The organism is Rhodopirellula sp. SH410 (assembly GCF_055811895.1).
In genome coordinates, this window is the sequence record NZ_CM147949.1 from 5,952,501 (window position 1) to 6,010,171 (window position 57,671).

At 56.8% G+C, this 57,671-nt stretch carries 43 protein-coding genes (2 of these 43 cut by a window edge); 22 read left to right on the forward strand and 21 right to left on the reverse strand.

The window, feature by feature from the left end; all coding sequences use genetic code 11:
• Window positions 1–153, reverse strand: the 5' portion of a protein-coding gene (locus tag SH410x_RS21955) for an NAD(P)/FAD-dependent oxidoreductase (RefSeq protein WP_473670753.1). 1,032 nt of this gene lie to the left of the window's left edge; 153 of the gene's 1,185 nt are visible here — the first part of the coding sequence; the start codon lies at window positions 151–153; its stop codon lies beyond the left edge, outside the window.
• The gene (locus SH410x_RS21960; protein WP_473670754.1) at window positions 150–911 is read right to left on the reverse strand and encodes a helical membrane plugin domain-containing protein; all 762 of its coding nucleotides are present in this window, start codon (window positions 909–911) and stop codon (window positions 150–152) included. The genes SH410x_RS21955 and SH410x_RS21960 overlap by 4 nt, the downstream gene beginning before the upstream one ends.
• Window positions 912–2,927: 2,016 nt before the next feature.
• Here SH410x_RS21960 and SH410x_RS21965 point away from each other — a divergent pair.
• From SH410x_RS21965 to SH410x_RS21985, 5 genes are all read left to right on the forward strand, one after another.
• Window positions 2,928–3,173 carry a helix-turn-helix domain-containing protein gene (locus tag SH410x_RS21965; protein ID WP_473670756.1) on the forward strand — a complete coding sequence of 82 codons (246 nt, stop codon included), beginning with the start codon at window positions 2,928–2,930 and terminating at the stop codon, window positions 3,171–3,173.
• 177 nt (window positions 3,174–3,350) lie between these two features.
• On the forward strand, window positions 3,351–3,635 hold the full coding sequence (locus SH410x_RS21970) for an aminotransferase class V-fold PLP-dependent enzyme (RefSeq protein WP_473670757.1): 285 nt from the start codon (window positions 3,351–3,353) through the stop codon (window positions 3,633–3,635).
• A gap of 14 nt (window positions 3,636–3,649) precedes the next feature.
• Entirely contained in the window at window positions 3,650–3,964 is a 315-nt protein-coding gene (locus SH410x_RS21975) for a hypothetical protein (RefSeq protein ID WP_473670759.1), read from the forward strand.
• On the forward strand, window positions 3,942–5,078 hold the full coding sequence (locus SH410x_RS21980) for an HNH endonuclease domain-containing protein (protein WP_473670761.1): 1,137 nt from the start codon (window positions 3,942–3,944) through the stop codon (window positions 5,076–5,078). The genes SH410x_RS21975 and SH410x_RS21980 overlap by 23 nt, the downstream gene beginning before the upstream one ends.
• A gap of 24 nt (window positions 5,079–5,102) precedes the next feature.
• Window positions 5,103–5,342 (forward strand): hypothetical protein, encoded by a 240-nt coding sequence (locus tag SH410x_RS21985; protein ID WP_473670763.1) that lies wholly within the window; start codon window positions 5,103–5,105, stop codon window positions 5,340–5,342.
• A gap of 224 nt (window positions 5,343–5,566) precedes the next feature.
• Here the strand turns inward: SH410x_RS21985 and SH410x_RS21990 are convergent, their stop codons facing one another.
• From SH410x_RS21990 to SH410x_RS22025, 8 genes are all read right to left on the reverse strand, one after another.
• Window positions 5,567–5,926: a hypothetical protein gene (locus tag SH410x_RS21990; protein ID WP_473670765.1), complete on the reverse strand. Its 360-nt coding sequence runs from the start codon at window positions 5,924–5,926 to the stop codon at window positions 5,567–5,569.
• Between the two features lie 216 nt (window positions 5,927–6,142).
• On the reverse strand, window positions 6,143–6,613 hold the full coding sequence (locus tag SH410x_RS21995) for a hypothetical protein (protein ID WP_473670766.1): 471 nt from the start codon (window positions 6,611–6,613) through the stop codon (window positions 6,143–6,145).
• A 244-nt stretch (window positions 6,614–6,857) separates the two neighbouring features.
• Window positions 6,858–7,433, reverse strand: coding sequence for an HNH endonuclease (locus tag SH410x_RS22000; protein ID WP_473670768.1), 576 nt, complete (start codon window positions 7,431–7,433; stop codon window positions 6,858–6,860).
• 572 nt (window positions 7,434–8,005) lie between these two features.
• Window positions 8,006–8,962, reverse strand: coding sequence for a hypothetical protein (locus SH410x_RS22005; RefSeq protein WP_473670770.1), 957 nt, complete (start codon window positions 8,960–8,962; stop codon window positions 8,006–8,008).
• Window positions 8,963–9,144: 182 nt separating this feature from the next.
• Complete coding sequence (locus tag SH410x_RS22010; protein ID WP_473670772.1) at window positions 9,145–11,616, reverse strand: DUF2357 domain-containing protein; 2,472 nt, start codon at window positions 11,614–11,616, stop codon at window positions 9,145–9,147.
• A 2-nt stretch (window positions 11,617–11,618) separates the two neighbouring features.
• Window positions 11,619–14,186, reverse strand: a complete 2,568-nt coding sequence (locus SH410x_RS22015; protein WP_473670774.1) for an MrcB family domain-containing protein — start codon at window positions 14,184–14,186, stop codon at window positions 11,619–11,621.
• 6 nt (window positions 14,187–14,192) lie between these two features.
• Window positions 14,193–14,360 carry a hypothetical protein gene (locus SH410x_RS22020; protein ID WP_473670776.1) on the reverse strand — a complete coding sequence of 56 codons (168 nt, stop codon included), beginning with the start codon at window positions 14,358–14,360 and terminating at the stop codon, window positions 14,193–14,195.
• Window positions 14,361–14,411: 51 nt separating this feature from the next.
• Window positions 14,412–14,585 carry a hypothetical protein gene (locus tag SH410x_RS22025; RefSeq protein ID WP_473670778.1) on the reverse strand — a complete coding sequence of 58 codons (174 nt, stop codon included), beginning with the start codon at window positions 14,583–14,585 and terminating at the stop codon, window positions 14,412–14,414.
• Window positions 14,586–14,837: 252 nt separating this feature from the next.
• Between SH410x_RS22025 and SH410x_RS22030 the strand changes: the two genes are divergently transcribed.
• On the forward strand, window positions 14,838–15,794 hold the full coding sequence (locus SH410x_RS22030; protein WP_473670780.1) for a metallophosphoesterase: 957 nt from the start codon (window positions 14,838–14,840) through the stop codon (window positions 15,792–15,794).
• Between the two features lie 576 nt (window positions 15,795–16,370).
• Complete coding sequence (locus SH410x_RS22035) at window positions 16,371–17,861, forward strand: IS4 family transposase (protein WP_473670782.1); 1,491 nt, start codon at window positions 16,371–16,373, stop codon at window positions 17,859–17,861.
• Between the two features lie 509 nt (window positions 17,862–18,370).
• On the opposite strand, the gene SH410x_RS22040 is transcribed toward SH410x_RS22035, so the two are convergent.
• Entirely contained in the window at window positions 18,371–19,585 is a 1,215-nt protein-coding gene (locus SH410x_RS22040; protein ID WP_473670784.1) for an alpha/beta hydrolase fold domain-containing protein, read from the reverse strand.
• Window positions 19,586–19,926: 341 nt separating this feature from the next.
• On the opposite strand from SH410x_RS22040, the gene SH410x_RS22045 reads away from it, so the two are divergent.
• The 4 genes from SH410x_RS22045 (at window position 19,927) to SH410x_RS22060 (ending at window position 27,100) form a co-directional block, all read left to right on the forward strand.
• The gene (locus SH410x_RS22045) at window positions 19,927–21,852 is read left to right on the forward strand and encodes an FAD-dependent oxidoreductase (protein WP_473670786.1); all 1,926 of its coding nucleotides are present in this window, start codon (window positions 19,927–19,929) and stop codon (window positions 21,850–21,852) included.
• Between the two features lie 285 nt (window positions 21,853–22,137).
• The gene (locus SH410x_RS22050; protein WP_473670788.1) at window positions 22,138–23,880 is read left to right on the forward strand and encodes a sialate O-acetylesterase family protein; all 1,743 of its coding nucleotides are present in this window, start codon (window positions 22,138–22,140) and stop codon (window positions 23,878–23,880) included.
• Window positions 23,881–23,906: 26 nt separating this feature from the next.
• Window positions 23,907–24,041 carry a hypothetical protein gene (locus SH410x_RS22055; RefSeq protein WP_473670789.1) on the forward strand — a complete coding sequence of 45 codons (135 nt, stop codon included), beginning with the start codon at window positions 23,907–23,909 and terminating at the stop codon, window positions 24,039–24,041.
• A 161-nt stretch (window positions 24,042–24,202) separates the two neighbouring features.
• Window positions 24,203–27,100: a PVC-type heme-binding CxxCH protein gene (locus SH410x_RS22060; protein ID WP_473670791.1), complete on the forward strand. Its 2,898-nt coding sequence runs from the start codon at window positions 24,203–24,205 to the stop codon at window positions 27,098–27,100.
• A gap of 29 nt (window positions 27,101–27,129) precedes the next feature.
• Here the strand turns inward: SH410x_RS22060 and SH410x_RS22065 are convergent, their stop codons facing one another.
• The 3 genes from SH410x_RS22065 to SH410x_RS22075 are packed head-to-tail and all read right to left on the reverse strand — an operon-like array spanning window position 27,130 to window position 31,663.
• Window positions 27,130–28,260, reverse strand: coding sequence for a hypothetical protein (locus SH410x_RS22065; RefSeq protein ID WP_473670793.1), 1,131 nt, complete (start codon window positions 28,258–28,260; stop codon window positions 27,130–27,132).
• Window positions 28,257–30,971: a serine/threonine protein kinase gene (locus SH410x_RS22070; protein WP_473670795.1), complete on the reverse strand. Its 2,715-nt coding sequence runs from the start codon at window positions 30,969–30,971 to the stop codon at window positions 28,257–28,259. The genes SH410x_RS22065 and SH410x_RS22070 overlap by 4 nt, the downstream gene beginning before the upstream one ends.
• Complete coding sequence (locus SH410x_RS22075; RefSeq protein WP_473670797.1) at window positions 30,971–31,663, reverse strand: sigma-70 family RNA polymerase sigma factor; 693 nt, start codon at window positions 31,661–31,663, stop codon at window positions 30,971–30,973. Before SH410x_RS22075 ends, SH410x_RS22070 begins: the two co-directional genes overlap by 1 nt.
• Window positions 31,664–31,969: 306 nt before the next feature.
• Here SH410x_RS22075 and SH410x_RS22080 point away from each other — a divergent pair, with 306 nt between their 5' ends.
• Complete coding sequence (locus tag SH410x_RS22080; RefSeq protein ID WP_473670799.1) at window positions 31,970–32,653, forward strand: transposase; 684 nt, start codon at window positions 31,970–31,972, stop codon at window positions 32,651–32,653.
• Window positions 32,654–32,744: 91 nt separating this feature from the next.
• On the opposite strand, the gene SH410x_RS22085 is transcribed toward SH410x_RS22080, so the two are convergent.
• From SH410x_RS22085 to SH410x_RS22095, 3 genes are all read right to left on the reverse strand, one after another.
• Window positions 32,745–34,211 (reverse strand): prenyltransferase/squalene oxidase repeat-containing protein, encoded by a 1,467-nt coding sequence (locus SH410x_RS22085; protein ID WP_473670800.1) that lies wholly within the window; start codon window positions 34,209–34,211, stop codon window positions 32,745–32,747.
• A 230-nt stretch (window positions 34,212–34,441) separates the two neighbouring features.
• Window positions 34,442–34,873 carry a hypothetical protein gene (locus tag SH410x_RS22090; protein WP_473670802.1) on the reverse strand — a complete coding sequence of 144 codons (432 nt, stop codon included), beginning with the start codon at window positions 34,871–34,873 and terminating at the stop codon, window positions 34,442–34,444.
• Between the two features lie 263 nt (window positions 34,874–35,136).
• The gene (locus SH410x_RS22095; protein WP_473670804.1) at window positions 35,137–37,365 is read right to left on the reverse strand and encodes a peroxidase family protein; all 2,229 of its coding nucleotides are present in this window, start codon (window positions 37,363–37,365) and stop codon (window positions 35,137–35,139) included.
• Window positions 37,366–37,802: 437 nt separating this feature from the next.
• Here SH410x_RS22095 and SH410x_RS22100 point away from each other — a divergent pair, with 437 nt between their 5' ends.
• Window positions 37,803–39,359, forward strand: coding sequence for a sulfatase family protein (locus tag SH410x_RS22100; RefSeq protein ID WP_473670806.1), 1,557 nt, complete (start codon window positions 37,803–37,805; stop codon window positions 39,357–39,359).
• Between the two features lie 523 nt (window positions 39,360–39,882).
• On the opposite strand, the gene SH410x_RS22105 is transcribed toward SH410x_RS22100, so the two are convergent.
• Complete coding sequence (locus SH410x_RS22105) at window positions 39,883–41,499, reverse strand: transposase (RefSeq protein WP_473668332.1); 1,617 nt, start codon at window positions 41,497–41,499, stop codon at window positions 39,883–39,885.
• Window positions 41,500–41,915: 416 nt separating this feature from the next.
• Here SH410x_RS22105 and SH410x_RS22110 point away from each other — a divergent pair, with 416 nt between their 5' ends.
• The 7 genes from SH410x_RS22110 (at window position 41,916) to SH410x_RS22140 (ending at window position 51,559) form a co-directional block, all read left to right on the forward strand.
• Window positions 41,916–43,319, forward strand: a complete 1,404-nt coding sequence (locus SH410x_RS22110) for a sulfatase family protein (protein ID WP_473670808.1) — start codon at window positions 41,916–41,918, stop codon at window positions 43,317–43,319.
• 439 nt (window positions 43,320–43,758) lie between these two features.
• Window positions 43,759–44,646 (forward strand): NHL repeat-containing protein, encoded by an 888-nt coding sequence (locus SH410x_RS22115; protein WP_473677369.1) that lies wholly within the window; start codon window positions 43,759–43,761, stop codon window positions 44,644–44,646.
• A gap of 183 nt (window positions 44,647–44,829) precedes the next feature.
• A complete protein-coding gene (locus tag SH410x_RS22120) occupies window positions 44,830–45,774 on the forward strand; it encodes an alpha/beta fold hydrolase (RefSeq protein ID WP_473670809.1) in 945 nt (314 codons plus the stop codon).
• 96 nt (window positions 45,775–45,870) lie between these two features.
• Window positions 45,871–47,685, forward strand: a complete 1,815-nt coding sequence (locus SH410x_RS22125) for an arylsulfatase (RefSeq protein WP_473670811.1) — start codon at window positions 45,871–45,873, stop codon at window positions 47,683–47,685.
• Between the two features lie 159 nt (window positions 47,686–47,844).
• The gene (locus tag SH410x_RS22130) at window positions 47,845–48,597 is read left to right on the forward strand and encodes a DUF6250 domain-containing protein (protein WP_473677370.1); all 753 of its coding nucleotides are present in this window, start codon (window positions 47,845–47,847) and stop codon (window positions 48,595–48,597) included.
• Between the two features lie 107 nt (window positions 48,598–48,704).
• Entirely contained in the window at window positions 48,705–50,138 is a 1,434-nt protein-coding gene (locus tag SH410x_RS22135; RefSeq protein WP_473670813.1) for a right-handed parallel beta-helix repeat-containing protein, read from the forward strand.
• Between the two features lie 65 nt (window positions 50,139–50,203).
• Window positions 50,204–51,559 carry an enolase C-terminal domain-like protein gene (locus SH410x_RS22140; protein ID WP_473670814.1) on the forward strand — a complete coding sequence of 452 codons (1,356 nt, stop codon included), beginning with the start codon at window positions 50,204–50,206 and terminating at the stop codon, window positions 51,557–51,559.
• A gap of 75 nt (window positions 51,560–51,634) precedes the next feature.
• On the opposite strand, the gene SH410x_RS22145 is transcribed toward SH410x_RS22140, so the two are convergent.
• On the reverse strand, window positions 51,635–51,769 hold the full coding sequence (locus SH410x_RS22145) for a hypothetical protein (protein ID WP_473670816.1): 135 nt from the start codon (window positions 51,767–51,769) through the stop codon (window positions 51,635–51,637).
• A gap of 594 nt (window positions 51,770–52,363) precedes the next feature.
• On the opposite strand from SH410x_RS22145, the gene SH410x_RS22150 reads away from it, so the two are divergent.
• Both SH410x_RS22150 and SH410x_RS22155 read left to right on the forward strand, forming a co-directional pair.
• Window positions 52,364–53,833, forward strand: a complete 1,470-nt coding sequence (locus SH410x_RS22150; protein WP_473670818.1) for a sulfatase — start codon at window positions 52,364–52,366, stop codon at window positions 53,831–53,833.
• A 402-nt stretch (window positions 53,834–54,235) separates the two neighbouring features.
• Entirely contained in the window at window positions 54,236–54,424 is a 189-nt protein-coding gene (locus SH410x_RS22155) for a hypothetical protein (protein WP_473670820.1), read from the forward strand.
• A 359-nt stretch (window positions 54,425–54,783) separates the two neighbouring features.
• Here SH410x_RS22155 and SH410x_RS22160 read toward each other — a convergent pair whose 3' ends face one another.
• A complete protein-coding gene (locus SH410x_RS22160; protein ID WP_473670821.1) occupies window positions 54,784–55,044 on the reverse strand; it encodes a hypothetical protein in 261 nt (86 codons plus the stop codon).
• 260 nt (window positions 55,045–55,304) lie between these two features.
• Window positions 55,305–57,671: the 3' portion of a DUF1588 domain-containing protein gene (locus SH410x_RS22165; protein ID WP_473670823.1), read on the reverse strand. 111 nt of this gene lie beyond the right edge of the window; only the last 2,367 of its 2,478 coding nucleotides appear in the window; the start codon falls outside the window, past its right edge; its stop codon occupies window positions 55,305–55,307.

Here is a 57,671-nt window from a genome sequence, read left to right on the forward strand (position 1 = left end):
ACCGCCGACAAGCGTCCACAGCGGTTGGTAGTAGTGCTTTTCCGACGGTTCGATGATGGCAATGTCGAGTGACGGATCCGCGTTCCGCAAACGCGCGGCGACAGTAATTCCAGCGGTCCCGCCGCCCACGATAACAATTTGATGATGAGTCATTTGAGTGAACCTTCGGAGGGGGAGGGATTGGAGGTGGGGCCAGCATGGTTTTCGTCCAACACGCGGCCAAAGGACTGGGCGAATTGCAATCCGAACGACAGCGCACGCTGGGTGTTGGGATCTCGGATTGCGTTGAGCAAACCGAACAGGCCGACCCGTTTAGCAACGGGCTGCTCGCTCGTGCCTCGTTGGCAACTCGCCAACGCCGAACCGGCCATGCCAACCGTTTCGACGGAGTGTTTGTTCAGGACATCCGACTTGACCAAGTACCCGATGCGATCGAGCTCCTCTTTCTGGATTTGCCCGCCCAGGTACAGCGCCGCGTGCAAGCCTTGGCGAACGCTCTGTTCCAGATCGATGCCCTCGGCCTTGAGTTCGGTCGCCCATTCGTCAAACACATCCATCGCCATCGCCAGCAGATTGGGCAATTCGTCCAGGCGGTCGCTACCTTTTGCCAGTTGAGGCAGTCGCGACACCAGTCCTTCCATCGCCTGCATGTTCGCCGGTTCGGTAACCTTGACCAGCAACTTGATCAGTTCGGTGGCTCGTTGTTCGAGGTCGATTCCCTCCTCGGCCGCCCGGTGACTGATCGCATCGAACCAATCCGTCGCGATCGCGATCAAGTTGGGAAGCTCACCCGCCCTCTGCAACATCTCGTCGAAGGACTCTGCCCGATCGAGCAAGCGATGGAGGACCTCAGAGGTTTGTGGATCGTTCAGACGCTCAGCGAGCGATGGTCTTTCAATAGTGGTGTCCATGAATCCGTCAGGCAAAATGAGGATTGGCCAGTTTCTTCACATCAAAAATCAGCATTTCCATCCATCGAAGTGCAAAAGTCGCAACAGAAACCGAAATCTCGTCAACTTGGGACATCGCTATGTAGCGACATGTTTTTCAAAAAAAAATGCCCGCAGTCCGATTGAGTTTCAGCAGCAATCAAGAGCGAGTGGGACCGGCCGGTCGATAGTCGCGCTCGTCCCAATCGCCATCGGGTTCTCCATTGCTCATACAATCAATGTATCGCGACCTTGCGACATGTCAACGAAAAAACTTCACCGATTTTCCGGTCCAAGAGACACGCCGCGTCAGCGTCCAAGTTCCAACGCCCCCCGTTCCCCCCCTCTGCCTCGAATGCCGCAAGGCATCGGGTACCCCACACCGCCCGCGCACCCACCCGGCCCGCTCATGCGACTCGGCTCAAAACCCCACTCCTCTCCTCCAACAAAACCAATCCTCCCCTCTTCTTCCGCCCCGAATCCCGTAAGGCATCGGGTACCACACACCGCCCACCCGGCCGCTCAAGCGACTCGGCTCAAAAACCCACTCCCCACCTCCAATAAAACCAATCCTCCCCTCTTCTGAGCCGAATGCCGTAAGGCATCGGGTACCACAACCACACACCCGGCCGCTCATGCGACGCGGCTCAAAAACCCACACCCCTCCTCCAATAAAACCAATCCCCCGCTCCCCCCGTCCGCCCCGAATGCCGTAAGGCATCGGGTACCCCACACCACCCACACGCCACCCGGCCGCTCACGCGACTCGGCTCAAAAACCCACACCCCTCCTCCAATAAAACCAATCCCCCGCTCCCCCCGTCCGCCCCGAATGCCTTAAGGCATCGGGTACCCCACACCACCCACCCGGCCGCTCACGCGACTCGGCTCAAAAACCCACACCCTCCTCCAATAAAACCAATCCCCCGCTCCCCCCTTCCGCCCCGAATGCCGAAAGGCATCGGGTACCACACACCACCCACGCGCCACCCGGCCGCTCAAGCGACGCGGCGCAAAAAACCAATCCCCTCCTCCAATAAAACCAATTCCCCGCCCCCTTCTTCTGAGCCGAATGCCGTAAGGCATCGGGTACCGCGCACCGCCCACCCGGCCGCTCAAGCGACGCGGCTCAAAAAACCACTCCCCTCCTCCAACAAAACCAATCCTCCGCTCCCCCCGTCCGACCCGAATGCCGTAAGGCATCGGGTACCCCACACCACCCACCCGGCCGCTCACGCGACGCGGCGCAAAAACCCACTCCCCTCCTCCAATAAAACCAATCCCCCGCCCCCCTCTCCTGCCCCGAATGCCGTAAGGCAACCGCGCAAGCAACCGCCCAGCCGACCGCGATCGTGAACTCGAGCTGATCGACGATCTGTTGACACTGCAAATGGGCATCGGCCCATCCAGACGCAAACTCGCTACGGGCGCCGACGGAGAGGGGGAGAGCCAAGGCGGTGTGACCAGGGTGATGCCTGCTAGCGACCAGATGGAGTAGACGATCGCTAGTTTTGGCGTGCAGAAACGCTGCGTAGGCGGTTCAGCGAGCCATCCGTTTGGGGCAATTGGCGACTGCGAAGAGGTCGAATGAAATCACCGCGATTGAGTCGGGATGGAAAAATGTTCACGAGTGATACCCATTCTTGCATCAGATCATTGACGATGGGATTGAAAGGTTTCGGCGCCTGTGTTCGTGGTCATTGTGGAATGGAAAATACGCTTCACTGGTGCCTGGATGTGATTTTCGGCGAGGGCGAAAACCGATTCCACAACCGGCGCTCGCCGAGAACCTGTTTTGACAAAAACGCTTTGCAATCCGCCTGCCGAGGCACGTCGGTGGCAATTCGACCACTGATCGGAGCGAGATCGACGCTCGGTTCTCCGCGCCGGCCGGCCCTACGCTGCCTCCGTGTGTCGCCCGATTGACGATCAGAATTCCGGGCAATAAGTTCCTTGCAACGTCTTAGAGCGCTCTCGGCAAGCTCGGAGACGGAAAACAATGGCGGCTGCCGAAAATAGCTGGGACCTTGGAAAGCTGGTGAAGCCGCTTCGCGATCGACTCGGGATGAGTCAAGAGAAGCTGGCCGCCGAAGCTGGTGTTACCTTTTCGCCGGTAAACCGTTTGAGAAATGTGCTCACGAAGCCGTCTCCTTTAGCGTTGGAGCAGACCGAAGAACTGCTCGTTTCGCTCGGGAAGGTCGGAAAGAAGCTGCATCGCGAGTTTTTAAGTCAATTACGGCAGTGACGCGGGCGATTATCGATGTTTTTCGTGCGGTGTGACCAAACGTGTCACAGCTTGCCTTTACCGTGCAACCGTTGCGATTCTTTCAAACTCAGAAGCCTATATCGCGAAGCCCGTCGCACGCTGCACGAGCAAACCGTAGAATGCTAGCAAACTATCCATCCTCGGGACGGACGCCTCATGCCCGCCGAAATCTACCTCGACAACAACGCGACAACGTATCTATCTGATGCTGTGCGTGACGTCCTGTCGGATACGATTCGGAGTGATTTGGGCAATGCGTCGAGCTCGCATCGTTCGGGCGAAAGGACACGTCGCGAATTCACACGTGCTCGCGATTCAATCGCCCAGCTACTGGGAGTCTCGCCTAGCAACGCTGCAGCTGCACTCGGCATGCTGTTATTCACACAACCGATCATTTTCCGCGTTGAGCCTCTGCGCGTAACGCTTCCGAGACTTCACTGATTGGAGCAAGTAGAATGAATATCTTCGACGTGTCACTTTTGGAGCGAGCCGAGAGTGTCCATGTGGAAAGAGACACCATTGAGATTCAGGTCAACGGCGTGACGATCAGCTACCGAAATTACCTGAACGGATTCGAGCCCGTTCTTGATATCGAGTTAGATGGCTCCTCGTATTACCGAAACTACAGTCCTGATGCCATCAGTGAATTAACTGCGGCCAAATCGTTCTTCGCTTGTGCACAGGACGAGGACTTTAGGCGACGGACCGTCACCAAGTTCCCGGTGTACGACAAACTGAGAATAGTTTTTGCTGAACCCGAAAACGTCTAGCCCCACTATCGACATGGTCGACCTACCGGAATCCGAATCAGAACTTCCAGTGCAAGCATTGGCGGGTGGATTTCGTAACGTCACAAACTCCTACAAATTCTATTGGTTCTTGGGCATTCTGGAACAAATGTCAAAGTTCCATTCGCCCAAAATCGCCGTCGACGATTTGGCCGCCGAAATGGTTGTGCTTGCTTGGTACCCTGTCAACTATTTCAATCTCGCGTTCGGCAAGCAAGACAAGCTGAGCGACGCGGTGAAGTCGTTACGTGCGGAAACTCATGCCGAATCGAACTCGAGTGCCGAAGTCATCCGAGCGGCATTCAAATCGCTTGGCGTTTCCTCAAACGCCCACAAAATCGTGACGGAACGCACTCGCTACGTTCCGTATCGTTTCGTTCGTCCATGGTTCGCCGAAGAAACACGTGGTCTCCCCGACCAACAAGTGAACAACCGAGTTCAGGAACTCTGCGATCGCGATTTTCGTTCCAATACTCCGCCGATGTACCGCTTCGTAGACGATTCGATTGAGATCAACGATCGTTGGTTTGAGTACCTCAACAAGCACATCTCGATCCTGCAGGACTTCAGTTTCTGGAACCTGGTCAAGTACCTCCAGGCGAACAATCCCAACGTCCCGAACGTCCCCAGCAAACTGTTTGCGCCCACCGAACGCGACTTGAAGGAAGCCAAGGCGTTTTGGAAGATCGCATTTGCCGAACTTGAAAACGTCTCCTGCCCGTATTCAAACGTGCCCCTCAATGCGAAAGAAATCTCATTGGACCACTTCCTGCCGTGGAGTTTTACCGCACACGATCTGATCTGGAACATCGTCCCAACCACAAAGAGCGTTAACTCATCGAAAGGCGACCGGCTTCCAAATATTGATCGCTATTTCGATCCCTACGCACACCTGCAATACGAAGCGTTACAATGCGTCATCCGCAAAGGCAAAGTGACGCTAGCTGAGGACTTTGTCATGCTCTGGAAAATCGACGATGCGAAGCGGTTTCTGGAAATGGGACCGCTCAACTTCTCCAATTCGCTCCGAGAAGTCGTTTCACCTCAATATGAGATCGCCCGCAACATGGGATTCGCCGCCAATTGGGTCGCGTAATCCGTTCACAAGAAAGGAACTCCAATGAACATCAAAACCAGTGCCATTGGCACATTACCCACGGTGATTTTTCAACGACTCGATGTTCGTGGCGGAACACGGACAACCACACATGCGATCGTGTTTGAATCGGCCGCCGAGGCAAAATTGGAAGCACAAGAGATCGACGCGAGCGATCACTTGAAATTGCTTGCGGCTGACGACTCCGTTGCTCGACCCTCGCAGACAAGCGGGACCCAGATATTGGAGCGTGTGTCGGAATGAGCGAGTGGGTATTTGCAAAACTGTCTGGCGCTGCGGTTCGTCGTGATCCACAGGAAACGGAACTGTTTAAGACGGAAGGCGCAGGTGAAAACGAGTATGCGGGAACCGACGCTCTGGTTCGTGAGGTGATACAGAATTCGATGGACGCCGGGACCGGGGACGAACCGGTCAGAGTTCGATTCGGCCTTCACTCGACCAGTGAACTACCCGCAAAGTCAGAGCTATCAACGTTTTTTGGCCGTCTTCAACCTGCGTTGGCACATCGTGATGTTGAATTTGGTTCGGAAGGTGTACCAAAACTTGATCTCGGCTACCTTGTTTGTGAGGACTTTGGCACTCGCGGTCTGGAAGGCAGTGTATGCCTTGCGAAAGACCCGCCACGCGAGCATCGACACCGCGAAGACTTCTTTTGGTTTTGGCGGAACATCGGACGCAGCGGAAAAACCGGTGACGATCTGGGCCGTTGGGGGCTTGGAAAGACGGTATATCGTGCTGCCAGCCGTGTCGGATGCATGCTTGGGTTGACTGTCCGTGCATACGATAAAAATCGCTACCTCATGGGACAGGCTGTACTGCGGCTTCATGATTTCCAGGGATCGGAGTACGCGCCCGAGGGATTTTGGTGTGGCGGAACCGGAGAAGATGGCCAGGCTATTCCGATTCCCGCTCCCCTCTCCTGCCCCGAATGCCGTAAGGCAACCGCGCAAGCAACCGCCCAGCCGACCGCGATCGTGAACTCGAGCTGATCGACGATCTGTTGACACTGCAAATGGGCATCGGCCCATCCAGACGCAAACTCGCTACGGGCGCCGACGGAGAGGGGGAGAGCGATAGAGATACGCATTCCCCTGCTTCTTGAACAGCAACTGACCTGTCTCTCGCAGATGGGCAAGTTCACAGGTTGTCAATTTGAGCCGCCGCCTGATCTCATCGCTACGAAGCCAGGAGTCTTCTGGCGATTGACTTAGCCTCGGCACTACGTCAGCGTTCCAGTAGCTGGCGCGTCCGATCAAAGATTTGTCAACGTTTGGCAGTGACATCCAAGCGATTGAGCGTTCGATACTTTGCTGAACGTCGAAGCCTTCATAGTTTTCGGCAACGAACAGCCATTTGTGGTGATAGATGTACGGATCAGCAAGTGCGGCATGCAGCGTGATCGTTCCGTTCGATTTGACAACTGCGTAGTCGCCCGTAGCCGGTTCCTCGGCATTGTCGAAGTCGGGGCAGTCGATGAAACTGAAATTTCCGTTTGTCTCGTTGTGCTTAATCACGGTGTAGCGAAAATTCCCCGGCAATTTCGACTGGCTCGGGCAGCCGCCCCGGTTCGGTGATCGCCTCGATCAACGCATCCAATATCTCTCGATGCTCCTCATACCGAACCTCGACAATTCATCTCCGCGGTGCTCGGATGCGTCGGCGAGGTGGAAAATACTTGGTGCCGGATGAATGGGAAGGTATCGAGAAGCGTTGCCGCGTCGAGTTTCACTCTTGTAAAAACATTTGGAAGACCGGGGGTCACCCTACAAAACGCTTTGTACGGTGCCAAGCAAGGTTCTGAGCGGTTGGCCATGACTTTTTGTCACGAGGAAGTGTTAACAGCTTTCCCTCCATCGAAGTAAGAGACTCTTGTGTCGGGCAGGCTTCGTCAAAGAATTCGCTGGCAACAATGACTCGATAATCATCGGCGATGCTCCAGAGCCCGAGGTCGAAGAGCCAGTGGGCGTTTTTGCAGAGGGCGATTCCGTTCTGGGGATCGTCGTTGCGGGAGCGGGCGAATTGATGAATGTGCGCGGCATCTACGATTGAGTGGCCGCTGATCGTGGTGATCCGATAGCCGGTTAGGGCACAAGTGTGGCAGTAAGCTGCGACGACATCGACACGGAAGCGAGCCGTCCGGCCTTCGGCGCGAGCTTCGCTATCGGCTTGGATGGCGAGTTCGTCGAGCACCGTCGCGTCTCTAGGGGCTTCGATGCCTGCCAATTCATAAAGTGCGACCCGCTCAGCATGCTCGAAGTAGTTCGAGATCAAGGTGTACCCAGCAGCCTGTCGAAAATCGGCCGACTGAAGGGCTACGAAGAATTCGTCGGACAACCTGATTGCGGTTGTTGAGTCGCGGTGGGTTGATTCAGTACCGTCAGTTCTGAGCGTTGTCCAGAGCTTTGACGATCGTGTGTGGTGAAAGGGCAGGCGCACATCCGGCGGCTGAGTTCGCCGATGCGCGACGATGGACCAGTACACGGAAAAGCGGAAGGCGAGATCAGGCGTCAGCGTCACGTCCGGATCAGGAAGTGATTCGGACTTCGCCAACTCCAGCAGAACGAGAAGCAAGAGCGGCTTATGAGGAGCGACTCCCTTCGACCGATCGACTCGGAGTTTCGCGAGCTTCTTGATTAGTTTGTCGTATTCGCCAGTCACTGTCGCTTTTCGCCCCTTCGTTCACGGTTCTAGGTTGATCGTGATTTTACGTTGTCAAAACGCGTCTGGCATCAGTGCGTCTGCGAGTAAGTTTCGATCGGTCGGTCGGTCGCTGAACTCACGTGTCTCCGAGTAGCACCTCCAAGCGGAGGCGATCACTGAAAATCGCGTCCAAGTTCCAATGTGGAAAATAGACTGACAGCAAACCACGCCATTCCCTGAAACGGATTCTTAGGTGCCATGGAGATTCAAGCGAACCAGCTTGGCGTAACCAGAAACATTGGGCCGTTGGGATGAACTCGGATGTGGTTGAACTGGGCTGCCCGCCATGCGGCGAAGGCTTTGCCGATGGGGGGGGATTCGTCTGGCGTGGTGAGTTGCATGTTGAGTTGGCGTTGAAGGTGGGATTGCGCTAGATTGCCGTCGAACTTGGGCTCGCATTCGTCGAGCGATGTGTACAGCGGCATGGTCATCAGCTGTTGGTGCGGTGACGCGAGGGAGTCAGCGGATGGCAGGGCGTTGATGTAGGCGCAGTACTTGGATGGCGCGAAGAGGTTGGTTTGAGGGTCGTAGGCGAAGTATTTAATCGTTCGTTTGCCCCAGAGCGATTGGCCTGTGGTCGTGGTCAACTCTTGGTTGAATCGCTGGGCGTTGCAGAAGACTTCGAGCAGATCACCTGCGTAGTGAAGCTGGTAGTCGGTGGTGATTGAGAGTGGGTCGGCGATCAGCAATGCGCGGGCGAGTTCGGATGCGGTGTCGATCGCGTTGGTGGCGAGTTCGTGGGCAGGAAGGTGATTGAGACGCTTGACTTCTGCGGGTGCGAGTGTTGGGAAGAGTGCGGTTTGGAAAGCACTCATGCCGATGCGCCGCATCAGTATGATCGTGTTGGCGGCCAGGTTACGGCGGCCTCGGGTAACGTGGCTGCTGACCATCGCGACGAAGGTGTCGGTTTTGGGTTGCGGCTCGAAAAGATGTGAGGTCGCGAACTTGGCGTGGTTGGCGACAGGGTCGGCGCGGCTGACTTCAAACTCAATCCAGATTCGACGGGAACCGTCATTGCGTGAGAGTACGACGTCGGCGCGGGCGGAATAGCCGAGCGTTCGTTGCCAGCGTGAATCAAGTAGGTCGACTTCGCGATCGCATGACCAACCAGCTGGGCAGGACGCCGCGAATCGTTCTTGCAGGAATCCGGTGAGACTACCCACGGTTACTGCCTGCCTTTGCTTTGGATGCCCCATTGGCTACCAATGCATGCGGCGCACCTACGATTCACCTTGAACGGTGAACCTGCATCTTGGGCAGCACACGATCCAGTATCTAAATTTCTGTCCCAGATTTTGCTGTCACCACACGGGACAATCACGAGCGTCAAAGGTTGTTTCATGGATCAAGCCAAGTCCCGTTGAATTAAATCTTTGAGCGTGCTGTAGGATTCAGCTGCGTGTGCTGAACGCATCAAGAATCCGTTCATCCCGTCATACCGCACGCTTTTGCCTGAATCCAAATGGAACCAGGCGCGTCCCTTGGGATTCTCCGCACTTTGGACGCGTGGTGGGTCGAGCTTGATCGTGTGAACCGATCGATTTGCTTGCAGCCATTCGAGAAACCGCCATTCAGGTTCCGTTTCCAGAGCGATCTCGGTCACCGATCTCGCCCGTTCGAGTCCCAGCCGTGTTGTCCAGCGGCCATGTGCTGGCATTGAGTCTCCCGTGATGAATTTGATCGGAGACGCCAGTGGACGGACCGGTCCCAGATGGAACAGCACCATTTGTTCATGACGTCTTGCTGGCCAGGGCGTGAGGATTTCGGAGCGATTGACCACCTCAAAATGTTCGACATCGGCAACATATCGGATTCCGTTGGGTTCATCGAAGTCTGCCGGGATGTAGATCGCAACTTGCTTAACCACGAATTGGCGAAGTTGAGTTTTTGTCAGCGGGTGGTAATACCGCCGTTCACTCCTGACCCATTCCAAATGTTCACGTGTGCCAGGTGACCGCAAGGTGCCGACCAGCACAGGCTCACTGGCCGCGATTCGCCAGTCTCTCGATTTTTCGTCCGCAAGGTTTGCGATCGCACGATCTGCCATCGACCAACCGCCCTGACGTACCGCCGCGAGCAACCATTCTTTCAGAAACGCCGTGTTACTTGGAAGCACCGGGATCGCCCCCACGCCGAGGCGTTCAAGCGACTGCCACAAGCGACTGTCATGAAAGTCCTCGTCCGGCAATTGATTCATCGGGAATAATGCGGCGGCTTGCACGACTGAACGACTCAAACCATGTTTCTGGGCTTCGGTTTGATCAATCTCCAAAATCGCGTCGCGGTAGCGGTGTAGCACGTTGATTGCGTCCGTTGGTGGCCCAAACGACTTGAACTGCTGTCGATACTGCTCACTGGCGTCAATGCGATACTTCGCGTCGGCCACCAGCTGCATGGTTGGCCAGCCGTCGTCTTCAAATCGAATCAAGATGTCAGGCTTTTGCGGAATGAGCGTGGTCTCATGGTTGAGAAATTGGGGGTTGTACTTCACCCGGATCGTGCGTTGTCCTGTCGAGAACGCTACCTGCTGTGTCGTGCCCTGCTTCAATCGGACTGAAAGCCCTGACGATCGTACCTGAAATAGAGAGTCGAGATTCTGGGGCGGTCCGTGTTCTTCCTGGATGATGCGAACAACAGTTAGGTAGGTCCAGTATTCGTAGAGCACCTCCAAGTCTTTGACCGCCAGACGAATCAGGTCACCTTCCAGACGTATGCCCATCTTGAGAAACATGAGCAGCCGGTAGGCTTCGCGATAACCCGGAGCCGATACCAGCTGAAGAGATGCGAAGCCGATCGGTGGATCGCCTTCAGCCTCCTTAATCGGCTCCAGATTTAGCAGCCGTGACACACGGCTCTTGAGCCGAGTGATCCCGTCAAATGTTCGCTGGCGCCGCGACGACAATTCGCCGTCTGTATCGTAGATCGCTGCAATTTGACCGAGCGTTCGCTGGACAGCGACGAGTTGGTTGCGTAGCCAACGATGCTCCATCGTATCCAGCGTCCGTTCCGCCGGCCGTTCGGTGAGCTGTTGGCGAGCGGTGAGACCATTCAACTGAATCAGCGGACCCTTGCCCTGACCACGACGAACTTGCGAACGCACGCGTGAGTCGACTCGTCGGATCCGTTCCAGCCGTGAGGTCCGCTCGCGTCGAACCAGTCCACGTGTTGGTCGCTGAGCGATGTGGTTCATCGCCACGTCAAGTTCATCAATGATATGCTCGATCAGGACGAGCCATTCGAGCTTTGACGGTGGACGATCGCCCGATAATTTACCCATCTGATATGTCGAACGCAGGTATTCATACGCCAGACTCGTCAGAATTGACTGCACATCGGCGACAATATCCCGGTAGTCCGATTCGTAATCGATCTTGGTCGGAAAAACCTCAACTTCAAAGTCAAGCGTTCGATTCCCATTGACGTAAATTGAAAACAGGCTACGACCGATTTGGCCCCGGAAGTTCACCGAGCCATGGACAACACGACCATCTTCCTGTGAGTTGAGGGATCGTGTGATGACGGGGTCGCGGTGACGCATTTCTACCTGGTCGCCGTCATGGTTGCCACGAAGATAGAGCTGGTATTCCGTCTGCTCGTAGAGCGGCGGTCCGGTCGGATCATCGATGTCGGCTGCCATTGCATCTGGGACGCCGCATCGCATTGTCGAGTGATGCCACGTCAGCCCAGTGTCATGCGGCACCATTTTGACCCGGCCCCTGACCGGCATCGACTGCGCCAGCACGGCACGATCCGTCTCGCGGACGCGGTGCCAGTCAAGCGTGAAACGGTTTGTGGCGATGCGAAACAAGTGTTTCATGTCTACAACCAGAACGACGTGTAACCTTCAGAATTCAAACGCTCCCACATCAAGCAAAGCCGAGACGCAGTTCGCGGAAACGGCGCACTCATGATCGCAACCGGGCGATCCAACGTCACCCACGCATCGACTGCGGAATCAGCCGCATCGGAATCATTCATGGATTGCCCATGAGCGAGTCCCAGCAACCCGATCATCGTCCGCCGAATCGCATTGCTTCCCCCCACCAAGCGAGGCAGCACCTTCATCATTAAGGCGAGATCTAGCGGGTCCACTTTCTCGCCACTGCGGGTCACGAACGAGTCCGCAAGTTGCATCGCGTTCAACAGGAACAAGATCACTTCGTCGCGCGTCCGATAGCCCACCTGCAATTGACTAATCACCAAACACTTGTTCGCTTCTATCAACACCTTGGTCGCTCGTTCGGCTGCCGGCTGGAATTCGGATGATGACTGATTACATTCAGAGATTCGAGTAGCCTGGCAATGCCAGAAGGATGCTGGCCAGTAAACCGGCTTCACCGATCCCATCGATGACGCGGGCTGATGTAAATCCAAGTCGACTTCGGAGAGTTCCAGCGTGAACGCACGATCAAGCACCTTGCGGCTGAACCCGTGTGAACTCTCGTCCATGTTGACCGTGCCGACAATGCCAAAGTTCGCCGGCATCGTTTGTTCTTGCCACTCACGAAACAGCGGAGGCAGTGTCTGAGCGACTAGCTTCGTTGTCTCATAGCCACCTGACTCAGAGGGACGTCGATCTTCGATCGAGCTCAGCACTTCCGCAAAGTAATGCTCGACCCTCGCCAAGTTCATTTCATCCAGCAAGCAAACGTGAAAGTGATCGACGTCCATGGATGCTTTGCTCGCAGCCCAAAGGACAACTCCAGGGCGAAACTCGTCCTGCAGATCAACATACCCAAGTACATCCGCGCTATCGGTCCAATCCGGACGCACCGAGACACGATCAATTTCACCAGTGGTCAATTCAGCAACTAACGCCGGTAATCTTGATTTCCCCGTTCCCGAGACGCCTGCCAAAATCACGAATGGTTTCGTACGCATGGCTGTGATGTAGGTCGCGATCTGCCACGGGTGGAAGATGAAACCCTTGGCCGCGATCGCACGGATTAAATTCTCGGTTGCGTTCGCAATATCAACTTCAGGTTTTGTCGTTGTTTTCAGTCCGTGGCGAGGCCACCATTTTTCCGAGATCGACTTCAAAACTTGTTCGCTGCAATCCTTATCCAACAGCATTTGCCAATACGCCTCCTGCAATCGAGCGTGAGAAACTCGCTCTCGAATTTTAGAAGGCGTCGGCTCTGACACATCCAATAGCTCGTTCGTGTCGCGATGAGCAAGCATCCAGAACAGGTCGTTCGCCAGCCGACCAAACCCTTCGGCCAGTTGCTGTTCGCCGACTTCTTTGCCATGCTCTCGCATGCGAGCAATGAAACCCGGTAGCAGCCAATCGAAAGTGATCCGATTGTCCGTCAATTCACCATCGCGAATCGCTTCAATCACCAGGGACAAGATGACCGGCTTGTAAAGAGTCACCGTGGCCATCGACGTGGCAAGTGAGATGAAACTTTCTGCCCGTTGCTGATCATCTGTGAACGCGATGACATTGCGGCATTTATCGGTGAATCCAATCTGCGGCATCTGCATATAGGGCATCAGCACCGCCGTCGTATATTCGAACTCTGCGCGTTGTGCCTCGCCACCATGCTCCTTCAGCCACGCGAGTCGGGAGGCGAAGCCCGATGCCGTTGCCCGGTCGGGGCTTTTCGAGTCTAGGCGTTGAACGAGACAGCCACGATTGTCAACATCAGTGATGCAATAGCGGGCCTTTCGGTTTGTACTGAGAAAAACAACGCGTTCATCAGCGTATTCACGCATCAACGTCAGGAAATCGACGCCGCCGTCGTCAACTTGCATCTGCGATTTCCTCTCCACCCAGTCTAGATAACTCGTCAACAAAACTTTCAACGCACCGGTCAGCTCAGCCGGTGCCTGCTTCAGCTCTTCGATGTCCACAAAACGCTCGAACACCATCCCCTTGTCGAAACGCTTTGCCAGACCGCCTGTCCCAATCGGCGTTCGTTCTATCTCGCCACTGATCACATCCAAGAAGCCCGCTTCGGTCAATTTCTGCCGGCTCTCGTTACCAAGCGCGTCCCAGACGGCGGCAGCCTTCTCGTCCTCGCGACCTCGATAAGCTTTCGCGGCAATCCCCAAGCCGATGCGAATCCCGACGGGTGACTCGGAAGAAAAATGGATGACCGGATAAACACCCTTTTGGGCGTTGGTTGTCTCTCGGCTATCGAAGAATGCTACCCAGGGAACGGCTGCCCAGCCCCCTTTGCCGACTGATACCGTGACGACCCAGTGATCGTTCTCACACAGCACAGGCAATAGCTCGCTGCCGAGCGACTTCAGTTGCCGCCCCAGCTCCGCCGGTTCCGCATCCCCGCTCATCGCGGCAGGGCGATCCGGGTAGATGGTCAGCAGACGCGAACAAACAGCCCAGAACTCTGACCACTGACTGACTTCGTCATCGTTGTACTTCATGAATTGCTAGCTCTCGTAAAATCGTCCATTGACTCGAAGCGGGATGACTTGCCTCACCGGCAAGTGGTCGCAGGCGTGCGTACACGCGCCGTACAGGAGATGTCGTTCGGTGTTGTCGACTTCTTCCAGTCCCGAGGTGTCGGTGGCGGATCCGTTTCGTGACTGCGGTGGCATAGGTCGTTTTTTTGAATATCCAAATGATGGATTGTGGTCGCCGCTTCCCGGCTAGATGCCGTTGGCGGAGTATTCCATCTGCGGGCGGATGGCCACAGCTAAATGCTGCCACGACTTTGCCGCATAAAACGATCCCGATGCAATGGTCGCGTGATTGAATCGCGGAACATTGACGGAAACCCGTTGCGGAGCGACGCTGGCGTTTCGCCGTGGGCGGCAGTCCATGGGTGAGTTCTTGACCTAATGGTCCCAAGAACATACGTTCCCAGGAGGGGGGCGGCAATCATAGGGCAGGCATCGTGATAGAGTATCGCCTATGAACTTTGGTGAGCGTGTGCGATTGCTGCGACTGCAATTCTCGATGACTCAGTGAGAGCTTGTGGGCAAGTACGAGCAACCGAGATCTCGGTGAAATGATTGGTTGCCACGGGGGCAACGCTCGGTAGGCAGCTCAATTTGAAGCGGAATGCTGTTTTTATGAATCATGACATTATCGGTGACATTCACGGGCACGCGGGTGAATTGAGGGCGTTGCTTGTCGATCTGGGGTATCGCCGGCATGGGCGTGGGTATCGCCACGTTGACCGGACGGTTGTGTTCGTGGGTGATTTTGTGGATCGTGGGCCGGCGATCGGGGAGGTGATTGAGATCGTTCGCGCGATGGTGGACGCGGGGGATGCGGTGGCGGTGATGGGGAACCATGAGTACAACGCGATTGCGTTTCATACGGCTCGACCGGGGCTGCAGGAGGCTTGGTTTCGCCCCCATTCGGACAAGAATCGGAAGCAGCATCATGAGACCCTGACGCAGCTTTCCCCGGCCGCGCTGGCCGATGCGGTGGAGTGGTTCCAAACGCTGCCGGTTGCACTGGAGTTGGATGGTATTCGCGTGGCTCATGCGGCTTGGCAGCCTCGGGATATCGATTGCATCGACGAGGCATTGAAAATGACCGGTCGCTTGACGGCTGATTTTTTGGTGCGATCGGAAGCTGCCGGCAGCGACCTGCATCGGGCCGTTGAGAATGTGCTGAAGGGGCCGGAGTTGCGATTACCGAATGGGCAATTCATCCTCGATAAAGCGAACCATCCACGTGAGACGGTGCGGATTAAGTGGTACGAGAGTGGTGCGGGGCGAACCTATCGCGAGCATCATCTTGGCAGCGACGTCGTGCCCGATTGCTTGATCGATGCGGGCGATCGAACGCCCGATGGAGAGTCGGCGGTGGATCGCTCCGGCGCGACGATTGAACCGTATCCGGCTGACGCGGTGCCTGTTTTTGTGGGGCACTACTGGCTCACCGGGACTCCCGTGCCGCTGGCGTCTAACGTGGCCTGTACGGACTACAGTGTGGCCAAGGGTGGGAAGCTGGTCGCGTATCGCTGGGATGGCGAGTCGGTGCTCAGTGGGGACAAGTTTCACTGGGTGGCGAACTGAGTGAAGATTTTAAGGAACGAGCGGAAAATTACTGTCTGAGATTGTGGCCGAACGCTCCGCGGTCGATCATCCCGACCGCGGAGCGTTCGGCCACATATTCTCCGCTCGTTGCTAAGTTTCTGGGCAGAAGTTTTCGTATAGAATTAGCCGATGGCCGCTAGCCTGGACCGCTAAATCGTTGGGGGTGACGCTCTTAGGAACGCGGGATCAATAACTGGCGCAGTGGATCTTGTTAAAGATCCATCCAGAACAGGATCTTTAACAAGATCCACTACAGTAAACCCGTCACTTATTGTTCATGGCATCCTTATCCTGCCTTGCATTTTTATTCCAAGCGAAGCAAAAACGTCCCCGTCTCGAATGGCATTGTCTACGCGGTTTTCGAGTACTTTTGCTCAGCGGAGGTCGACCACCGCGCAGCACCAAAAATCGCGTTCCTTCGCGATTCGAAGTTTCAACGGATTGTCACCGATAAATGAATATTGAGATTGGCGTGACCCGATCGGCCGATATAATTTGGCGATGACGTGACCTTCCTTGGTTGGGGACTTTCAGGAAATCGACCAAGGAAGGGTCATGTCCATTCTATCAGTTGACTCGAAGGATTGCTTCAGTATTTTCAAGCGATCAATGATTCAGTCGACGGCGTTGCCGTTGACCGAAATCATCGATGACTCGTTCGTCAAAGATGTTTTTAGCGAAGAAGAAATCGAGTTTGGAAATGCCTACGAAGATGTGTTCACGCCTGCGATCACGTTGTGGGCGATGATCTCTCAGTTCCTCTTCAGTGGAACGGGGCGATCTGTGAAGGCTGCTGCTGGGCGAGTCGTCTCGCTTTATGCGCAAGTTGAAGGACGAGTCGTTGCGCAGAACGCTGGCAACTACTGTCGAGCTAAGCAGAAGATTCCAGTCAGTGCGATCAAGAAGCTAGCGTGTAGACTCGCCTCGCGAGCTGAGCTTGCAACGAATGCTTTTGATGATCTTGGAGTTCCTCTTGAAGCAGATCAGTGCGAAGACCAGATGAGTCCGAGGGTGATTGCGGGCATCCGGTCGATGGCCATCAAGGGACGTTTTATCAGTGTTGATGGGTTCACAGTCGATGCCCCCGACACGCCGGAGAATCAAAAGAAATATCCTCAAAATCCGGTCCAGGAGGAAGGGCTTGGGTTTCCCATTCTACGTTGCGTCACGCTCATTTCAATGACAACCGGTTTACTGAGCGATTTGGCAATGGCACCGTACAGTGGAAAGGAAACCGGCGAAACTGCTCTGCTTCGTCAAATAAAAGGTTCCTTGCGTGCGGGCGATGTCCTGACTGCTGACTGTTACTACTGCACGTACTGGCTTGTCGCGATGTGTGCAATGATGGGCGTCGAAGTTGTCATGAAAAATCACCACAAACGCGAAGATCATCCGGAAGGTGCGCAGGCACTCAACGAGAGTGAACGCATCGTCGTATGGGACCGTCCGAAGCGGCCGAAGTGGATGGGCAAGCGTGAGTATCGAAAAATCCCTGAGGCGTTACCGATACGACTTGTTGATGTTGCTCCGGCAGTTCCCGGTGCTCGCTGCGAAGGCTTCACGGTAGCCACGACAATACTCGAACATGAATCCGCCAACGCGAGTTGGATTGGCGCACTCTACGAAGGACGATGGCAGATCGAACCGGATATTCGATCAATCAAATGCACGCTGAATTTAGAGCACTTACGGAGCCAAACACCGGAAGGTATCGAGCGTGAATTGTGGACAGGTCTTTTAGCCCACAACTTTGTAAGATTCAAAATGTTACAGAGCGGCTTCGCTGCCAATCGAGACACGCGAAGTTTGAGCTTTACAGAAAGCTACCAACTCCTTTCGACGAACTGGCTACTTTGTGCATGCGTGGGCGTGAGTAAACCGATGGCGACTGCGTCCCAAAAGCAAGGTGTGTGCGCCATTGTGGGGCAGCGTCCCGATCGCATCGAGCCACGAGAGAACAAGCGACGTCCCAAAACGATCAAACTCATGACGGTGCCCCGCAGTGTATTCCATGCGATGATCGGTGCGTTATCACGAGCCGGGTAATCGAGACAGTTTGTTGCGCTCAGAGTTCGCATCGCTGGCGATTGCGAGGCGCTGAGTTCGCTGCTGCGCCGCTGTCGCCAGGAAACCGCGAAATGCTACCGCCAAAGACAAAGAAAGCCAGGAGCAACCATTGAGTGCGCCTGACAGGAACCAATATCGCGGGGCACTTCGAGTGAACGGCGTCTGACACGCTTTAGGATCCTACGGGTCCGCCGAAATGCTCGTAAAAAGCGTAGACAATGCCATTCGTCCCCGTCTCCTCTCTCGCTGCGGGGGCCGTGCAGTTTTTAAGTTGTTTGCCTACGGTCGCTTAGCAATTCCAAAAGACACACGGAGGTCGTCATGAGCCTATCGGATTTGACTCACAAAAAAAGCCGATTCCAATCCTTTCCGATGCCGCCCTCGCATCCGCGAGGGAAAGAAATTGATCTGAAACTCGATGGCGACGACCATGCAAGGATCGTGGTGCGCCAAATCGAGTTACTTGATCGCGAGAAGCTCGATCAGCTCTATGGGCGGCTTCCACGCACAGGGAAGGCGATCTCGTGTTCCTGTTGGGTGATGAATCCATCTCGGTTGACATCGAGTCGCTTCCAGAGCGCCGGGCCACCGCGGAACTCCTCTTTGCTAATGCGTCCGTCGCGATCACGATCCTGGTTCGCGGCGATATTCCGCCACGGGATTCTCGGGCCACGCGGCGGAACGATGGTCGGTTGGGGCGGATCCACCTGTTGGCTGGTCGTGCTTTCAGAAGTGGTCGCGGCCGGTTCGTGGTGTTCGGCAGCGACTTGTTTCAGGTGCTTGTCGAAAAAGTCACGGACCCTTTCACTGACCGCTGGCTCGTTGAACCCTGGGCCACCGTGGCCGGCACCGTCGATGGTGTGGAAATGAACGGGCACATGGGCTTGTTTGAGAGCCTCAAAGAGCAGTTCGCTCTGGTTGATGGGGACCGTACCGTCCTGATTCCCGTGGACAATCAAGAACGGCGGGTCATCGTGGCTGGCATAGGTGATGGGATTCACGCGACGGACTTTGTCGGGATTCTCCAACACCGTACCACCGATCAACTTTGATTCGGGCGATGCAGGGTCGGCATGACGTTCGTAGCGGGGCGTTGTTACAAAGACATTAAAATCGGTGGGTCCGTAGAAATCGCAAACGGCTTGAACGGCACTGGATTGGCCCCGGTTCGCACCCCCGTCAAACTCCTCAACGTCGCCGCTGGTGCCGACGAGTGCGGCGAGGTGCCCACCGGCGGAGCTGCCCCAGACGCCGATTCGATCTCGATCCAGGTTGTACTTGTCGGCGTTTGCCCGGAGCCAGCCAATGGCGGCCTTGCAGTCTTCGATCTGTGCGGGAAACGCGGCTTGGCCGCTGAGCCGATAGCCGATACTCGCGACGGCATATCCATCTTGGGCGTAGCCTGCGCGGAGCGGTGGGCAACCGTCTTTGCTGCCCGCTTGCCAGCCTCCCCCGTGTATCCAAACGAGTACGGGAAGTGGTTCAGACGTCTCGGGCACGTAGAGGTCAAGCCGCTGGCGATCGTCACCGTTTTCGACATATGCCAAATCGCGATGGGCGACCACGCCGTCGAGTAAACGTGATTGGGCCTGGGGGCGTTCGCGTTGGCGGGTCGGAGTTTGGGCGTACGAAGGCAGGACCGTGACCGCCGTCACGGCGACCCACCCGACAAATTGAAGCGTTGATGGAAACGTTCGATTCATGAAGATCTCAGCGGTTCGGGCCAATGTTTCAGTCCGTTGAGTGTAACCCGGCAACTCGCCGGAGGTTTCGCAGCCTATCACTGTGATGGCGCAGGCGGTCCGGAATCCTGGTCAACGGACCAGACGCCTGATGAGGTGGTGCGTGATGAAGCCCCCGAACGTGATTGACTTGATATGGCCCGGCAGGGGACCTACATTTGTGTTTTGACTTTGCGAACCTCGGTCCGTTTCGAAACTTGGGGTCCGACAAAAACATTTCCGGCAGCAGGTTCGCAGGTTCTGACAGGCAACCGTCCCGGAATGGAAGTCGATCCAATTGCGAAATGGAATGTGAAACCGTTATGAGAATTTGTTTGAACAGTCGCAACACATCGACGGGACGGCTCGTTGCGACGAAGCTCGTCCTGCGTGGAATCCAAGTGTGCGTGTTGGCCTGCATCGGTGCGGTCTCGATCCCTGCGGATTGCATGGCGGACGAGTACGACGTTGCGGTTTACGGCGGCACGCCGGGTGGCATTGCCGCGGCCGTCGCGGCTGGCCAGTCGGGGCACTCGGTTATTTTGATTGAACCGACCGAACGGATCGGCGGATTGCTCACCAGTGGTTTGTCGCATACAGACTTTCACTCGCTGGAGAGTCTCAGCGGTGCCTTTCTCGATTTTGGGCAGCGAGTTGAGCAGCACTACGCTGACGAGTACGGAGCGGGCTCACCGCAAGTCGCCGCATCGTTTCACGGAACCTTTGCCGAGCCGAAGGTTAACTGGGCGGTCTATCGAAAGATGCTCGCCGAGCATGAGAACATCCACGTGCGGCGGCAGCTCGTACTCAGCTCTGTCGACGTGCAGGGTACGGATGAGCGTATGCGAATCGTGTCGGCCACTTTCACCGATCCCAACGACGCGAACGTCACCTATGCAGCAAAGGTCTGGATTGACGCCACCTACGAAGGCGACCTGATGGCGGCAAGTGGTGTGGAGTGGACGTCTGGGCGAGAAAGCAGCGCCACGTATGGAGAATCGTTGGCTCCGCCCCAAGCCGACAATCAACTGCAGGCGTACAACTTTCGATTCATCATGACACGCGATCCCGTCAACCGGGTCGTTGTGTCTGCACCGCAGGGATACGACCGGCGTGACTTCGTCCCCGTGTTGGACACGTTGAAATTGGGAGGGGTTCAACGAGTTTTCGACTATCCGAGTCGGTGCATCTTCAAAGCTCATTTGCCGCCATTACCGGGCGACAAGTACGACATCAACGATGTCTCACGCGGACCCGTGCGGTTGTCGCTGCCGGGCGTCAACTCAGAGTGGCCCGACGGTGACGCTGCGACCCGACGGCGCATCTTCGACGAGCAACTCTACGATCAGGTGGGGTTGCTGTACTTCTTGCAGAATGACGAAGCCGTCCCGGCTGAATTGCGAGCCGACGCGGCGCAGTGGGGATGGTGTCGCGATGAGTTCACCGAGACGGATCATCTACCACCCCAGTTGTACGTTCGCGAGGCCAGACGGATGGTCGGCGAACACATCTACACGCAAGCCGACAGTGAATTTGCGAAGGGTGATGTCCGCGCGGTCTTGCACACCAACTCGATCGCCATGGCCGACTACGGAAACAACTGTCACGGCACCGCACACGAAGGTCCTCGATTCGGCGGCAAGCACACCGGTGAGTTTTACAATCCGGTCCCGCCCTACCAGATTCCTTATGGTGTCTTGTTGCCGAAGAAGATGAGCAACCTGCTGGTGCCCGTTTCGGCATCGTCATCGCACGTTGGGTTTTGTGCACTGAGGTTGGAACCCGTTTGGACATCACTGGGCCAGGCCGCGGGGCACGCCGCGAGCCTGGCGGTGGAGGGTTCCCAAGCCGTTCAGGATGTCAGCACTGAGTCACTGCAGGGACGACTTCACGCGGATCGCTCGGCGACCATCTATTTCAGCGACATCACTCCCGAATCACCTGATTTTGCAGCCGTCCAGTGGTGGGGAACATTGGGCGGTTTCCACGGTGTGGTACCCGCCTTTTCCCCGCCTCGGCCGCGTGGTGAAACGTTGCACGGTCAGTATTCCAAGGCCGCACCGGGGCACGCGGCCGACTTGAGTCGACCGCTCGATGACGAGCTAGCCCAGCGTTGGCGGCGGCTGGCCCGTGCCCAGGGAATGGACCCATCGAACTTTGCCACCGACAACATCGCGACGCGAGGTGACTTCATCAGGCAAGCGTACCGCACTGGCCACACCCCGCCGCCCAAACCTGCTGCGGATTGAACTGGGGCGGGATACCGCTGCATCGAAACACCGCTTCACGCCCGTGCTCGTAACCTCCGCAAGGACACTGTGGGTGCATGTCGGTAAACCAGGTTCTTGCGGCGTTTGATGAAGTACGCAGCTGCGCATATGGTCGCCAGACGGTAGGATCCACGCTCTGGCGAGCGTAGCTACGTTGGTGGGGGCCGTCGTTCTGGAAAGAATTCGTGCACGCCGTCATCGGCTCCGTTAGACTTTTCTTCCCCGATCGTGTGTTTTTCACAACCCGACATTAGGCCCTGCAAAATGCCCCGATTCTTGATCTTGCTCGCACTTGCGATCATCCTCCCCTCTGCCGTGCAAGCCGAGCTTTCCGTACCGAACGTTTTCAGCGATCACATGGTGCTGCAGCGTGAGCGGGACGCTGCGATTTGGGGCAAGGCGACGCCCGGGGCTGACGTGACGGTCCAATTCAAAGGCAATCGTTCCGCCGTGGAAGCCGGCGACGATGGTCGCTGGCGTGTCGAGGTGGCAACGGGCCAGGCGGACGCAAGGGGCGCGGACCTGACGGTCAAATCTGGCAAAGACAGCATCACGATCCATGACGTGCTCGTCGGCGAGGTCTGGTTCGCATCCGGCCAATCGAACATGGTCTTCAGCATGGATCGTGTGCCAGCGTATGCCGACGTGATCGCCAAGTCAGACCACCCACCAATTCGGATGTTCAACGCACCGAGCGTGACGGCCGTCGAGCCGCAAGACGATATCGCGGGCGCGTGGACCCTGTGCAGTCCCGAATCGGTGCCTGGGTATTCCGCGGTCGCCTTCTTCTTCGCCCGCAAGCTACACACCGAATTGGGTGTTCCGATCGGAGTGATCAAGTCTGCCTGGGGTGGCAAACCGGTTGAAACGTTTACGAGCCGTGAAGCACTCAACACGCTGCCGGGGACGAAGGCTCTCGTTGAGAGTGCCGTTGCAGCCGACACGGCCTATGACGATGCCAAGGCACAGGTGGCCTACCAAGCGCGACTGGATCAATGGAATGCGGCGGCCAAAGAGCAGCGAAAGCTTCCCGCCGATCAACGTAAGAAACTGGCAAGGAAGCCCACCAAGCCCAAACGCCCGCTCGATACCGAGGGCAAACCAGGCGTGCTGTTCAACTCGATGATCCATCCGTTCGTGGGCTACACGATGCGCGGTGCGATCTGGTACCAGGGGGAAGCCAATGCGAAACCGGGGGCGGTACCGTATGACCAGACATTGCCGCTGATGATTCGCGATTGGCGGCAACGGTGGAACGATGATTTCTCGTTCTACTTTGTCCAGCTCGCCAATTTCCGTGCCCCCTCCACGCGGCCGGGCACCCCCGACGCCTGGGCACTGCTGCAAGATCGGATGCGTTTGGTATTGGAGACGACACCGAAAACAGGCATGGCAATCATCAACGATGTCGGTGACGCCAAAGACATCCATCCCAAGAACAAGCAGGCCCCTGGCGAGCGTCTGGCACGCTGGGCACTGGCAAAAGACTACGGTGCCCAGCTGGTTTACTCCGGTCCATTGTTTCGTTCCAGCAGCGTGGAGGGGAACGCCATTCGCGTCACCTTTGATCAAGCCGGTGATGGACTGAAGTCGCGGAACGACAAACCGCTGAAGCGATTTGAAATCGCGGGGCAGGATCGAGTTTGGCATTGGGCGGATGCAAAAATCGATGGCACGAGCAGCGTTGTGGTCAGTAGCGACGAGGTGCCGTCGCCGGTTGCGGTGCGTTACGCGTGGGCCGCCAATCCGGAGGGGGCCAATTTGGTCAACAGTGAAGGCCTCCCCGCCTCGGTCTTCCGCACCGATGACTGGGACGATCTCGAGGTGACCGTGGACGCGAAGTCTGCTGCCCAGCGTTCGCTGCGGAGTGCCTTGGCGAAGCAAATCCAGGAGCTAAAGGCGAAGCAAGAAACGCTCGACCGAGGCGATGACGAATTCAAACAACTCAGCGAAAAACGCAAACAGTTGCTTAGGGAATTCAAGGCGACGGCGCCCAATCAGAACTGAAGCAGAGAAAAAACCACCCCGCCTTGGTGCGAGCCGACACCCGTTTCCTGCGCAATCCGGACGACGTTCGAGTGACCGGCACGGCCGAACCACTCGGTGATCCGCGCATGACCGAAGTGACCTGGGGGGTCGTCTCGGCGATGCCGCGTTTGCTCGGATAGCGGCAAACGCATCTGCTACAATCTCGCGGAGTTCGTATTGCCCATTCGTTCACCGTCCAACGGAGTGTACGGCTGCCAATCTTCGCGCGAGGAATCGTGCGGGCTCTGGAGTCAGGGGCAATCAAGTGAGCACGATATCTCAATAGCAGAAATACCATTTCATGAAACACACCATTCATCTCCTCCTCCTGATCGTTACCCATTCATTGCTGAGCATGGGGGTTGCGACCGCTCAGACGGGCGACTCTCAGACGCCGCAAGCGACACCGTCGGACGACAGTTTTCCAGAACCGTACAACTCTGAACAGGAGCAGACGGAGCCCATGTCGGCCGAGGAAGCGGCAGCAACGGCGGTGCTGCCGCCAGGATTTCGGTGCGAAGTGTTCGCCAGTGAACCGGATGTTCTGCAGCCGATCGCGATGTGCTTTGATGAGCGTGGTCGGGTGTGGGTCGCCGAGTGTTTCACCTACTCAGAGAAGCCTGGTACGTGGGACAATGATTTGCGTGATCGCATCATCATCCTCGAAGATACCGATGGCGACGGGCGTGCGGACAAACGAGATGTGTTCTGGGACAAGGGCGTTCATCTGACGAGTCTGGCGAAAACAGACGGAGGTGTTTACGCATTGTGCCCGCCTCAACTTCTGTTCCTGCCGGATGCCGACGGCGATGATATTCCCGATGGCGAGCCGGAAGTGCTGTTGGATGGGTTTCAAGTGGACTCGATCAGTCACAATGTGGCCAACGGATTAAAAATCGGTCCCGATGGTTGGCTGTACGGTCGACACGGGATCTTGTCCGTGTCGATGGTCGGCATCCCCGGTTCGGCCGAGGGCCAACGCACGGCGGTGAATACGGGAATCTGGAGATACCATCCTGAGACGCAAGAATTTGAAGTGTTTTGCAATGGGGGAACGAATCCATGGGGATTGGATTGGAACGCCGATGGGCAACTGTTCTATACCAACACCGTGATCGGTCACCTGTGGCATGCGATCCCGGGTGCTCACTACGAGCGAATGTTCGGTGCTCACGCGAATCCGCATGCCTATGAGGTGATCGCCCACACCGCGGATCACGTTCACTGGGATACGGGCGAGAAATGGTCTGACATCCGAGCGGGAATGAGCAGCAGTACCTCGGAACTCGGCGGCGGTCATGCGCACATGGGATGCATGATCTACCAGGGCGGTGCATGGCCCGCAGAATACACAGGAAAGCTATTCACGTCGAATTTCCATGGACGCCGCATCAACATGGATATTCTCGAACGTGAGGGCTGCGGCTATGTCGCTCATCACGGTAAGGATTTCATGCTCATGAAGGACCCGTTCTACCGTGGTCTCGATGTACTCGAGGGGCCTGACGGGCAAATGTGGATCAATGATTGGTCGGACACCGGCGAATGTCACGACCAGACGGGACTGCATCGTTCGAGCGGTCGTATCTACCGTGTGGTTTACGAGGGCGAGGATAAGGGCGAGGGCAAGCCCAGTGATGCGAATTGGGTGTCTTCGCGATCACGTCCTGACTTCGGTCCGAACGACGTCGACGCGTTGCTCGCCGACGAGAGTGATGCCCGACGCGCCATGGGTGTTCGCTACTTGTGCGAAGACGCTGCCGAAGATCCCGCAACGATCGAGCGACTGATTCAGATTGTCGATCAGGACGCGTCGGGTTTGGTACGATTGGAGGTCGCCGCGGGACTGCAGCGATTGCCGGTCGACCGCCGATTCGAAGTCGCATTTTCACTGTGTCAACATGATGAAGATGCAGACGATCGCCAGCAACCACTGATGATTTGGTACGGCATCGAAGCAGCCGTGCCCGTCGACACTGCGCAAGCCGTGAGGCTGGCGATCGAGTCGCAACTCCCCACGGTTCGGCGTTTGATCGCCCGCCGGCTGAGCGAATCGATTGACGAAGAGCCCGACGCCATCACTCGTCTGCTGGCTTCCGCTCTTGCGGCTGAGAACAATGCGGTGCGCCTCGATGTTCTGCGGGGACTCGACGAGGGGCTGCGTGGTCGTGCTCGCGCGGCCGCACCATCGAATTGGGACGTTCTCGTTGCGGCCGTCCAACGTGATGGCTCGGCAGACGAGAAAGCACTCGTGCAGGAACTGTCGTTGGTGTTCTTGGACGGCCGAGCTCGGGCAACGGTCGTCGAGTTGGCGTTCGACACCAATGCCGACCCGGCGATGCGCCGTTCCGCACTTGCAAGCTTGATGCGGCAACCGACTGACGATTTGTTGCCGAAGCTGGTAGCGGCCCGAAACGATTGGGTTCTCGCCAGCGATGTGGTTCGGGCGTTGGCGTACTATGACGATCCGAGTGTTCCGGAACACTTGATCAATCGCTGGAAACGAGCCCCAGCAGATCGAACTGCGGCCATTGATTCGTTAGTGGCCAGAAGTTCGCATGCGACCTGTTTGCTCGATGCTCTCGAATCGGGAGTCATTCCAAGTAGCGCGATTTCGCCGTACCAGGCCCGCCAGATTGACAACCTTGATGACGCGCAGCTCAGCGAGCGACTACGCAAACTCTGGGGTGACCTTCGCGAGACGCCCGAGGACAAGAAGCAAGAGTTGGAACGATTGAAAACCGTCTTAACGAAAGAGCGGCTCGACAATGCCAACGTCGTCGCAGGGAAGGCGATGTTTTTGAAGCAGTGCTCGACCTGTCATCAGCTCTACGGTGACGGTCATGCCGTCGGCCCGAACCTGACAGGTAGCGACCGACAGAATCTCGACTATCTGCTGGGCAATATGATCGACCCAAGCTCCGTGGTTGCGGCCGCGTATCGCATGAGTGTCGTTCTGCTCGATGACGGCCGTGTCCTCTCCGGCGTGGTGACCAACGAAACGGAGCGAACGATTGCGATTCAGACACAGCAAAGTGTCGAGAACATCGACAAGGAGTTGATTTTGGAACGCAGGATCTCCGACGTCTCGTTGATGCCAGATGGCGTTCTCTCGCAGTTGACCGACGACGAGACCGCGGATTTGATCGCCTATCTGATGACGCAACGGCCTGTGAAGTCGGAATCGATCACTCCATGAGCACGATCGGATGATCGACGTGCGATTCGTTAACGCGACGATTCCAGTTTGGCGGTTTTGCGGCGGTGCGTGGCGAGGGCGAGAGTGCCTGCGACGATGGCGGCTCCGGGGTACGCCAGACCGGAATAGCGAGAGTGGGTAGGCGCGGTGATGGGTTCCGAGAGGATCGGCTGTTCGTTAGCGATCGCGGCGAGAATGGCGTCGCGGATCTGGGCGGGGTGAGCATTCGCGTCGGCGCCTGCGATCAAGCCGACGGAGCGGTGATGTCCCACGGTGGCGTCGAGAACAATGTCAACGATCGAGGGTGCGAGATTCTCGACGTCATGGGGAAGTTCATGGCCGGCTTGGATGTCGTCAATCAAACCGGTGGTACCGCCGAACCAAGTCGCGATCGCCGAGTCGAGGCGGCCTGGGTCGGTGGCGTTCGTGTCGGCTGCACCGTCACGGCTAACGTCGCGAAGTTGTTCCAGCGATTGGGTATCAATTTCCCAAGGCTCGTCGATCTCCGTTGGCTTCGGAGTGGCGAGGTTGGAACGTAGCAGGGGCAGGTTTTCAATCGTGCCACCGTGCAGTTCGTCATTTTGTTCGTAGACGGCCGAACCGGCTGCGGGTTCGATGCTGCTAACCGATGCGTCGAATGGTTTGGTGTTCGATGACGAGGTGGTGGGTGAGTTGGCTCCGCTCGAGATCACCGCCTCGGTTGCCGTTGGGACGCGATCGGCCTGCGAGATGGCATCGGGGCGAGTTTCGGCTGCGGGTGATTCTGAGGCGACGATGGACGTTGGCGTGTCGGGCGTGCGAGCCGGTGATCCGGAACTGGATGATTCCGTTGGCAGGGAAACGGGACTGAAATTGCTACCGGTGGAGCCGCTCTCGACAAGGCGGGCGGATGGTGGTGGCGTGATGGCGATGGATGGGTTGCCGAGCGGCGGTTGACCATTGGATTGCATGCCCCTGGCGCCACGATCGGTACCGAAAAAACGCGGGGCAGCGGTATGCTCGCTGCTGGACGCGTGGTTGAAGTTGTTGCTGAATTCTCCGACCGCAGAGTGTTCGACGACATTGTTCTGTGTCGCGAATAAGAGGAGGTCGCCGGCCAGCATGCAGCGGGATTCGAGTTGTTCTAGCAATAGGATGCGGGAAGTCTCTTGATCGTTCATGATGCGGTCCTCCGGTGGGTCGCCGTTTGGATAGCGACCGTTTGATAGTTGTCTTCGTGCTTCCTCAGATATTCGCGATAGCGGTTGACTTCGGGAGCGAGTCTGACGGCAGCCGATTGATGTTGGATCGCTTCGTCATAGGCAGCGACGGCAGCGGTTCGGTCGCCGAGTTGTTGGCATAGGAAACCAAGATTATTCAGGACGCCACCGAGCATGCTTTGTGTTTCGGCATCGGTGATAAACCTCGCCGCGAGCGGGCGGCCGTGTCGCAGGGCTTGGTCGAACGCGTTGCAGGCTTCGTTCAATTGGCCCGTCTTGGACAACGACAGTCCAAGATGGTTGAAACTGAGCACGAGGTCACGTTGGTACGTTGGTTGGTCGGGCCAACGTGCGAGCAGTTGTTCACCGATCACGATCGCTTGCCGGAACGTTTCGATGGCCGCTGCGTTTTGCTTGGCTGCCGATTGGGCGGCGCCCAAGGTATTGAGCGTGACGATGGTCTGCGTCGCCAACTTCGCGTTGCCGCGGTCGGCTTCGAGTGCGTCGAGTCGTCCGGCGAGAGCTTGGCGAGCGTATCCCACGGCGCGTTCGGGTGACGTCATCGTCAGCAGACCGCTGAGGTTGGCACGGATGGTGGCCAGTTGAATGGTAGCCGGACGCTCCGCGGCCGGTATGGGAGTATCCGACCGTGGAGCGTTCGGCCACATCGTTAGCAGCTCAATGGCTTCGAGGTAGGCATTTTCCGATTGCTCGATCGCGCCGGTCTCTGCCAACAAGAGGCCGAGGTTGTTCAGTGTCGTGGCCAGGGCGAGTTGGGCATCGCCGGACACTCCGTGGGCGGAGTCCTGACCGAGCGAAGTGCGGCCGGCCACCCTCTTTTGTGTCACGATTGCTCGGGCAAAATAGCGTGCGGCGTCTTCGAGTTTACCGCCACGGGCGAGCGTCTGGGCGAGATTATTTTGGCTGGTCGACCACCCCAAGCGAAGGGCATCGTCACGGGGCGATTCCTTGACGAGTTGCTGGTAGATGGACTCGCTACGACGGAGTGATTCGGTCGCTTTGTCGTTATCGCCGAGTTCGGATTGCAATGACCCTGTCTTTCCAAGCGTGATGGCAAGGTCTGCACGGAGGGTGGGATCGCTTTTGACTTCGGCTGCAAATCGTTCGTAGTAGTCAAGGGTTTCGATCAACAGTTGTCGTCGCACGCCATCGGCCGCTGGAATGCCCGACAAGAGTTCGGCCATTTGCGAACCCAGGCGGTCGATCGCATCGCGAGCGAGTGTTTCGCCGCTGACCGCTTTGGCGGCGTTGGCGTCGGAGACTTGCTTCGCGGCCGCCAATTTCGCTGTGGCAAAGGCCGAACCGACGAAACCGAGTGCTACAATCACCGCCCCGGTCAATACGACACTGCGGTGTCTCGCCGCCAGGCGAGCAACACGATCGCCGATCGACGCGGGCCGTGCGAGGGTGGGTTCGTCCGCCAGCACTCGGCCGAGATCGTCGGCAAATTCGGCTGCCGTTTCATAGCGTCCCTCGCGAGATTTCGCCATGGCTTTGGCAATAACCGTATCGAGATCACGCGGCAGGTCAGGCCGAAGGTTGCGCAGCGGCGTGACGTCACCTTGGTCGATCATTTGAAGGATCGTGGGCGCGTCGTCACCATCATGGGCTGGCCGCAACGTCAGCATTTCATAGAGTGTCGCGGCGAGCGAGTACACGTCGGCGCGGCCGTCGATCAGTGCGGACTGGCCGCGTGCTTGCTCGGGACTCATGTAGCGCATCGTGCCGATGACGTCGCCTGACTGAGTCAACGAAACTTCGGTTTGACAACGGGCGAGACCGAAGTCCGTGATCCAGATTTTGCCAGTTCGATCCAGCATCAGGTTGGACGGTTTGACGTCTCGATGGATGACGCCGTTTTCATGGGCATTGTGCAGCGCTCCTGCGATCTCGATCACCCACTCGATCGTGGTTCGCCATGGTGGCCGGACGCTCCGCGGTCGGTTCTCATCATCAACGATTCCGGCCGCCGATCGTTCCGCGACACACCACTCGTCCATCGACACGCCGTCGATGAATTGCATCGCATAATAGTGAACGCCGCGCTCGCTGCCGACGCTGTGAATGGGGACGATGCTGGGGTGCTGGAGTAGGCCGGCGGCGTGGGCTTCATTCTTGAACCTCGCGATTTGCCGCGAATCCAACAGCGACGCCAATGGCAATAGCTTGATGGCAACTTTGCGATCGAGTGATATTTGGCTGGCTTCATAAACCACGCCCATGCCGCCGCGACCGATTTCCCGGTGGATGGTGAAGTCACCGAGGGTCATCTTCAGGGCGGCTACTGAAGGATCGTGGTGGTCCGCAGGTGGACTTTGGAAACCGACCGAAACCCCATAGAGTGCGTCGAGCTTCTCGAGATAGGTGGTGAACACATCGGCGAGATCAGGGTTGTCGCTATTGATCTGGTCCGCGTCGAGTCGTTGGCCGTTCTCCAAACCGACGAGATACCGATCCAGCAATTCGGTTAATCGAGATTGTTGATCTTCACTCAGTCCGTCGATCAAGGATGGATCCTCCTGACGGAATATCATGCTGGAGTCGTTCAAGGCAACCATCATGTTCTCGATTGTGGCCGACCGCTGCGCGGCAGGACGTAGAATGGAATAGAAATTGTCGTCGTGAGGACCGACCGCGGGGCGTTCGGTCACTATTTGTTTTTAAAACTCTCGAGGGCACGGAGCCACAACATGCGGACGGCACCGCAATTGCGATCCATGCGCAGGGCGATTTCGTCGAACGATAGACCTTGCAGGACTCGCAAGACGATGACTTCGCGGTAATGCGGCTTTAAATCGCTGAGTTGATCCGCCAGTGCAACGGCGCGTTCACGGGCTTGCATGGGAGCACTCGGTGATTGACCGTTTGCCGGCAACATCGCGGCCAAGTTGCACGCGGATTCTTCGAGCCGATTGCTGACGGAGTCCAACGACACCTCACGACGGATGTCTCGCTTCTCGACCTTGACGTGTTTTTTAAAGCTCCGATGCAGCGTGTGAATCAGGATCGTCCGCAACCAGCACAGCAGTTCGCCTTGGCTGGTGCCGCGAAAGTCGCCGAAGTCCTGGTGGGCCGCCAACATCGCTTCTTGGACAATGTCCGATGGATTCAGTCGGCGGCGTAGCCGACGATCGAGCTGGGTACTGGCCAGGATCGTGAGGTAGTTCGCGTACCACTGAAGCAATTGGCCGAGGGCTTCGCGGTCGCCTGCCCGGGCGTGGGCGAGCAGGCCGGCGAAGTCCGCGTTGCGGGCGTCGGAATTCGGGATCGGCGAGTCCGCCGAGTGCGCCGAGTGCGTCGAGTGCGCCGAGTCCGTGGGGGGGGACGAGTCAGTGGCGACCATGGGGAATCCCTTGTGAAAAGTGGTTGCTTACAGGACTGGTTGCGAGTCCGGTCGAAATCCGCCGCGATTTATCGAGAAAAGATGAACCGCAGGCCCATCCGGCCTGTTTCGCCAGCGATCTCGAATCAGGGACGGGTCCATTCCTCTACGTAGAAGGGAACTCTGCCGCCCGTTTTGTCACACTTTTTCGCGAGAAAGTTTCCTACTTGATTCGGTTTTGGCGGGGTTTCCTGCGCTAAACGGAAGGCAGTGCCGATTGTGGCCGAACGCTCCGCGGTCGGAAAACACACTTCGAAGGAGAGCAAAATGAGTATCCAGCAAGACTCCGACCGCGTCGAGGTTGGCCATGTGCTCGATCGCGATGCGGAGATTGACATCTCGTCTCATTCGCTTCCGCACTGGATGCAAGACGGCACGATCACATTCATTACGATGCGCTTGGCGGACTCGATTCCGCGCGATGTCATTTCACGCTGGGATCGTGAAAAACTCGAGTTCCTGGCCAAGAAAGGCATCACGGCGGAGGATTGGACGTTGGGCCGACGTCGTTTGAGCGACAAGGATCGGCTCGCGTTTGACAAGCAGTTTCAGCGGATGAAACAGAACGAGTTGGATTTGTGCCACGGACGATGCCAACTCGAGGATCCAAGGGCGGCAAAGCTCGCTGCGGACTCTTTGTTACACTTTGACAACGATCACTATTTCATGGGCGATTTGGTCATCATGCCGAATCATGTCCATTGTTTGGTTGTGTTCCCAAATGCAAAACGGATGCGAAAGCAATGTTACTCTTGGGCACACTACTCGGCAGTCCAGATCAATCGTCTGTCTGGTGACTCGGGCACGTTATGGCAGGCCGAGTCGTTCGACCATCTGGTACGAAGCGAGAAACAGGTGGAGTACCTCCGTGACTACATCGAGAATAACCCGGCAAGAGCGAATTTAAATTGCGGTCGCTTTCTATACCGACGCTCACAACGGAACTATTGATTGTGGCCGAACGCTCCGCGGTCGGTGCTGCTCATTCCGACCGCGGAGAGTTCGGTTACGTTGGGTTCCGACCGCGGAGCGTTCGGCCACGTTAGATTCCGACCGCGGAGCGTGCGGTTACGTTGTCATAGATTGGCATGTGACGGTAGTAGACTTCCAGGCAGTAGATCGAAAAACACGTTGTGTAGAGCCGGCCGGCGTGGCGGCCCCATGCGTCGCCTTGAGGTGCCCAACTGCCCCGTTCCTTGCCGCGAACCACCTGCCGGGCGGGTAGTTCGACTTTCAGCTTGTCATTCCACTGCGTCCACAGCGGGCCGCCGAAGTGATGCAGAGCCTGCGTGGCATAGTACCAATAGTAAACGTCTGGCTCACGAAAGTTGATTGGGTGATTGGCAGTCAGCGCATTGAGCCCGTGCGACATCGCCGGAACATTGCGACGCCGGCCCATGTATTGACGACATAACAAACCCTCTGCGGTCATCGACGGCGACGGCGCGTCGCCGACCTTGTACGAATAGCCGACGGCGTAGTGATCGCGGTCGTTGTCAGCACTGACCGAGTTCAGGTACGTTTCGACCTTGGGCCAGACATAATGATCGACGTCCAATCCGGCCGCCTCACCGCTTTTGAGCCCGATCACGAACCAGCCGGTTACCGATGTGTCACTGTCGAATCGCGGTTGGTAACGCCACCCACCTTCGGGTGACTGCGCCCGAACGGCAAAGTCCAGTGCGGCTTGCGCGTAGGGTCGAATCCATGAATCGCCCGTCATCGCATACAGTTCGCACAAGGCAATCATCGCTTGCGCCTGTGCGTACATCCGTTCGTGCGGCGCCGCGTCGACGGCCACGAAACCTTGTCGGTCTTGTTGCTTGACCAACCACCGCACGGCTCGCCAAAGCTCCTTTCTATATTCCCCGCCTCGATGCGTGCTGCCCGATCCCATGAACGCCAGCATCGCCATCGCGGTTGCGCCGACACGGTTTTCGTTGCGAGCGCCGTCGAGGTAGGGACCTCGCAGGCTCCAACTACCGTCTTTGAGCTGGTTGTGCTGGAGCCACTCCAGCCCCATCGATACCGCGTCTTCGGTCGCTGCCGTACCACCCGCTTCCCGGAGTAGCCTTTGCTTGATCGCTCCGGTGCGACCACTGAACATATTTTGCACGATGGACTCGGCAGACGGTATCTCGACGCGCCGCTGCCGCGTGTCGAGCGATGGGAGACTCGGAACGACCGAGACCAGTTCCAACTCGGAAGCCATGTCGATCGCATCCAGATCGACTGGGGAATCCATGGACTCCTCGAAAGGCAGCGCGTCGGGGTCGATCGCTTCAATCGAGAACTCTGCCAGTTCGGACGTCGATTCGTCATCGCCCCGTGGAATTGTCAGCACGATGCGGCCGACGACTCCTGAAGCGGTGGAGATCAAAGCCAAGATGAGCAACAGGACCACGTGAATGATCATGCTGACTAACCACGCCGGAGCCTCCTCAATATGCAGTTTGATCGAGTTGAGGTGATAGAATCTCGGCGATGATGTGCCGTCGATTCCTGCCACCACTGAGCTTGCGTTCGACGACCGATGCGAGAACGCTCTGCCAAACGGACGAACCACGGCAGACGGAGAAGAGTGAAGCATCGCAGGTCGATCGATAAGGGGAGGTGACGATAGCCGAACGCTCTGCGGTCGGTGAATAGGGATCCAACCGCGGAGCGTTCGGCTATGTTGATTCAACCGCGGAGCGTTCGGCTATGTTGATCCGACCGCGGAGCGTTCGGTTACGTGGGTTACTCGACGTTGATCGAGGCCAAGGTATACGACTCTGTGTATCGACCTTGCTGACGAAGCCGTGCGGCAATGCGTTCGGCACGAGCGGCGCGTTTGGCTTCGGCACGAGCCAATCGGTAGGGGCGGGCTTGGGCTTCACGCTGCATCATTGCCAAACGTTCCTGTTGAGCGTTCTGGTACATGAGGTTGGAAACCTGTTGCTGTGCCGCCATGACGCGTTGCTGGTACTGCATCGCCATCAAGTTGGTTTGCGGGTACCCACCCGATACGAGCGGGCTTTGCGAATAGGGCGAACTCGACGCGAGTGTCGTGGGACTGCCCGTCGGCATTCCACCACCACGCCCGCTGCACTGGGCTGCTGCATCGCCGCCGATGAGGGCGACCGACAACAAGCCGGCCGCGAGAGCGATGGAATTCTTTGAATGGGACATTTTGTACCTCTGCGTGCTTGGAAGAAAAGAAGGTCGGCGAGCGACCCACCCGGCCGCGTCACCTCACTTCTCTAATAGGGAATGTTTTTTCGAGAGATGTCACAAAAGAACGGAGAGAAAAATGGCGGTCTGAGTTTGTGGTCGAACGCTCTGCGGTCGAAAATTCCGACCGCGGAGCGTTCGGGCACAGGGCAGCCGAACGCGGTGGGTGTCTGATTTCGGATGAGCCCTTATTTCGCGTTCTCAGCGGTGTGCCTTGGTGACTAGGCGATCCTGAAGTCCAACCCGCGGATTCGAGTGCTGCCGTTCGAAATCAGCACATCGAGCGTTTCTCCGGTGTCGGCCAGTTGGACTTGGTAGTCACCGGTCTCTGGGAACGACTGGAACCGGTAGTTGCCTTGCCGATCCGTCACGGTTGTGTCGACGACCTCACCGGAGTCGTTGAGCAGATCGACCGCCACACCTTCGACGCCCTTGGTGGTCGAACGCGCCGGAGTCGATCGTCGAGAGGAACTTGCCGACGACGACTGCGGAGCGGTCGCCACCACTGTTCCGCGAACTTCCGCCTGCATCATGAACACGTTCTCCTGCAAGCCCTCCACATCCGTGTTTCGCTCAATCACGTCGGCGAGGGTGGTGTTGTCGATCGCTCGCAACTCCGAACCTGAAAAGACGTTCTCATAGTAGAACCGATCACCATCTCGCGTCCGCTCGAACTGATCCGCAATAATTGTGCTGGTCAGCTCCCCGACGGATGAATCTCGCAGGTGATCCTCGGCCATCAACCCGACCCATAGGTCGATGTTGTCCACATCGCCGTAGAGCGACTCCAGTTTCCCTTGCAGTTCAACGTCGCTGGTGATCTCATCGAACGACCCGACCGCATCGAGTCCATAGGCGACGCGAGTCGTGTTGTAGTCATTGAGTCCATGATCACGTCCACGCTGGATATTCAACGCGACCAAATCAAACCCGCCTGCCCCGGGAGCACCGAACAGGAAGTTCCGCAGACTATCGACTACCTCCAAGTCGATTTCTTGCGATTGCGAGGAGGCGTCGTACTTCAAGATCGATTCGATCCCGGTTTCTTCGAGCAATGATGAGTTGAAGAATGCGTCCTTCAGTTCGATTTCGTCACGAACGTCTCGCCCATCGTTGTCAAAAAATCCAATGTCGTCGTTCAGGGTGCTATGGCCAAACCGGTACGCAGCGGATGAGAACTCCGTCGCAATGCTTGGGTCCACCGTCGAGTCATAACCCTCGTAGCTGTCGATTGCTCGATCGCCCAACAATGCCGGCAGGTACTCGTTGTACGTGATCGCTTGGATCTCGCCGATCACGATCGCTCGAGCTTGTTGGTAGATGTCTTCATCGCTCGCGTCCGGATTCGTTGCAGCGATCTCATCGGCCAATCGATTGTGTTCGCGAACGAACAGTGTTTGAATCGAGGTCAACGAGATGTTTTCGCTCGCCCGCACATCCCCGGCGATGACCATGCCTGTCTCGTCGAGCGGTATCAGACCATCGTCTGTGATCACCAATCGTCCGCCCTCGAAGGAGCGGAGACCATCGGCGGTCGCTTGGTCGCTGCCGTAAACCATCGAACCGTCGATGTAAGACGTGATTTCGTTGACCTGCTGAGCGGGATTGTCGACCGATGTTCCCGTGCCTTCGGCGAACGTCGATCGAGTCAGAGGAATCACAGCCTCACCGCTGCCGGTGGGATCGAACAGCGGATCATCGGCAGGGACTTCAATGTCGAACGATTCGCCATCGGCTTGCACTTCCGTCAACCCGAGGTCATGGTCGACGAATTGCCCCCAAACATAGACGAATGCAGACAAACCGCGTTCGCTCTTGACCTCATCGCCCACAACATCTGAGAGAACGTTGCTGATCTCGCGAGTACTCGGGCGATCTGCTCCTGCAGGCGTTGAAATGCCGTCACCATAGTCCGCATCGGCGACGCGGATCAATTCTTGACCGGCGCTACCGAGCAGCGGGTCGTCCAGGTTATTGCCCGTCCCATCGATCGAACGAACTTCATCGGGAAGCGACGCGATGACTTCGGTGTCCTGGTCGGAGTGACCACCGTGCGTCGAGCCGCTATTTCCGAAGTGCTCGAAATCACGGTTGAGTCGATTGATCACTCGCAAAGCATCGAGGGCACTTCGCTGGCCGTCGTTGTTGACGTCGGTGAACATCTCCAAGGCATCGCTGCTGTTTCGATTAATCGCATTGATGATCGTCAACGCGTCGACCGCGGAAACTTGCCCGTCATCGTTCACGTCTTCGGCATCGAAGACATTATGCCGAGCACCAAAATCGCCTGCCAGCAACCGGCGGGTTTCGAGCATTTCACCACGTAGACGACGCCGTGGACGGCCGCGTCTGCGCTGCCGTTTCGATTTGCGCTGCAATCGGCTGCGCAAGTCGTTTTGAAGTTGACGGATGGATTGACGGGAGGCGTCGAAGAAATTGTTCAGCGTCATCGCGAATGCCCTCGCACTGGAGAAGAGAGGAGAAGAGAGGGGGGCGGCTCCGAAGAATCGCCCTCACTTCAGTAGGGAGCTTTCGTGGCGAAAACGTCACGCGGAAGATCGGTCGGGGAAAACTTTCCGCTGCACCTCACGCACCCTGCGGTCGGAGGCACCCTGATCTCGGGCAAACGGATTTTGATACAATCAGGCAGGCGGTGGAGGCAAACCGGCAAGCGTGGCTGGAAACCAACCTCCGCCTCCCTGGCCCAAACGGGCGTCGTTGGGCAGGTCACTGCGGCACCGCTTGCGTAGTTACGCCGCGTTGCTCGATAGCGTGATTCGGCGGTGTGGCTAGAACCCCCCCACGCCGACAACTTCACCGACGGCTTCACCTTGCAGGAGCAGGGGCACTTGCAATGACCCGCGTCCCCCACAACGAAGAAACACCGATGTGTATCAAGAAAAGTATCGCTAGCGTAAACCTGCTGGGCAAAATCTGCGTTCTCGCTTTGGTGGCGGTTTCGCAGGCTCATGCGGCCAAACCCAACATCATCGTGATCTATACCGACGACCAAGGGCATGGTGATGTCAGCGCGTTGAACCCAGACGCAAAATTTCGCACACCGAACATGGACCGTCTTGCGCAGGAGGGAATCGCATTTACCAACGCACACTGTTCCGATTCAGTCTGTACGCCGAGTCGCTATGGATTGCTGACGGGACGCTATTGCTGGCGGACGACTCGTAAGAATGGAGTGATGGGCGCGGAGGGGCCGTGCTTGATCGACGATGATCGCATGACATTGGCGTCTCTCCTGCGAGACCAGGGCTATCACACCGCGATGGTTGGGAAGTGGCACCTGGGGATGGATTTTCCCGGCACCCCATCGGATCGTGATTGGTCAAAAGCCACACAGGACATGCCGCTGGACAAGGGATTCGAATACTTCTACGGCATCCCCGCATCCCTGAACTATGGAATCCTGGCTTGGTTTGAAGGACGCCATGCTGCGGTGCCGCCGACTTTCTACACAAAAAAGAAACCCAATGCCCGGCATGTGGACTATCGAATCATGCCGCCGTATCACAATGCTGCTGAGGCACAGAAAGGCGAGTTTGAGATCGCAGCTGATTTTGTCGACAATCAGTGCTTGAGCCGTTTTACGGACAAGGCGATTGAGTGGATGGAGGGCAAAGTCTCCGACGCCCGGTCGGGAAAGCCATTCTTCCTTTATCTACCCTTCACGTCGCCGCACTATCCGGTCTGTCCACTGCCTGAGTTTGAGGGGCAGGGCGACGCCGGCGCCTATGGCGAGTTCGTGATTGAAACCGACCACCACATCGGGCAGATCCTCGACTTTTTGAAGACGTCCGGTTTAGATGAGAACACAATGGTTGTCTTTGCCAGCGACAATGGGCCTGAGAGATCTTGGGATGGTCGCATCGCGGAATTCGGCCATGACAGCCGTGGTGGCTATCGGGGTGGCAAACGCTCCGTTTACGAAGGCGGCCACCGTGTGCCACTGATCGTACGCTGGCCCAATGGGATCAAACAGCCAGGCCGAGTTTGGGATCAGATTGTTGGACAGACCGATTTGATCTCGACCGTGGCGGACCTGGTCGGCGCGAAACTGCCCAGCAATGCAGGTGAAGACAGCCAAAGTTTCGCTGACATACTGAGTGATCCCCAATCCGATTTCAAGCGACTACCGCTGATCAACCATGGCGAGGATGACGGTCGCTACGCGATCACGGATGGAACTTGGAAACTGATTTTGCCCGGGAAGACGAAACCCGTCGAGCTTTACGATTTGTCCGCAGACCCTGCCGAAACCATGAATTTGGCCGCGGAATTTCCCGATCGGGTTCAACAACTGCAAGACAAAATCACGGACATCGTGGTCAACGGTCGAACGACGCCCGGAGCACCTCAACCCAACGACACAGGCTATTGGAAACAACTCACATGGATGACGGACGATACTTTTGATAAGGGGCCTCGTTGATGCGAGGGACTGCGGGCAATCATTCGAAAGCCCCATGGTTTGAGAAGAACGCCCCCGGCGAGCATGAGCCCACCGAGGACCCGGCCGACCTGGATCCACCCGTCGTCGATCAGGTTGGACCATACCCTGCATCGCTACTGGAATCTCCCCGGCAAAGACCCTCGGACGCTTGAGAAGGGAGGCGGATGTGACGCCAATCGCGACCACGCGATCACAGAGAATGCTCGGCAACCCCAGCGGCAATCTGGTATCCTTTACCGCTCAACAGCGGCGTTGATCTGTGATCAGCGACAGCGAGACAATCGACCCCCGTCGAATTCAACGTAAGGAACGCGGGATCAATAACTGGCGTAGTGGATCTTGTTAAGACGGAACCGACATTAGGTGGCTTTGCTGCGGGCGACTTTTTTTGGTGGTGCAAAATTTTTTAGCTGGGGCCTCTCTGGAGGCCCTGGTTTGACTGTCGAGGAGTCGCAGGCTCTACATGAACCGTCGTCCTAGTCGCCTATTGCCCCTGTTTTTCCTAGTTAATGGCCAATTGGAGCGAATTCTTTCGCTGGCGGCGCATTGCCACCGCTCGAAGCAGATTCCAACCGGCCAGCTTCAGTAGGATCGAAAGCTTCACCGCATTGTGGCCGCGAACGCGGAGCCGACCCAAGCCCATCATTCGCTTGAGGCAACCGTTGGTCCCTTCGATACCCGACCGCCAACGGTACCTATCGCGGAACTCGTCGCTCTGCTCGTGGCGACGACGCGCGTCGGCTCGAACCGCACTGCCGGTAAATTGAATGCGGCCGGTCGGCTGCTCGGTGTCCCGATTGCGTTGAACGCGGCAGTGTGCAAGCAGCGGGCAGTGCTGGCACTTCTCGGGATCCATCTGTGCGAAAGTGTAGTCGCCTTTGGCGTTGTAGTTGGTCGACTCGGGAGCGTGACCAGCCGGGCAAGACTCCAGTTCACCGGCGCAGTTGAGCTTGAATTGGTCGTAGCCGATTTCATCAGCATCGTACTTCTTCGAGCCTGGCACCGGAGCGACCAATTCGACGCCTTCTTGCTTAGCCGACTCGACGTTGGCGTCGCCACCGTAAGCGGTATCAGCCAGCAGTTCGTCTGGCATGACATCCCGCTTTTTCAAGTCCTCCAACACCGGCGAGACCGCATCGGCGTCGTTGTCCGCAGCGGTTTCGACTTTGGCCGAAGTAATCAAGTTCGGCTCGCCGTCTTCGTTGAACGTCTCGGCGATTTGAACCTGGTATCCGGCTCCTTTGTGACCGCTGTAGGTCGCGTCGGGATCCGACGGATTGACGATCACATGGCCGCCGGTTTTCTTGCGAACTTCGACGAATTCTTCCCGAAGTTCGCACTGCTGGTTAAAGATCGTTTGCAGTTGTTTGAAGGAGTCCCAGTCGCAGATCGGTTTGGTTTCGGTTAATTCATTGAGGATTAAGCAGAGGTCTTCGGCGGCTTGCTGCAACGCAATTTTCCGCTGTTCGGTAGTGCGTGCGTCGCCAAAGATTCGGCTGTCGGATTGCTTGCGGTAGCGGGCCAAAAGCTCGTCGTCAAATCGGTCGATCAGCCTAGCCGAACCAGACTGAGCGTCGTGCTTTTCGACTTTCTTGAAGAACCGCCGCAGGGCCACGCCGATCATTTGGGCGCGTCCCAGGGTGGCCATGTCGCTGAGCACATGGGTGGAATCGAGACGCTGTTTTTTGACTTTGACTTCCATGCTTTGCAGCAGGGTGTCGGTAACGCCTGCGAAGATCTCCTCACTGATCTTCTCGTTGCTTTGCATTCGAGCGATGTAGCGTTCAATGGTTCGCTGAGTGACTTCGGTGCTTGGCTCCAAGTTCAGTGCGTACTGGATGTCGGTTCGGAACAGCAGTGCTTCGTGGGCCTGGGGGACAGTCCAACCTTGAAAGTCACGGATCCAGAGGAGCGCGATGATCGCGTGCAACTCAAAGGTTGGTCGTCCTTGATCGTCACTGAGATGCTCACCGACGAGGCCGATGGGCATCTGCTCCAAGAGCACGTCGCGAAGGAGGCCCTGCCATCCGTTGTCAATCATCTTTCGCCCCATGGGGCCGATGACGCCCTCGAACGGGTCGAAAAGTCTTTGCTGCGTAGGTAGTTCGATGGTTTTCACTGACTAACCGACCACTCGAAGAAAAAAGCTAAATCCAGACAGCAAAAGGTAACGCATCTCGCCCACGAAAGAAGCCGGTAGCATGAGACTTTTGTCGGGCGCGTCTGTTAAAGATCCATCCAGAACAGGATCTTTAACAAGATCCACTACGGTAAACCCGTCACTTATTGTTCATGGTATCCTAACTCCGCTCGCCAGAGCGTGGGGGCCCACCGTCTGGCGACGGTAGCTACGGGAGAATTCGTCACTTGTTGCGGTGTCGCAGTAGTTTGGGTTTCCGTATGCGACGGTTGCTTTCAACTGTTCCACGATTCTTGCTGCGACGTTGTTGAGCATGGGTCACACGAACCGACACCCGCCATGCGAAAACCGTCATCGGCCGCCCGAAAAACTCCCCGCTGAAAGCCCTGTTTCCTATGAGAATTCTTGCACCGTTGGTAGCCTTTGCATTGATCTCGGTAGGCTGTTCCTCGCCAGCGTTCGCGGCGGAGGAGGCACCACCCAATATCCTTTTCGTCTTTGCAGATGATTGGGGATGGGGCGATCTGAGTTGCCATGGGCACCCCTATGTGAAGACGCCGAACATCGACCGGCTCGCAAAAGAGGGGACCGACTTTACTCGATTCACGGTCGCCAGTGGCGTTTGTTCGCCCAGTCGCACGGCCGTCATGACGGGCCACTTCCCGGCTCGGTACAACATCGACGGGCATTTCGCATGGGTGCCGAGTAACGCAAAGCGGAACATGCCCGATTGGCTCGACCCGAATACGGTTACTCTGCCTCGACTGCTCCAGCAAGCGGGATATGCAACGGCCCATTTTGGAAAGTGGCACCTTTCCAACAACATGATCCCCGACTCTCCACTGCCGAGCGAGTATGGCTACGACGAGTACGGTGCGTTCAATTGTGCGGGAGAGCAAATGCCGGTGCATGAGGACGCGCAGCAAACCATCGCATTTATTGAGAAAAGCAAGCGAGAGGGGAAGCCCTTTTTCGTCAACTTGTGGGTGCATGAACCGCACACCCCGTTTCATACGGTTCCAAAATATGAGTGGCGATTTCGTGACATGGACAGTGCTCCTGATGCGATATATGCATCCGTTCTGTCGCACGCAGATGATCGAATCGGAGAGGTGCTCGATGCTCTCGACCGCCTCGATATCGCCGATGACACGCTCGTGATTTTCAGCAGCGACAACGGTCCCGCGAGGGCCAGAGGTAAGGCGGAACCGACTTTGACGTACGACACGGCCACGGGCGCCGGGTGGGATATCGGCGCTTCCAAGGGCATCACGGCGGGTCGAAAAGGATACAAAGCTGCACTGTTTGAAGGGGGCATCAATGTTCCGTTCATCGCTCGCTGGCCCGGCAGGATTGCCCCGGGAGCGGTCGACAACTCTTCCCTCATTTCAGCCGTTGATCTACTGCCCACGTTCTGCGATATCGCTGGCGCTGAATTACCCGATCGCTACCAGCCAGACGGGATCAGCCAACTTGCCGCGTTGACGGGAAGTGTCTCCCATGCTCGCGAGAAACCACTGTTTTGGAAGATGAAGAGCAGCTGGCCCATCCGCGAAGCCGCCCCCTATCACTGGGCGGCGTATGCCGTCGTTGACCAGAACTGGAAACTGCTCGCCAACGACGACCTGAGCTACTGTGAACTCTACGACATTGCAACCGACCCCTACGAGAAGACGGATCAGAAATCGACTCAGTCGGCGACGACGAAACAGCTACTGGCGAAAATCAGGCAGTGGAAATCCACTCTCCCGGAAGCACCGAGCGGAAAAGTATTTTCGGCCGAACGCACTATCCAATAGCGCCAAATCACACTGTTCAAGGCCACTGTTTAATAGCACTGTTTAATAGCACTGTTCAATAGCACTGTGAAACTGCCCCCCCCCCGCAACCCAACCCAACCTCCAGCAGCAAGAGAACTTCATGCTCACGATACCTTCGTCCAAATTGCTGACCGTTTCGTTTTTGCTCTATTCGCTCGCGGCCATGCTTCCTGCCGTTGCCAACGAACCCCGGCCGAGCATCATCCCGATTTTCACCAACGATCAGGGCGAGCAGGATCACGGTCGTTTGGGGGCGCCAACCATCACGACGCCTGATCTTGATCCAATGGACCTTGGCGGCATCGACCAAACGGGCAGCGCTGCGAGATTCTTTGACCCGGGGCCACGTCGGGACCCGGGGCCACGTCGGGACCCGGGGCCACGTCGGCCCCAGGTGGCGGTCGATAGAGCGGTGCAAATGACGGCAGTTCGCGTGGCAACGACGCATCGATTTATCGCTTTCGGTCAGCAAACCTATGTCGTTGATCGCGATGGAAACAAGACATGGACTTATCCGCACTCCACACGCGACGGATACGTGCTCGACAATGGCAACATCGTTTTGACGCTCAGTAAGGGGAAACGGTATCCGGGAGGAGCAGTCGTCGGGATCACTCCCGATGGCAACGAATCGTTGATCTGGAAGGGGACGCAATCTGAAGTCAACAGTGCGCACCCGACAGACACGGGGACATTCGTCATCACCGAAGCCGGGGACTCGCCACGGTTACTGGAAGTGGACGATTCAGGAAAGGTGCTGGTTGAGTTTCCGCTACAGTGCCAAACGGGGAATCATCACCTGCAAACACGGATGGCTCGTAAGCTGGCTGATGGTACGTATTTAGTACCGCACCTGCTGGACTTTGCCGTGATGCAGTATGACGCTGCCGGCAACGTCATCAGCACGCTCGACACGACGGTCCCAGGCGACCTGAAGCGATCCAACCACACCTGGCCGTTCACTGCGATTCGTCATGGCGACGGCCACACACTTGTTTGCTGCACCAACGGAAACCGTGTGGTTGATTTTGACTCCGATGGAAACATCGTCTGGCAATTGACGAACGACGACCTGCCCGGCCCGTGGTTACAGGATCCCTGCGGCGGGCAGGTCTTACCCAATGGCAATGTGGTGATCGCGTGCTACGCCGGTGGCAGGAAAGACCCGCATGCGCCAAAACTACTGGAAGTCAATCGTGACAAGGAAGTCGTCTGGACCTACACCGACGGCCAGAAAGTCGGCATTCATCATTTTCAAATTCTCGACACCGACGCAGAGAAACTTACCGGGCGTCCACGGAAGTAACCGTCTGCCATCACCAGGCAACGATTTGCTCGGTCCATCCGTAAAACGACTCAGGAACGAGCAGAACCTAAGTGGCCGAACGCTCCTCGGTCGGAATGGTCGATCGCGGAGCGTTCGGCCACAATCTCAGACAGTAATGTTCCGCTCGTTCCTAACACATTCAATGAAATAACGAGGCCGATGATGATTCGACAGATACCGAACAGCATGGGATGGCTGCTCGTCTCCCTGATTTTGATGACGGGGGGCGCCTCCGCACAGACAGCTCCCGAGACGTCCGGGACTGACAATGCTATCGCAAGCGAGACAGGGGCCGCCCATGCCGACGCAGCACCGGCGAGCGATTTTCCCGGTGAGAAGTCCGATCTACAAGGATTCAGCCGTTACCAAGTGAAGACGGGAAAGGGCACGATCTCAGTGGTTTGCCCGAAGGAAGCGGCGCCTGGAAAACCCTGGATGTGGCGAAGCATGTTTTGGGGAATCGGATCTGAGGCGACGAAGCGTGTCGCCCGCGGCGACCTCAAACTGGTTGAGCAAGGCTATTATGTGGTGATCGCACCGGGCGATGTCGCCGGGCACCCCCGGGGCAATGCACTCATTGATGCAGCATATCAGACACTGACCCAGGAATACGGATTCTCGAAAACGCTCTCGATGGGTTCGATGAGTCGTGAAAACCTCGCGCTCTTTCGCTGGGCATCCGCCAACCCCGAAAAGGTGGAAGGCATCTACGTCGACAACGGTGTTTGTAATGTCAAGAGTTGGCCCGGAGGAAAGCTCGTGCCCGGCAGTGGTTCGGTTGCCAATGGCGATCCGCGATCCTGGACAGGTATGAAGAATGCCTACGGTTTTGCAACCGACGAGGAGTTACTCGCCGCCAAGGTGAGCCCGATCGACCTGCTCGAACCACTTTCCAAGGCCGGCGTACCGATCCTGATGGTTTGCGGCACACGGGACACCACGGTGCCCTATGAAGAGAACGGAGCGATCATGAAGGAACGCTACGAAGAACTCGGCGGCGATATCGAAATCATCCTTGAAGACAAAGCTCACCACCCTCATGGCATGGCGGATCCGACCCCCGTGGTGAACTTCATTCAGAAAGCGCGTTCCAAGACCCGAGGGTGATCTTAGTGTCGACGCATCCAATCCAGTGTAGGATAGGGTGGCTGCTACGTATCCCGACCGCTGCTAGGAACTCGTTACCGATTTGGCAAAATGACAATGAATAAGCTCGCTATCACAGCAATGATCTTGCTGATCTATTCTTGGACTCATCTTTCTGGTTCGATGGCAGAGGTCACCGCGGCCCCCACGAATGTCGTGTTCGTCATGTCGGATGACCAGGGCTACGGTGACCTTGGATGCACCGGAAATCCGATCATCAAGACGCCTCACATCGATCAACTGGCGTCGGTTAGTTCTGGGCTGAGCGACTATCACGTTGCCCCAACTTGTTCCCCGACGCGTTGCTCGCTCCTGACGGGGCATTGGACGAACCGCACGGGTGTCTGGCACACGATCATGGGTCGGTCGATGCTTCGCGAGAATGAAGTTACCGTCGGTCAGATGTTCGCTGACGCTGGCTACGAAACCGGTATGTTTGGGAAATGGCACCTCGGTGATAATTACCCCTATCGTCCCGAGGACCGTGGCTTCAAGGAGGTCTATCGTCATGGCGGTGGTGGTGTTGGGCAAACTCCGGACCTTTGGGACAATGCCTACTTCGACGGATCCTACTTCCACAACGGTGAAATCGTTCCTGCGAAAGGGTTTTGTACGGATGTGTTCTTCTCGCAAGCGAACGCCTTCATCCGTAAGTGCGCCAGTGAACAAAAGCCATTCTTTGCCTACATCTCAACCAATGCACCCCACGGTCCGTTGCACTGCCCGTCCAAGTACTCCGATATGTACGCGGGGCAGTCAGCGAATATCGCATCGTTCTATGGAATGATTTCCAACGTCGATGAGAATGTCGGTAAGACTCGCCGACTGATCGAAGAGCTCGGAATCGCAAACGATACAATCTTTGTTTTCACCACCGACAACGGGACGGCCAGCGGCGCAAAGATCTACAATGCTGAGATGAGGGGCGCAAAGGGAAGTCCGTATGACGGTGGCCATCGTGTCCCATTCTTTCTCCACTGGCCAGGCGGTGGCATCACCGAGCAGCATGACGTTGACGAACTCACCCACGCAGTCGATATCGTCCCAACGCTACTGGACATGACCGGTGTGAAGAAGCCGGAGGGGGTGACGTTTGACGGTGTCTCGATTGCCGCGTTGCTGGACCCAACCAAGGATGTGGACTTTCCTGAGCGTTTCGTGATCAGTGATTCGCAACGTGTGCGAGATCCGATCAAATGGCGAAGCTCCTCGGTCATGTCTCAGCGGTATCGGCTGATCAACGGCAAGGAGTTGTACGAGATCGCCGTCGACCCCGGACAGAAGAACAACATCGCCCAAGAGCATCCAGAAGTCGTTGCGGCGATGCGAGAGTTCTACGAAAAGTGGTGGGCGGAACTCGAACCCACCTTCTCGCAAACGACCGAGATCTATCTCGGACAGCCCGAGCAGGACGTGGTCAGCTTGACCGCTCATGACTGGATCCAGGATGTGTATCCCCCGTGGCACCAAGGGTCCATTCGCAAGGCGGATCGCAAACATCCCAAGTCGAAAAAGCTCACCCACCAAGGTCACTGGGCGGTGAAGGTGATCCGAGATGGAAAGTATCAGATCTCACTACGCCGCTGGCCGGTTGAGTCTGGTGCCGCCATCAATGCCTCGCTTCCCGCAGGAGCCAATGTTCCCGGTGCGACGCAGGCTTTCCGAACCGCTGCAGGCAACTCCATCGGTGCCACCCACGCGGTGCTCCGCATCAACGAAAAGGATCTCGAGCGGAAACCGATCGAGAACGACGCCGAACAGGTGAACTTCACCATCGACCTCGACAAGGGATCCTATCGGCTCGCGCCCCTATTTGAGATCCCAGAAGGTGAATTGGGCGCTTACTACGTTGTCGTTACGAAGATTGATTGAGTGGCAACCATACCGATTCCTATTCGAGTGAAATCCATGGGGTGGAAATTTGCGTTGTTGGTTCTCATCGCGTGTCCTGTGATGGCAACGGGGCTCGTCGCGGAGGACGGTCCCGTGGTCCTTGGCCATGGCGTGGGGTTGTTCCAAGTAGGGCCACTGATGGCTCAGGATGACTTTGAAAATCTGAACAACTGGGATGTCCAGATTCAGCAGCGGTCGGGATACCCAGCGGCAAATGTGGTGGCGAGAGATCATTCGCTTGACTGCCTGGTGCCAGGCCGTGGGTGCACGGTCTGGTTCAAGCAAAAGTTGCCGACGCGAATCGCCATTACCTATGATGTGCTCTGCCCAACTCCGAAACCTGCAATCAAGGGAGTCCAGCCTCGAGACATCAATAATTTCTGGATGGCGACCGATCCAGCCGATCCCGAGGAGAGCCTTTTCGATTCAGCACGGTACTCGGGCGCATTTGGATCCTACGATAAGATCCACGGTTACTACGCAAGTACCGGAGGTGGTGGAGCGATTGCGAACCGGACAACTCGCATGCGACGCTACCCGCGCGAAGTGGGCGGCAAGCCCGCAGAACATCTGGCGCTCAATGACAAAGACGAGACGCCAGGCTACTTGATCACGCCCGACAAAGTGATGACCGTGCAATTGGTAGCCTATGACGACGTCGTTCAATACATCGTCGACGGGAAGCTGGTCTATCAGATCCGCGGCGGCGACAAGATTCAAATCGAAGGACGTGATCGCCAAGGGCAGCCGACGGTGCAGGATGCGTTATACGACCTCGATCGCTTTGCGGTCTACCAGGAGGGCTACTTCGGATTTCGCATGGTTGGCACTCACCATATCTATACCCACTTTAGGGTGCATGCACTCGAACCTATCGACTCGAAACGATAGTGTCCGCCAGCAACCATCCTGACCCAACCGTTCCCGCAGGTACACGAATGAGAATCAGACGAATTGTTGACCGGACGGACAGGCCCCTAGGTCGATCCCGATGGGGAGTGGCCGATCTCGGGTGCGTAATCGCCGCTCTGCTGACGGTCGTGATCAGTTCGACGCTACCAGCTCAAACGAATGTTGAAGTCTCTACGCTGCTGGAATTGCGTTCCGCTGTACAGGACAGCGATCAATCGATTGTCATGAAAGCCGGGCGTTACTCGCTGACGGACCTTCCCGAAGGTTCCAGGGATATCCCCTGCTCGGGATCCGATAATACGATCGACCTGTCGGAAGTGTTTATTACCGTTCCGGTCGGCACCACGCGTCGCAGCTACATCAAGATTTCGGGCAACAACAATGTGTTTCGCGGCGGAACCTTTGAAGACACCTATCAAGATGGCTCGCAGGAGGTGACGGATTTCAGCGCCTATAATCAGGACCGCAGAAAGCTGGCCAAGGGGCTGAGAGGGAGTGCCGTCCTGGCGATTACCGGAGACGATAACACCGTGGCGGACACAAAGCTGACTATCCGAGGATCTTTCCCCTACGGGTACGGAAGTATCTATGGAATCGGTTCCGATAATGTCTATGGTTTGGACAAGCGGTGTGGGATTTTGGTGAGAGGCAAACGCAATACGATCGATGGGTGCAATCTCCAGCAAAGAGCGTTCGGCCATGGCATTTACATGCAGAGCCCCGCCAACGAGACCGTCATTAAAAACTGTCTCGTCGGAGGCGTCATGCGTCCGAGCAACGACCTGTACCTCGAAACCGACGCACAGGATCTGCCTGTAAGATCCAACTACAAAATCCCGGGAAATAGAGATCGAAATGGGAGTGCAGTCAGGAACAGCAACAGGAAGAGAACGAATGCGCGAGCGACAGCGAGTGAGAAAGAGAGCGAGGACATGCCCATCCCCAAGGACACCATGATCCCTCTGTCAGAGGATGGGATTCGCGTCTATACCGGCGGCGGAAGTGTTACGGTGGAAAACTGTACGGTCAAGCGAATGAGAGGTGGAATACGGCTGTACTTGGCCAGTCGGGCAACCGTCATCAATTCGACCGCAATTGACTGCGGGTTCACGAACTTCAACATGCCTAAGAACGGCAAGATCATCAACTCGACCGGGAACTTTGCCTACGCACCGTTGAGCGATTTCAGGTTAGCCAAGTCAAATCAAAATATCGAGCTCACGATCCTTCCTTCCCCCCATCAAATGGGAACCCACAATCTTGTGGATATTCTGGGGAGCAACCACCACATTGTGTTCCACAGGTCCGCAGGCCCGCTGGATACCCACCTTCGTCCCATTGTCGTCGAGGGCGATGGTTCGACGATCCGAAACGAGACGGAGTATCCGGTTATCCTCCAGGCAACAGCAAGTGGCAACTCCGTCACCAGTTTGGGTCCGGTCACGGATCTTGGGAGCGGCAACAAAATTTCACGCATCGAACACACCAAGAGCCAGGACGCACCTCTGTCCACAAAGTAGGAGCGAGGGTTTCCGCAGGAAGCCAGATCGTCCCTAAGAGAGAGGGCCAGCAACGGAGAGAATGAATGAACCGACCATCCACTCGAATCACTTCCGCCGAAGTCATTGACGTTCGCGTCCCGACGTCCGACCAGCTACTCGGTTCGGATCCGTTTCACAAAATGCCGGACTATTCTTCGGCGGTGCTACATCTCGAAACCGATTCAGGCCTGCGCGGGGTTTCTGTAGTCTTTACCGTAGGGGCAGGGACTGATTGGATCTGCCACGGGATCAGCGATCTATGCGAGCTCGTGATCGGCACGACGCTCGAAGATTTTGCCGCCCAACCGATACTCCTCTATCGAAGGCTCATTGACCACCATCAACTGCGGTGGTTGCATGACGGTGTATTCCGAATGGCGGCGGGCGCAGTACTCAATGCGATGTGGGACCTCTGGGCCAAGTCACTCGGCAAACCACTGTGGAAATTGCTGGTCGATCTGGAGCCCGAATTCATTGCCGACTGCATCGACTGGCGAAACATCAGCGACGCTTTGACCCGTGAAGAAGCCATCGCCATCCTCCAGAACAATCGTCCAAAGGTAGCGCAACGTGAAAGCGAAATGCTCCAACAGGGACCCAAGGCGTACTGCACCGCGGGTTGGCTGGGACTCAGCGATGAGGAGATACTCGCGACAATTCGCAGGTTACAGGCGCAAGGGTTTGATTCGTTCAAACTAAAGGTCGGTCTCGACTCACAGCAGGACGTTGAGCGGATCCAATTTATGCGTGAAGCGATCGGCCCGGACTGCAATCTGATGGTGGATGCCAATCAGTTCTGGGGGATCCCCGAGGCCAAACGTCATGTAGAGCAATATCGGTCATTCGGATTGAAATGGATCGAAGAGCCGATCGCCCGTGACGACGTATTGGGGTATATCGAACTTGCACAAACATTTGCCGATGCGGATTTCGACTTTGCCTGTGGCGAACATGCCGCCTCACCCGTCATTTTTAAACAGCTACTCAAGAGCCGAGCGATCAAATACTGCCAGATCGATGCCGTTCGTGTTGCGGGCGTTAACGACGTGATGGCGATCATTTTGATGGCCGCCAAATTTGGTGTGCCGGTCTGCCCGCACGGAGGCGGCATTGCGCTTTGCAACATGATCCAGCACTACAGCGTTTGGGATCAGATTGCCGTGTCCGGACACTCCAGCACGCAGTTGATCGAATACATCGACTTTTTACAGGAAGCAGTGGAACATCCGGTCACTGTCCGGGATGGATGCTACGAGACACCCACCTCGCCCGGATGGGGACTTGAGTTTCGTCCTGAGTTCATCGACCGTCACCGATTCCCCAATGGCGAGGTTTGGCGGTCTCGCGCTTCATCTCGAAAGGGGGCGAAGTTCGAGGCGTCCAGCGAGGTTCTTCGCTAATTTTAGTGGCCCAAAGCACACGTGCATGGAATCCAGCACAACGTCATTGAACCCCATGCCCATCGGCCCACGCTCTCAACGGCGTGCGTCTGAGGCTGTCCAGGCCACGATGGTCGGCGCCACGGCAGTCGCTCCCTTCTCACCGGCACTGATCCAACCACGAAATACAAGAAACAAACCCACGCTGAATATTCGTGTGATTCGTGTCATTCGTGGTTCCAATCTCACACTGGTTACCTGACCATCCTCCGCGGCGATGAGCACTGATCCAACCACGAAATACACGAACGACACGAAACAAACCCAAGCTGAATATTCGTGTCATTCGTGTCATTCGTGTCATTCGTGTCATTCGTGGTTCCAACCTCTCGCTGGTTGCTCGGTCCGCTTGCATCTCCCTTAGACTGAACCATTCTTCGCCACACCACTCGATGCACCGTATGGTTTTACCGCACAGACCCGAATTCGCAGCTGGAAGGGTGCTCGGCTGTGCTGGTCGATTGCCCTGATGACGTCGCTGTACAAACGACGCCGCGGACGCCTCATTTGGCGATTCACATTTCCCAGCGTATCATTAGCTGTTCGTTATTCCACGCCACTCGCGTTCGGTCGCCACCGGCGTCGGCAAAACCTCCCGTGGAAGCACGGGGTGCGTTCCGCACGCGATCGCGAAACGCGGCCCGTTGGGCACGCCGACCAACGAGTGATGCCGGATGATTCCCATGATGTCCTTAACGCACTCCTGCACCGACCGGTTCACTTCGCAACCGGCCCCGATTGCAACATCACCATCACGGTTTAAACATGAATCGATTCATATTCAACCTGTTTGTCACGCTCCCGATGCTGGGGCTTTTCTCGGGCTCCGTCATAGCCTCCGATCAGTCGAGCAAAGGGCAGCCACTGAACTTTGTCGTGTTTGTCGTTGACGATTTGGGCTACATGGACATTGGGGCCGACAACCCGAACTGTTTCTATGAAACGCCCCACGTAGACCGTTTGGCTGATTCTGGAATGAGGTTCACAGATGGCTATGCCGCCAATCCGGTCTGTTCGCCAACGCGGTATAGTTTGATGACGGGAAAGTACCCTACGCGGGTTCGAGCGACGAATTTCTTTTCAGGGAAGCGAAGCGGGCGATTCCATCCGGCGCCACTGAACGAACATATGCCGCTGGAAGACATCACGGTCGCTGAGATGCTCAGGGAGAAAGGTTACGCAACCTACTTCGCCGGAAAATGGCACCTGGGTGAAAGTGAAGCGTATTACCCTCAGAACCAAGGCTTTGACATCAATGTCGGTGGTCATAGCAAAGGCGGTCCTTATACAGGGGGCCGATACTTCGCTCCCTTTGAAAACCCAGAAATGAAAGTCGAAAGCCCTGAGGGCGATCACTTACCCGATCGTCTTGCTCGTGACACGGCGAAGTTCATTGCGGAGAACAAGGACAAGCCATTTCTCGCTTACCTTTCGTTCTATTCCGTTCACACACCACTGATGGGCCGCCCTGATCTGGTGGAGAAATACAAGCGGAAAGCAGTTGCTGTAAACGGTGTTGAGTTTGGCGAAGAAGAGCAGGTATTCGGCGAACAGCCTCGGAAGGTCAGAGTACTGCAAAAACATGCGGTGTATGCAGCAATGGTCGAGGCGATGGACGACGCTGTTGGCAAGGTGCTCAAGCAACTCGACGAATCAGGTGTCGCTGACAATACGGTGGTCATCTTCACATCGGATAACGGCGGTCTGTCGACTTCCGAAGGCTCGCCAACGAGCAATCTGCCACTGCGCGGCGGCAAGGGCTGGATCTATGAAGGCGGTATCCGCGAGCCCTGGATCATCCGCTATCCAGGCGTCACCACGGCGGGGTCTGAGTCATCCGCGCCGATTTGCTCGATTGATCTGTTTCCCACCCTGGCGGCGGCAGCGGGCATCGATGTGCAACATGCTATCGACGGTATCGATATTCGCCCGGCACTCGAGGGAAAGTCGCTCGATCGAGAGCCTCTCTATTGGCACTACCCGCACTACAGTAACCAGGGAGGTATCCCCGGAGGTGCCATTCGCGAAGGCGACTTCAAACTCATCGAACGATACGAGGACGGACGCGTTCATCTCTACAACCTGAAGGATGACATCGGCGAACAGAATGATCTGGCAAAGACGATGCCCCAGCGAGTTGAGCAGATGCGAAGTCGTCTGCACGTTTGGTATCAATCGGTGGACGCACAATTCCTGCAACCTAAAAATGGTCTAGTGCCCTGGAAACCGGAATAGGCGGAGCCAACCTGAACGGGATGCACCGAGGAATTTTGCCTCTTCGGCAGGACCGCTGGGGCGATAGGGCGTGCGAGCGGGTGTTCGCACGTGCGCAGAAAATCGTCCATTCTGGGTGTCGCATGGTCGCAGGCATCGCCCCCATGCCCAATGGTTTTGCATTGCGAGACTCTCGACAGTCTGCCGGGAATCATGGGCTCAAATGCTGCTGGGACGGTGGTTTAGGAGGGGATGATTCGGTGGTCGATGCGACATTGTAGGAGTTGTGCTCAGGTTGACCAATCATCCGCGTGATGCCACGATTCAGCCTACGAATCATGGAACGAGGTTTACTGACATCCAGCCCCTCGTGCCCTCCGTCCCCCTCCGACCTTTTTGGGAAAACCACAAGGCACACTTTTAATGGAACAAATTACAGGACTTTGGCGAGACACGAAATGGGTATGGGTGTCCTTCATCGGCTTCGTTGTGTTGCTTGCCGCATGCGTATCGTGGTACTTTTTGCTGACACTCCCGGCGTTGCCGGTTAGCTATTGCTACTTCGCGTTCGTCCGATACGACGATGACGGGAACGAGAAAGCCGAATTTTAGCGTGAGCAGGCCGGAGCGTTCGTCGTTCGCAGAAACGCAGTAGGCTTGCATCATTCATTCTGCATCACCCCTACCAGCCGTTATGGGGGTCTCGTCCCGGTTCAACGCGAGAACCGTGGCTCGCGGGCAGTTGATCGAATCGGGCTCTCACAGGCAGTAGTGGGCCGGATCCCCCTCAGGCAATGGGCAACCAACGGTCCCCAGTCGCTTACGCGTCGAATTCAATCGAACACATCGAATTCAAGGTAGCTGCGCTCACCAGAGCGTGGCATCCACATTCTGGCGAGCGTCGCTATTCGGCCTAATCATTCGCGGTCGCATAGGTGAGTCGAAGAGACACGACCTAGAATTCGTTGGTGTCAGTTCTTTCGCAGTTTCGCTGCTGCGAGCAGGGCATCGAGTTCCAAGACGTGACTGTAAGGCACGCGTCGCCGCTGCGCCTTGTTCGAGATGATTTCGTGCAGCATTTCGAGGTCAGCGAGCGGAATGACCGGAAACAAGGTCCATTCCGTTTCCGATTTGAGCCGCGACCGGAGCTGCCATTTCCTCGCGTGCCGGGTAGCAGTGACTAGTCGCGTCTCGCCCTCCTCGGTGGTCTCACGCCATTCGTGTTTCTTCATAATTCATCTAGCCTGAAGGTCTGCGTCTCAGAAGCGTCGGCGCAGTATTGAAATGGATTCTAAGCCCGAATCCGCAACACTCCTCCTTGCAGCAGCAAATCGTACCAATCAGCGGTTCCAAAATCTAGTCTCGCGTCAAACCGTCTGATCGATTGAAACGCTTTCCCAGACCTGCCGACGAACGAGCGGTCAGAATGGCCGAACGCTCCGACCGCGGAGCGTTCAGCCACAATCTCAGACAGTAATTTTCGGCTCGTTGCTTAGTCGGCTGAATCACTTCGGGTGCGGTACAGGAACGCGTCCGAGGTGAGCAGGGATACGAGCAGGGCTTTCATGCTGCCGCCATTGTTGTGGTAGGCGTGGTACGCTGCCTGGAGGACGGGGGCGTCGTTGATCGTTTCGTTGCGTCCCATCCAGAACCGAAAGGCGTGGCGGACGAAGACCTGTTCAGCCCGGTCGCTATGGGCGAGTCGTTGTATGAGCTCGATGGCGTCGCTGACTTTTCCGTCCAGAGTGGGATCGCCGGAATCGATGATCTCGCCCGAGGTGTCGACAGGTTGATCGAGTTCCGTGCGTCGGTACAGCCCCGCGTGGTTGTACATTTCAAATGGCAGCCCCAGTGGATCCATCTTCTTGTGGCACGTCCAGCAATAGTCTTCGCGGGTGACCCGCATCCGCTCACGCAGTGTGTTTTGGCGTTCATCGGGCAGCATCGCGTCGACGGTGATCGGTACATCGGGAATGCCGCCTCCCAGCAACCGTTCCTGTATCCATCGGCCGCGTCGGATGGCATGGTTATCCATTGCGTCGGAGTGCGAAACGAGCCAACTGGGGTGGGTCAGGATGCCCAGGCGTTCGCCTTCGGGGGCCGTCGCCAATACGCGTTCTGGTTTCATGGATCCTCTGCCGAAGCTTCGCCGGCTCACGCGAGCGTAGATCTGTGGCCCCGATAGATCCGCTTCGGCAACGCGGTGATTGACAACTTCTCGCCGCTTGGCTTGCTTAGGTTCCGGTGGTTGCTTTCCTGGGTTTGCCTGTTTCCATGCCTGCTGTTGGGCGGCCTCTTTTCTCGTCGCTTCGGCATTCGCCCTCTTCTCCGCGGCAACGGACGCCGCTGTTTCTTTCCTGGAACGCTTGGTACCGAAGTAGACATTGTCTGCCTTAGTGGCCACGACCTTGTCGGTCGTTAACAACTCTTGGAGGACGTCCTTGTCTTCCTGCAGAATAAGTTCGATCAAGCGATCCGTGCTCGCGGTCGCGTCGAACATGGCATTGTAGTGTGCCTGCCCTCTGTTATTCGCCCCCGTTTCTACGAGCGCTTTTGCATCTTTGCAAATGTAGCCGCCAAGGTCGTAGTCGAAGTATTCGCGAAAAAATCGCAGGATGCGCGGCTTGCGAATGCTGTCGTCGGCAAGGATCCGCTCGACTTCTCGCTTCACATCCGCTCGGCTGCGCATCCGCCCGTCGACGATGGCGCTGCGCAGTTCGTCGTCTGGCCGGATGTATCGCAGGGCATGATTGACCGCCATGCCCAACTCCCAATCCTGCAGCATGACACGGCCATATTGATCCGGTTGACCGTTCTCGGCCAGTTCCGGTCGGAAGAGCGCATCGCGATCAAGGAAAATGGATGACAGACCGAGGACCGCCCCATCCTTCATACCGAGCTTCTCGATGGATTGTTTGACGATCTCCATGTAGTCATCGGACTCCATTTTACTTGGCGGCCGGAACGTCAACGCTTCAAAGAGATAGTCCACCGCAGCACGGACACGCTCGTCGGTCATCTCGTCTTGGTTCATCAGGTCATAGACCGGCGTCAGCGGACGAACGACTCCCGTGCTGTAGACCAGACTCGTGGGCAGGCCGCGAATATCGCCCTTCATCTTGTCCGCGATTGATTTGGGATCATCGGTAATCTGATATGGCTGGGCGATGCTCAGTGGGCCATCGGCCATGTAGCGAATGATGTCGCTGGCAATCCCCATGATCTGCGTCGCTTCGGCGCTGTTGACGGTGTAGAAGTCCGGGTAGTTTTCCAGTCCATGGTTGCGCCCTGACGACAGGACTGCGGGGACGCTCTTGACGGCGGTGGCGTAGGCGACCGTCCCGCCCTGCCACTGGATAATGCGATCGGTACCGAAGTAGAGTTTCAGTTCACCGCCGTGGTTGGTAGGGACAACATCGCCATGGGTGCGGAGGCCCGGCTTCTCCGGGTCGAACTCGGCTTCCGTGTTGATCAGCTCGTTCAGACGCGTGATGTGTTCCTGCGGGGTGACACGCCAGATACGTGCGGGGGATGATGCCGGCCGGAGCTGGATGCCATCGGGCAACGGGCCGAAGAGCAGTTCGTGATCGACGAAGTTGCCTTTGTTGGGATCGAGGTGAGCATGAAACCCGCCTTTGTCACGCATGACCCGCGTCAGTTCACCGACGATCCCGTCAGTGAACTGCAACCGCTCGATCACGTCGGGCTGTTCGGCGTCCTCGGGCGGCATCTCTTGCAACGTGACCTGCGCCCACACGCTTGTCCACGTGCTGGCGTTGACTTCATCGACGGGCCCCAGATCTTCGAGCGAGAGATTGCCCTCGGGGTACGTCTCACCATGACAGTCGACGCAGTAGTT

Coding starts and splice junctions, on each gene's coding strand:
- SH410x_RS21960 (WP_473670754.1), bottom strand. CDS start 911: ATGGACACCACTATTGAAAGACCATCGCTCGCTGAGCGTCTGAACGAT.
- SH410x_RS22045 (WP_473670786.1), top strand. CDS start 19,927: ATGAGAATTTGTTTGAACAGTCGCAACACATCGACGGGACGGCTCGTT.
- SH410x_RS22040 (WP_473670784.1), bottom strand. CDS start 19,585: ATGAATCGAACGTTTCCATCAACGCTTCAATTTGTCGGGTGGGTCGCC.
- SH410x_RS22125 (WP_473670811.1), top strand. CDS start 45,871: ATGAATAAGCTCGCTATCACAGCAATGATCTTGCTGATCTATTCTTGG.
- SH410x_RS22010 (WP_473670772.1), bottom strand. CDS start 11,616: ATGAAACACTTGTTTCGCATCGCCACAAACCGTTTCACGCTTGACTGG.
- SH410x_RS22160 (WP_473670821.1), bottom strand. CDS start 55,044: ATGAAGAAACACGAATGGCGTGAGACCACCGAGGAGGGCGAGACGCGA.
- SH410x_RS21965 (WP_473670756.1), top strand. CDS start 2,928: ATGGCGGCTGCCGAAAATAGCTGGGACCTTGGAAAGCTGGTGAAGCCG.
- SH410x_RS22095 (WP_473670804.1), bottom strand. CDS start 37,365: ATGACGCTGAACAATTTCTTCGACGCCTCCCGTCAATCCATCCGTCAA.
- SH410x_RS22115 (WP_473677369.1), top strand. CDS start 43,759: ATGACGGCAGTTCGCGTGGCAACGACGCATCGATTTATCGCTTTCGGT.
- SH410x_RS22120 (WP_473670809.1), top strand. CDS start 44,830: ATGATTCGACAGATACCGAACAGCATGGGATGGCTGCTCGTCTCCCTG.
- SH410x_RS22015 (WP_473670774.1), bottom strand. CDS start 14,186: ATGAAGTACAACGATGACGAAGTCAGTCAGTGGTCAGAGTTCTGGGCT.
- SH410x_RS21970 (WP_473670757.1), top strand. CDS start 3,351: ATGCCCGCCGAAATCTACCTCGACAACAACGCGACAACGTATCTATCT.
- SH410x_RS22145 (WP_473670816.1), bottom strand. CDS start 51,769: ATGACACGAATCACACGAATATTCAGCGTGGGTTTGTTTCTTGTATTT.
- SH410x_RS22100 (WP_473670806.1), top strand. CDS start 37,803: ATGTGTATCAAGAAAAGTATCGCTAGCGTAAACCTGCTGGGCAAAATC.
- SH410x_RS22050 (WP_473670788.1), top strand. CDS start 22,138: ATGCCCCGATTCTTGATCTTGCTCGCACTTGCGATCATCCTCCCCTCT.
- SH410x_RS22030 (WP_473670780.1), top strand. CDS start 14,838: ATGAATCATGACATTATCGGTGACATTCACGGGCACGCGGGTGAATTG.
- SH410x_RS22110 (WP_473670808.1), top strand. CDS start 41,916: ATGAGAATTCTTGCACCGTTGGTAGCCTTTGCATTGATCTCGGTAGGC.
- SH410x_RS21985 (WP_473670763.1), top strand. CDS start 5,103: ATGAACATCAAAACCAGTGCCATTGGCACATTACCCACGGTGATTTTT.
- SH410x_RS22025 (WP_473670778.1), bottom strand. CDS start 14,585: ATGGACTGCCGCCCACGGCGAAACGCCAGCGTCGCTCCGCAACGGGTT.
- SH410x_RS22020 (WP_473670776.1), bottom strand. CDS start 14,360: ATGCCACCGCAGTCACGAAACGGATCCGCCACCGACACCTCGGGACTG.
- SH410x_RS22065 (WP_473670793.1), bottom strand. CDS start 28,260: ATGAACGATCAAGAGACTTCCCGCATCCTATTGCTAGAACAACTCGAA.
- SH410x_RS22155 (WP_473670820.1), top strand. CDS start 54,236: ATGGAACAAATTACAGGACTTTGGCGAGACACGAAATGGGTATGGGTG.
- SH410x_RS22075 (WP_473670797.1), bottom strand. CDS start 31,663: ATGGTCGCCACTGACTCGTCCCCCCCCACGGACTCGGCGCACTCGACG.
- SH410x_RS22035 (WP_473670782.1), top strand. CDS start 16,371: ATGTCCATTCTATCAGTTGACTCGAAGGATTGCTTCAGTATTTTCAAG.
- SH410x_RS22080 (WP_473670799.1), top strand. CDS start 31,970: ATGAGTATCCAGCAAGACTCCGACCGCGTCGAGGTTGGCCATGTGCTC.
- SH410x_RS22150 (WP_473670818.1), top strand. CDS start 52,364: ATGAATCGATTCATATTCAACCTGTTTGTCACGCTCCCGATGCTGGGG.
- SH410x_RS21990 (WP_473670765.1), bottom strand. CDS start 5,926: ATGAAGCCGCAGTACAGCCTGTCCCATGAGGTAGCGATTTTTATCGTA.
- SH410x_RS22060 (WP_473670791.1), top strand. CDS start 24,203: ATGAAACACACCATTCATCTCCTCCTCCTGATCGTTACCCATTCATTG.
- SH410x_RS21975 (WP_473670759.1), top strand. CDS start 3,650: ATGAATATCTTCGACGTGTCACTTTTGGAGCGAGCCGAGAGTGTCCAT.
- SH410x_RS22140 (WP_473670814.1), top strand. CDS start 50,204: ATGAACCGACCATCCACTCGAATCACTTCCGCCGAAGTCATTGACGTT.
- SH410x_RS22130 (WP_473677370.1), top strand. CDS start 47,845: ATGGCTCAGGATGACTTTGAAAATCTGAACAACTGGGATGTCCAGATT.
- SH410x_RS22090 (WP_473670802.1), bottom strand. CDS start 34,873: ATGTCCCATTCAAAGAATTCCATCGCTCTCGCGGCCGGCTTGTTGTCG.